Source organism: Pseudoalteromonas sp. 20-MNA-CIBAN-0454, from assembly GCF_040308685.1.
Classification (GTDB): domain Bacteria; phylum Pseudomonadota; class Gammaproteobacteria; order Enterobacterales; family Alteromonadaceae; genus Pseudoalteromonas; species Pseudoalteromonas nigrifaciens.
In genome coordinates this window covers 1-55,238 of the sequence record NZ_JBEOOB010000028.1, presented here as the reverse complement: position 1 = coordinate 55,238, position 55,238 = coordinate 1, and the positions used below count along the sequence as shown (strand labels likewise).

The window sequence follows — 55,238 nt, the reverse complement described above, 5'->3', positions numbered from 1 at the left end:
TACCTCAGGTTAATATGCTGAGTAAATTATGCATAGGTAGCATTAATATTGGTATGTGGGTTTAATTGCGCGCTTACATTTAAAACGCTACAAGTAAAAAGGACAGGCGCATATTTTTTGGCAAATAACTGTAACGCGCTAAAGCACGCCCTACATATTAGCTGAACCTTTTTACTTTTAACCTATAATAAAAAAGCCGCTGTTTGTAATTAACAGCGGCTTTCTTTTTAAGCTCATAAGCCTAAAACTTGGCTTAAAACTTACGTTTTATTGCTTGCCAATCACTTCAAGGCCACCCATGTACGGGCGTAATACTTCTGGTACTACTACTGAGCCATCGGCTTGTTGGTAGTTTTCTAGTATGGCGACTAGTGTACGGCCAACGGCTAAGCCTGAGCCATTTAGTGTATGTAGTAACTCTGGCTTTTTAGCCCCTTCGCGGCGAAAACGTGCTTGCATACGACGCGCCTGAAAATCAGCCATGTTTGAACATGATGAAATTTCGCGGTAGGTGTTTTGCGCTGGTAACCATACTTCTAAGTCGTAGGTTTTAGCTGAGCCAAAGCCCATGTCGCCCATACATAAAATTACTTTACGGTACGGTAGTTCAAGCTCTTGTAGTATTTGCTCTGCATGACCTGTTAACTCTTCAAGCGTTGCCATTGAGTCTTCTGGTTTTACCAGCTGTACAAGTTCTACTTTATCAAACTGGTGCTGACGAATTAAGCCGCGAGTGTCGCGACCATAGCTGCCGGCTTCACTTCTAAAACATGGCGTGTGCGCGGTTAAACGAATTGGCAAATCGCTTTCGTCGTAAATTTCATCGCGTGCACTGTTAGTAAGTGGTACTTCTGCTGTAGGGATTAAGCTAAAGCCTGATTGCTGTTCGCCATCGTCGTTTACAAGGCCTAGCGTGTGGAATAAATCGCCCGCAAACTTAGGTAATTGGCTAGTGCCGTAAAGGCTTGCGCTATTTACTAGGTACGGTACGTACATTTCTGTGTAACCGTTTTTGTCTGTGTGGGTGTCTAGCATGTATTGCGTTAATGCACGATGCATACGCGCTACTTGGCCGCGCATTACAGTAAAGCGTGCGCCACTAATTTTAACGCCCATTTCAAAGTCTAAGCCGTTTAAGTCTTGGCCTACATCAACGTGATCTTTCACGTCAAAATCAAACTTTTTAGGAGTGCCCCACGTTAGTATTTCAACGTTGTCGTCTTCGTCTTTACCTGCAGGTACTGATTCGTCTGGCAAGTTTGGAATTGCTAAGGCAATGTCGTTAATTGCGGCTAATACTACATCTTGCTGCGCTTTTGCTGCGTCTAGCTCGCTACCTAAGTTAGCAACTGCATCAAGTAGCGGTTGAGCGTCTTCGCCTTTGGCTTTAGCTTGGCCAATTGCTTTTGCGCTTGCATTACGCTGACTTTGAAGTTCTTGCGTTTTTACTTGTAATGTTTTGCGTTTTTCTTCAAGTGCCGTGACCGTCGCTACATCGAGTTCGTAACCGCGAGCCGCTAAGCGTGCTGCAGTTTGTTCGATATCTTGACGTAAAAATTTAGAATCTAACATGTTAGTTTTTAACCTTTTTGCATTACTAGCTGAAGGCCCAGCCAAGCCATAAAAATACACACCATCACGTTTAAGATGATATTGAGGGCCATTTTAATAAAGTGACCTTGTTGTAACAACAACAGCGAATCCATTGAAAATGTTGAAAAGGTGGTTAACGCACCTAAAAAGCCAACCCCGATCAGGGCTTTAGCAGGGCTTTCGGCGATTATATCTTTATCTAGTAAACCGTACAAAATGCCCATCAACAATGAACCCAGAATATTAACCGCCAACGTGCCAAAAGGGAATCCCCTACCGAGGAGTTTTAGCATGCTTTCGCTAATAAAAAACCGTAAACACGCTCCTGAGGCTCCGCCAAGGGCGATCATCATATAAAGTTTAATCATTTTCGTATCGTTTAAGTGGGCTTTGCGCGTCGCGCTCTTTTAGGTAATCGAGCTTTTGCTTAATTTTTTGCTCAAGGCCACGATCGCTCGGTGAGTAATACTCCCTACCTTGCATTTCTGGTGGTAAATACTTCTCTCCGGCAGCAAAAGCGCCTTCTTCGTTGTGCGCATAACGATACTCAGCGCCATACCCCAAGTCTTTCATTAAGTTGGTTGGCGCATTACGTAAATGCTCGGGCACGGGATAACTTGGCTCGTTTTGGGCATCGGCCTTGGCTTGATTAAACGCCATATACACCGCATTACTTTTAGGTGCGCTGGCTAAATAAAGTGTGGCTTGGGCAATTGCACGTTCGCCTTCGCTTGGGCCTACTCGCTGAAAAATATCCCATGCGTTTAGCGCCACTTCCATAGCGCGCGGATCGGCGTTGCCTATGTCTTCTGTAGCAATGGCAAGTAATCGCCTAGCTACATATAAAGGGTCACCCCCACCGGCTAAAATACGGCAATACCAGTACAGCGCGCCATCGGGGGAGCTTCCTCGTACCGATTTATGAAAGGCCGATATTAAATCGTAAAATTCATCGCCGCCTTTGTCGTATTTAGCTAAATGTGTGGGCAGCACTTGGCTAAGTACGTGCTCGTCTACCTTGTATTGGCCGTTTTGCTCTGTGGTTAAATCAACCGCTTGCTCAAGTAAGTTAAGTACTTTGCGCGCATCGCCACCACTTGCTTGGCACAGTGCTTTTTTAGCGTTGTCGGCAATTACTATGTGCTTTTGGCTTAATTGTTCGTCTTGTTTGAGTGCGCGATCTATTACTGTGTATAGATCTGTATCGGCAAGCGATTTTAAAACATACACACGCGCCCGCGACAAAATAGCGTTGTTAAGTGCAAATGATGGGTTTTCGGTGGTTGCACCTACAAATATAAACGTACCGTCTTCTATATGCGGTAAAAATGCATCTTGCTGAGATTTATTAAAACGGTGTACTTCGTCAACAAACATTAAGGTGCGTTGGCCACGGCTTTGTAGGTTTTCGCGCGCCTGCGTAACGCTGTCGCGAATGTCTTTAACGCCTGCAGTAACTGCCGACATTTGAATAAGCGCAGCATCGGCATGATTAGCTATTATTTGCGCGAGCGTTGTTTTACCTACGCCCGGCGGGCCCCACAATATTAAACTATGGCAGCGCCCTGCAACAATTGCCTGATGCAGTGGTTTATCGGCGCTGAGTAAGTGCTGCTGACCAATGTATTCATCAAGCGTTGTTGGGCGCATACGCGCTGCGAGTGGGCGTACATCGGGCCCAAAGTTAAATCCTAAGTTACTCACCGTTACTCTGATCGTCTATTTCAACACCTTCAGGAGGCGTAAATTCAAAGGTGCTTTTATCAAGCAGCGTATTAACTTGTGCATCATTAAAAGTAAACGACGATAACTGCCCTGAATTATCGGTTACCACTAATTTAGCCAAACCTTGCTCGTTACCAGCAAAGGTTATATCTAGCTGCTCTACTTGGCTTTCTACGCCTTTGTTTGGCGTTACGCTAAAGCCGCTATTTGTAGCCAGTACGCTGTATTTTTTCCACTGCGCTGGGTCTTTTGAAGTAAGTAACACAAACGGCGTTGAATCTATAAGGCTGCTAGTTTGCATAATAGTTACTTGCTCGGCAAAACTGTCGAAGTAATATGTTTTATCCCCATTTGATACAAATAATGTATCGTCTGGATTGGTTTGCTGCCAGCGGATCATCATAGGTTGTTGCAGGGCAATCGTGCCCTCGCCTTGCATTACTGCTTGGCCTTGTTTGTCTGTTACTTTTTGCGAGAACTGCGCTTTAAAGCTTTTTAGCGTTGCGAGTTGATCTTGTAATGCTTGGCTGTCGTCTGCAAAGCTTGGCGTAGCAACTAAGCTGCCAAGTACTAATAATAAGGTGTTAAGTTTTTTCATTAATTTGCTCCATTAGGTACTAATACATCGCGAGCGCCATTGTGGCCAGCTGAACTCACGATACCCGATGTTTCCATTTGTTCTACTAAGCGTGCTGCGCGGTTATAGCCAACACGTAATTTACGTTGCACAGACGACACCGATACTTTACCGGTTTCAATTACAAACGACACGGCTTCGTCGTATAGCGGATCGTTTTCTTCATCTGCGTTTTCGCTGGCTTCACCCGGTAATAAAATATCCTCGTTCGCGTCGCCATTAAGTATTTCGTCTATGTAATTTGGTTTAGCACGGGCTTTCCAGTCGTTTACTACTGCGTGTACTTCGTGGTCGTCTACAAACGCGCCATGCACACGCTCAGGAACACTTGTACCTGGCGGTAAATACAACATATCACCCATACCTAGTAAATTTTCGGCACCTTGTTGGTCAAGTATAGTGCGCGAATCTATTTTACTCGATACCTGAAACGCCATACGCGTTGGTATATTTGCTTTAATTAAACCGGTAATTACGTCTACCGATGGGCGCTGTGTTGCCAGTATTAAATGAATACCTGCGGCACGTGCTTTTTGCGCAATACGGGCAATTAGCTCTTCTACCTTTTTACCTACAATCATCATCATGTCGGCAAATTCGTCAATTACTACCACTATACTAGGTAGCTTTCCAAGCTCATCTGGGCCATCTTTCATGCCATCGGTGTCTTTAAATAATGGGTCCATTATTGGATAGCCCGCTTCTTTGGCTTCAAGTACTTTTTGGTTATAACCTTTTAAGTTACGTACACCCAAAGCCGACATTAGCTTATAACGACGCTCCATTTCGCCTACACACCAACGCAGTGCATTAGCGGCTTCTTTCATGTCGGTAACTACTTCACACAATAAATGCGGAATACCTTCGTATACCGAAAGTTCAAGCATTTTAGGGTCAATCATGATCATACGTACATCATCAGGCCCCGATTTGTACAGTAAGCTTACTATCATCACATTAACGCCCACTGATTTACCCGAGCCTGTAGTACCGGCTACCAATAAATGCGGCATTTTACCAAGGTCGGCACATACCGGCTCCCCGGCAATATCTTTACCTAATACCATGGTGAGTGGTGATGGGTTTTGCTCAAATTTAGGGGCGTTTATTACTTCTGATAAACGCACTATTTCGCGATACTTGTTAGGCAGCTCTATGCCTACATAGGTTTTTCCCGGAATAACCTCAACCACGCGCACACTAATTGCCGAAAGCGAACGGGCTAAATCTTTTGCTAAACCGGTAATTTTAGACACCTTTATGCCGGGTGCTAAATCTAGCTCAAAGCGAGTTACAACTGGCCCTGGGTATACTGCTACAACCTTTGCTTGTACGTTAAAGTCGAGCAGTTTTGTCTCTACTAGTCGCGATACTGTATCGAGCTCTTCTTGCGAAATAGGGTTTTTAGCTTTGTCGGGTCTGTCGAGTAAATCAAGCGATGGTAATGGCCCTAGTGGCGGCTCTTGATTAAGTAATTGTTCAAATTTTTCTTTGGCTGTTGGCGGCGGCTGATACGCAGCTTTTGGCTTGTTCATTGGCCTTGCTGGCGATACTACCGTAGTTACTGGCTTTTCAGGCTCTACTACTGGGCTCTGATCAAGTGCATTAAGTGCAGCTTCTGTATCCATTGGATCGTCATCTATGGCGCTAAAGCCAATTTCTTGATCGAGAATATCATCTAGCTCGTCAAACGGCATAAATTCGTCGCTAATTTGCGGCTCATTAAATGGCGTTTGCGGTTTGTTAATTGATTTTTGTTTATTTACTTTTTTGGTATTTGTTTCATCGGCTTGCTCGTTGGTGTCTGGTTCAAATTGTGCGTCTATTTGCTGATTATCATTACCTGCTAAACGCTCTCGGTTTAACCAGCCTTTTATATAATTGCTAATGTAACGATAAAAACGTACGATTAAATCACCTAAATAATCAACAAAATCTACCCACGAAACGCCCGTTAATAATGTTAAACCGGCAAAAAAGAAGCACAATAATAGTATTGAAGTACCGGTAAAGTTAAATGCTGGCATCATTGCCGATTCAATCACATCGCCCACTACCCCGCCTGATGAAAAGTTATAAATATCATCAAAATTAATGCTGCTAATAGCGGTAGCTGAGGTAATAAATAAAGCAAAACCAATAACACGCAATGCTAAGGTGGTGTAGTCGAGTTGTAAAATTCGGTGCGGTTGTTTAAATAGTAAATAACCAAATATCTGAATTGCGGCCGGTACTAAATAAGCCAACCAGCCAAAAGTGAGTAATAATATGTCAGCAATCCATGCACCCGCAGCGCCAGTAATGTTTTTTACTTCGCTAAAGCTAGTTTGCGACCATGCAGCATCCGCCGGATCAAAGCTGATTAAGGCACATAAAATAAATATTGCTGTAAAAGTGCTGATTATCAGCCCTGTTTCTAATAGCCTTTGCACACCGTTTAGGCGCATAATTCCCTATTCCTCTTTATTATTTTTACACTCACTTAGCAGTGGAATACCTTAGCAGGAAATGTATTTTGTTGCACTTTATCTTAACCTTGATGGCCTGATTATGAACAAGTTTTTATAATTTAAACTTATATTATGCGAAACTAATTATAAATTACTATATTAGCCTATAAATAACACACATATTGTAAATCAGCTTAAGCAACATAGGGGCGAATAATTACGCCTTCCTCGCCTTTTACTTCTTCCATTACTACATAAGTACGACTTTCGCTAACATTGGGTAACTTTAAGAGTATATCGCCCAGTACTCCTCGATATTCTGACATGTCGTTTACCCGCGTTTTAAGTAAAAAGTCAAAATTACCCGATACTAAATGGCACTCTATTATTTCGTTATGCTTTTTAACTGCAGCACTAAATTCGTCAAATACATCTGCCGATGTTTTAGTAATAGTTACCTCAACGTATACCGATAAACCTTGGCCAAGCTTAGCCGGATCGACCACAGCCTTGTAACCAAGTATATAACCTTCTCGCTCCAACTTTTTTACACGCTCTAAACAAGGTGTCGCACTTAAGCCAACTCGTCGGGCCAGTTCCACATTAGATAACCGCCCATCCTGTTGTAATTCCACTAATATTTTGCGATCTATTCTATCTAATAGTGTATGCATACTCACCTAGTTTATTATTCTGTTTAAAAGCCAAAAACAGATATTATCACTATAATATGTTAAAAAAAAGGTAAGACACACTAGCAACTCATGAATATAATAGTGAAAAAACTTATCCCGTTCTAACAAGGCAAAATTATGATTATAGGTGTACCTAAAGAAATTAAAAACCATGAATACCGCGTAGGTATGGTTCCTGCTAGTGTTCGTGAGCTCGTTAATCACGGCCACCAAGTATTAGTGGAAACAGATGCGGGTATGGGCATTGGCTTTACTAACGACGATTACGTACAAGCCGGTGCTGAAATTTTAGCAACACCTGCTGATGTATTCGCAAAAGCCGAGATGATAATTAAAGTAAAAGAACCACAAGCGATTGAGCGTGCCATGCTGCGCGAAGATCAAATTCTTTTCACTTACTTACACCTTGCCCCTGATTTACCACAAACTGAAGACCTAGTTAAAAGCAAAGCAATTTGTATTGCATACGAAACAGTCACAGACTCTCGCGGTGGCCTTCCTCTTTTAGCTCCTATGAGTGAAGTAGCAGGTCGTATGTCTATTCAAGCAGGCGCACAAGCGCTTGAAAAAATAAATAAAGGCAGTGGTATGTTACTTGGTGGCGTACCGGGCGTTGAGCCAGCTAAAGTAGTTATTATTGGCGGCGGTATGGTTGGCCGTAGCGCTGCACTTATGGCGGTTGGTTTAGGTGCAAACGTAGTAATACTTGATCGTAACATTGACGTATTACGCGCACTAGACGCACAGTTTGGCAACAAAGTACGCGCTATTTACTCAACTGCCGACGCACTTGAAAAACACGTACTAGAGGCCGATTTAGTAATTGGTGGTGTACTTATTCCAGGTGCAGCTGCACCTAAACTAGTAACTGCTGCGCACATTAAAGCCATGAAACCAGGCTCTGCAATTGTTGACGTTGCCATTGACCAAGGTGGCTGTATTGCCACCTCTAAAGCAACTACCCATGCTGATCCTACGTTCATTGTTGATGACGTTGTTCACTATTGTGTTGCTAATATGCCGGGCGCTGTGCCACGTACTTCTACGTTTGCACTTAACAATGCAACCTTGCCGTTTATTATTAACCTTGCAAACAAAGGTTATAAAAAGGCATTGCTTGACGACGCTCACTTCTTAAAAGGCTTAAACGTAATAAAAGGCCAAGTAACTTACAAAGAAGTAGCTGAGGCGTTTAACATGGAATATGTTGATCCTCGTACTGCGCTAGAAAACGTTTAATTTAGCGTAAAGCACTCAAGCATTAATTTACTTGAGTGCTTTAGAGTAAACATTAGTGCAAACAAAAAAAGCAGCTATTAGCTGCTTTTTTGTTGTATAGATTTTAAATTTATAAGCTTATATAAAACGTTTAATTATAAAATCTACTTTTACACGTTTTGCTTGGCCAAGTAACTTTTTAACCGCTTGCGGATAATCGTCCATGGTTTCTAAATCATCTGGGCCAGTTAAACGGCGACAGTGCTGCAGAATTTCTTGCTTTTCGTTGTCAATATCTTGCATTATTGTTTGCTGTGGATCTTCAATTAAAATACCATTTTCAACATCTAGTCCCCACGCCCGCGGGTTAAGGTTATGACCACTGAGTAAATGTACTTTTCTGTCTGAACAAATGCCTTTTAAATGAAACGAATTACTGTCGTGCTTCCATAAATAAACGTTTAAATTACCGTTATCAATATGGCGTTTTTGCGTTTTAACAAATTTATGCAAAATAGTTTCGTATAAATACGGCAACGCGCCTATTTTACTAAATGGCTCGCTAGGCGGTACATAAAAGTCGTTAGCCGTTTTATCGCCCACTACAATAGTGACTTGCTTACCTTGCTTTAATAAGCGGCGTAATGAGCGCATTAACGGCGCCGGAAAATTAAAGTAAGGCGTATACAACACCAGCTCTTGCTCGGTGGCGTCAAACATGGTTTTAATTAAACGATTAAGTTCGTTATTGCGTCGCCCTAATCCTAAAAACAAACGAATACCTAAGGACTGAGTATTATGCAGCTCGGCGCTGTTATACCTTGCTGTTTTTAAATCACGCATTAATTGCTTTTGATCTAATCTAAAGTCATTAAGCTTTGGCAGCGGGCGGCTATCAATACGCGGCACTGCATTTGAGCTAAGTAATGTTGTTTCAATAAAGTCTATTACAGCATCGCACAATGCGTTTTGCGTAACTAAAAAGTAACGATCGAGGCGATAACGGTCGTTATACTCTAAATACACATTATTTATACTCGCGCCGCTATAAAGCAAGGTGTCGTCAATCACAAAACCTTTTAAATGCAATACGCCAAATAACTCTTTCGCTTTTACTGGTACACCGTATACCTGCACGTTCGATTGAAACTTTTCGAGGTAATCACAATATAAACTGGCATTCCCCTCAGATTTTTCGGCACCAATAAGGCCACGTTGCGCGCGATGAAAATCTACCAGCACTTTTATTTCAAGCGCTGGGTTAGCTAATGACACCTGGTGCAGTGCCTCTAAAACTTCACGTCCGGCTTCATCATCTTGTAAATAAAGCGTGGTTATATAAATTCGTTTTTTTGCGTTGGCAATTAAACGTAGCAATTGCGTACGGTACTCTTGCGCATTGGTTAAGACGTTAAGGTCTTTTGAAGTCAACCCAAATGCGGGTTTTTCCTGCCAAAATAACATAGTTGCCTATTCACTTAGGTCACATAATCTTTCAGTGACAAATCAAAATTAGGTAAAACATATCAAAAAAAATCAAACCGGTCATGAATTAACGCAGTTTTGTTGCGTATTAGTCTGTTTATTGAACTAATTTTACTTATTAGACATAAATTACTCCATTTTAAGTACACAATATTGCACAGCTTTAAAATTTGTTAAAAAAATTAATCACGGATTTTGTTTACTTCCTGCTTGTTTTTCTTAGAATCGAGCGCATTACAGAGTGAATTAAACGTTTAGGAAAAAACCATGACTGAAGCAAAACATTGTAAGTTACTTATTTTAGGCTCAGGCCCCGCTGGTTACACTGCCGCAGTTTACGCAGCCCGCGCAAATTTAAACCCGGTATTAATTACTGGTATGCAACAAGGTGGCCAATTAACCACCACTACCGAAGTAGAAAACTGGCCTGGCGATGCGCATGGCTTAACTGGTCCTGCGTTAATGGATCGTATGAAAGAGCATGCTGAGCGCTTTGAAACTGAAATTATATTTGATCACATAAATAAAGTAGACGTATCTAAACGCCCTTTCACTTTAACTGGCGACCAAGGCACTTACACCTGTGACGCACTAATCATTGCAACAGGCGCGTCTGCTAAGTACCTAGGCTTAGAGTCAGAAACAAATTTTCAAGGCCGTGGCGTATCTGCGTGTGCGACCTGTGATGGTTTTTTCTATAAAGGACAAAAAGTAGCGGTTGTTGGCGGCGGTAACACAGCTGTTGAAGAAGCGCTTTACTTATCTAACATTGCCGATGAAGTGCATGTAATTCACCGTCGTGATAGTTTCCGTAGTGAAAAAATACTAGCCGACCGCCTTGCTGAAAAAGCAGCAAACGGTAATGTGGTAATGCATTACAACCGTACGCTTGACGAAGTATTAGGTGACCAAATGGGCGTTACCGGTGTGCGTATTAAAGATGCAAACTCTGATGCAACCGAAGAGTTAGACCTAGCGGGCGTATTTATTGCTATTGGCCATAAGCCAAATACCGATATGTTTGTTGGCCAACTAGAGATGAAAGACGGCTATATAATTGTTGAGTCGGGCCTTAATGGCAACGCTACACAAACTAGCGTACCAGGCGTATTTGCCGCTGGTGATGTGTCGGATCATATTTACCGCCAAGCAATTACTTCAGCCGGAACAGGTTGTATGGCAGCATTAGATGCTGAGCGCTTTTTAGATAATCTATAAGCAGTTAAGTATTTAGTGAAAAAGGCTGATAAATCAGCCTTTTTTTATGTCTAAATTATAGTTACACTTTTGTTATTCGTTTTTATTGAAGTATTGTATGAAAAAGCAGCTGTACCAGCTAAGTAATACCGATATAGCATTTCCACCTATAGAGTGCGCTCTCGACTCCCCCGACGGTTTACTCGCTATTGGTGGCGATTTAAGTTTAGCGCGGCTAAATAACGCTTATAATAATGGTATATTTCCGTGGTTTAGCGAAGACGAGCCAATAATGTGGTGGTCGCCCAGTGAGCGCGGCATTGTAGAGCTTGATAATTTTCATATTAGTAAAAGCCTGCGCAAGCATTTAAAAAAGCACCCGGTCACCGTTACTATAAATAATGCCTTTATTGAAGTGATTGAAGCATGCTGCGAGCAACGCATTGATACCGATGGTACGTGGATCACCTCTGACATGCTCACTGCGTACATTAACGCCCATAACGCAGGCATTGCCCATAGTGTAGAAGTGTGGCGCGAGGGAGAGCTTGCAGGTGGCTTATATGGCATTATGCAAAATGGTGTTTTTTGTGGCGAGTCGATGTTTCATCATCAAACAAACTGCTCTAAGCTGGCTATGTGGGCGTTGGTTAATTGGCTTAAGCGCCATAACGCGCATTTTATTGATTGTCAGCTCGAAAACCCCTATTTAATGTCGTTAGGGGCGACAGTGATCCCACGCCCTGCATTTTTAGCTAAACTACACGCAGCGCAAAATTATAAAGTAGACCCTGCTATGTGGATACCACAGGAGCTTAACGCTATTTATGAATGAACATATTCCTGCACGCGCTGGTTTAAGCCAAGAGTTTGCTTGTAGTTATTTACCCAACCGCCAAGAGCAGTTATTGGTCATTCTTGATCCAAGTTGCTACAGCAGCGATAAATTTGAGTCTTTGCTGGCGTTAGGTTTTCGTCGCAGCGGTAACCAAATTTACCGCCCGCACTGTCCAACTTGCAGCGCATGTAGCTCTGTACGTGTATTAGCACAAGAGTTTATTGAGACAAAATCGCACAAACGTAAACTAAACAAAGCAAAAACACGCTTTGAAGTTAAATATTCTAACCAAGAGCGCCCGCAATACTACGCGCTGTACAGTAAATATATTAGTTTGCGCCATCAAGACGGTAGTATGTATCCTCCTGATAAAACACAGTTTCAGAGTTTTTTATTATGCAGTTGGTTAAACATCACTTTTATAGAACTTTGGGATCAAGACAATTTAGTTGCGGTTGCCGTAACTGATTGTATGGACAAGGCTATTTCAGCTATTTATACTTTTTTTGACCCCGACTATGAGCAGTATAGTTTGGGTACTGTGATGATTTTACAGCAGCTAATATTTGCTAAAGCACAAAATAAGCACTACGTGTACTTGGGCTACCAAATAGACGAATGTCCTAAAATGAACTACAAAACGCAATTTTTACCGGCGCAAAAACAAGTCAAAGACCAGTGGTTGACTATTTAATTTGCAAAAATAGCCGCTGCGCCTTTACTTATTGGCGTATTTTGGGCAGAATCTGCAGCGTTTAACTATTAAAGAGGTGTTACGCTAAACATGGCGAAAGAAGACGTAATCGAAATGCAAGGGACAGTCCTTGATACTTTACCAAATACAATGTTCCGAGTTGAGCTAGAAAATGGTCACGTAGTTGTGGCTCATATTTCAGGCAAAATGCGCAAAAACTATATCCGTATTTTAACCGGCGATAAAGTAACGGTAGAAATGACTCCTTACGATTTATCGAAAGGTCGTATCGTATTCCGTGCTCGCTAAGTAAGTGCGTAAACGAGATTTAGTTTTTGGCTAGTGTTTCACTAGCTTTAAGCGTTTATTAAATGTAATTGATGGATATTAACTAGCAATTACATTTAATAAACAAAAAACCCAGCCTTGCTGGGTTTTTTGTTGTCTATAAAACATTACAAAAAAAGGTCTGCTTTTTAAAAGCAGGCCTTTTTATTTAACTCATTTAGCGCATATTAAACTAAGCTGGTGTTAAATCACTTTGATAATCAAAGCGAATTTTTTTATCTTTAACCGATACTTTAACCGTACCGCCTTCAACAAGTTCACCAAAGAGTATTTCGTTGGCTAATGGTTTTTTAAGCTGCTCTTGGATAATACGTGCCATAGGACGTGCCCCCATCGCTTTGTCGTAACCTTTGTCAGCCAACCATTCCCGTGCTTTAGCACTTAGCTCAAGATTAACTGACTTTTTATCCAGTTGCGCTTGAAGCTCTACAATAAACTTATCAACCACAAGTAAAATAACGTCTTTATCAAGGTGATTAAACCAAATAATGTTATCTAAGCGGTTTCTAAATTCTGGTGAAAATACTTTATTAATTTCACCCATTGCATCGTGCGTATGGTCTTGCTCGCTAAAACCAATTGACGCACGCGTTGTTTCTTGCACGCCCGCATTGGTGGTCATTACCACGACTACATTTCTAAAATCGGCTTTGCGGCCGTTATTATCAGTTAATGTACCGTGATCCATTACTTGCAACAATATGTTGTAAATATCTGAATGCGCTTTTTCAATTTCATCTAACAGTACTACCGCATGCGGGTTTTTAATTACCGCTTCAGTGAGTAACCCACCTTGCTCAAAACCAACATAACCTGGTGGCGCACCAATTAGTCGACTTATTGCATGGCGCTCTACGTACTCCGACATATCAAAGCGAATAAACTCAACACCCATACATTTAGCTAGCTGTTTAGTTACCTCGGTTTTGCCTACCCCTGTTGGGCCTGCAAATAAGAACGACCCTACCGGTTTTTCTTCGTTGGCTAAACCAGAGCGCGATAAGCGAATAGCCGATGTAAGCGCATCAATAGATTGATCTTGCCCAAACACCAACATTTTTAAATTGCGGTCTAAGTTTTTTAGCGTTTCTTTGTCGCTAGATGACACACTTTGCGGTGGAATACGCGCCATTTTAGCCACAATGTTTTCTATATCGGCAACGCCAATGGTTTTTTTACGTTTAGAGCTAGGCAGTAAACGTTGGCTTGCACCGGCCTCGTCAATTACGTCAATTGCTTTGTCGGGCAAATGGCGTTCATTAATATATTTTGCACTTAGCTCTGCCGCTGCTTTTAACGCTTTTTGCGTATAACGAATGCCATGGTGCGCTTCGTAACGCTCTTTTAAACCATTTAATATTTTAGTGGTATCGGCAACACTCGGCTCAAGCACATCAATTTTTTGAAAGCGACGTACCAAAGCACGGTCTTTCTCAAAAATATTTTTATACTCGTTATAAGTTGTCGAACCCATACAGCGTAATTGCCCACTAGAGAGTAGCGGCTTAAGTAAGTTTGATGCATCCATAACTCCACCCGATGCCGCGCCGGCACCAATAATGGTATGAATTTCATCAATAAATAAAATAGAACCCGGTTGTGCTTGCAACTCTTTTAGTAAGCTTTTAAAGCGTTTTTCAAAATCGCCACGGTACTTAGTACCTGCCAATAATGCGCCCATATCAAGCGAGTAAACAACTGCATCGGCAATTACTTCGGGTACTTGCTTATTTACAATACGATACGCTAAGCCTTCTGCAATTGCTGTTTTACCAACACCTGCTTCGCCTACTAATAGTGGGTTGTTCTTTTTACGACGACACAACACCTGTACAGTACGCTCTACTTCACTATCGCGCCCTATTAATGGGTCAATGTGGCCTTCGAGCGCTTGTACGTTTAAATTAGTGGTAAAGCTGTCGAGCTTGCTCGCTTCTTCGCTTTGCACTTCTTGTACGTCTTCGTGAATATCGTCGGTATCATCGCCTAATTCATCATCGCTTTTGGCAATGCCATGCGAAATAAAATTAACAATATCGAGACGTGATATATCGTGTTTTTTAAGTAAATATACTGCTTGGCTTTCTTGCTCAGAAAAAATAGCCACCAGCACGTTTACGCCTGTTACTTCGTTTTTACCCGATGATTGCACATGAAAAACAGCACGTTGCAATACACGTTGAAAACCAAGTGTTGGCTGAGTTTCACGCTCTTCTTCTAAATCTGGAATAACCGGCGTGGTTTCGTTAATAAACTCAAGGAGTTCAGTTTTTAACTCTGCAACATTTACTGCACAGGCACTTAGCGCTTCCCCAGCAGATGGATTGTCCAAAAGCGCAAGTAAAAGGTGTTCTACCGTCATAAACTCATGACGACGTGTACGCGCTTCGCGAAACGCGCTGTTCAAAGTAAGTTCTAAATCTTTATTTAGCATTGGCAACCCCTTACAGAGATAATAATTTTATACCATTACAATCGAACGAAAGATCATTCGCTTGGTATTTATTCCTGCTCACAACTACATAGCAGTGGATGCTCGTTATCCCTTGAATACCGGTTAACTTGTTCAGCTTTTGTATGGGCTACATCTGAGCTAAATACGCCACAGATCCCCTTCCCTTGTTGATGAATTTGCAGCATCACGTCGGTTGCTCTATCGCTATCCATATTAAAAAACGTCATCAGGATCTCTATCACAAAATCCATTGGCGTGTAATCGTCGTTATTTAAAACAACTTTATATTTTCGCGGTGGTTGCAGCTTTTGCTTTTCCTTGTCGCGAACGATGTCTATAACACCTGAATCTTTCATACCACTCATAATTAAATATAGTCTTGTCTTTGTAACTCAAGCAAACTTGAATAAAAAAATAAATAAAATGTTAATTAATAGATCAAAACACTTGACTGACTGGCTAAATAAACTACAGTCAAACATAGATTGATTAAACCTTAGTCAGTCTAGCAAATTATACAGTTTAGATTAACTAAATTAGTGAACTTATAGAAGGATGTAGAAGTATGGCTTGTGGTAAAGTCAAATGGTTCAATAATGCCAAAGGTTTCGGTTTCATCGTAGAAGACGGCTGCGAGAATGATATTTTCGCTCATTACTCAACAATTGTAATGGACGGCTATAAAACACTTAAAGCTGGTCAAGATGTAACATTCGAATTAGAACAAGGCCCTAAAGGCTTACACGCTAAAAATATAGCGCCTAACGGTGATATTATTGAGTGACTGTTATTTTGTTCTACTAAAGCGAGTGACCTGCTTAGATCCTCGCTTAATTCCTTCAACATCTTTTTTATCATCTCTTCTTCTGTATTAATAGCCTCATTATCTGCAAATTCAACCCTTCTCCTTGAATTTATTTTATCTACCCCAATATTTTCTGTATTGAATGTTAAATATCAATTTGTATTAAATACACGGGCATACCAATAACATTAAATTAATGAGTAATTTCGGCGCAAAACAAATGGCTTAATAATAGGGTTAAATAATGTATCCCATTGTTTTAACTTAGTTATTTTAAAAGTAACCAATAAGTCATTTAATACGCAAGCATGCTCATATTTTTAATAAAATTGGCATTTACTATAGCGACAAGTAAAAAAGCTTAATAATTAAGCATAAATTTAAATGTATAGTTATTCTATATGAAATTTTAATGCCATTATGAAACTTTAGTCCGTTAGAACGATCAATGTTTTTAATTCAATTGGTATAACTACTTGGATGGTGCTTGCAAAAACTAGCCCTTTTAAACCAAGCTTGTTACACTCTTTACCCTAAAAATAACGTATTAACGCTAGCCTAAAGGCTAATTTATTTTTATTAAATGTTTAGTTATAAATACGGTACTAGCTAGTCAGGTGTGACTATTTTGCTTTATATAAATATAGGGCAATAAACACCTAACTGACTGCTCGTTGCTCCATTATTAACGCTTTAATGTATTACCAATACTGGTGGCAATGATTTCTTTGCATTGTTGAATATGGTCGTTATGGCCAACTATCTAGGAATGATGATGACATCAAAAATTATCTATACAAAAACGGACGAAGCTCCGGCACTCGCAACTTATTCGTTGCTACCTATCATCCAAGCATATACAAATGCGGCAGGTGTTGAAGTTGAAACTCGCGATATTTCATTAGCAGGTCGTGTAATTGCAAGCTTCCCTGATTATTTAACACCAGAACAACGTATTAACGATGCACTGGCTGAACTTGGCGAACTGGCTAAAACACCAGAAGCTAACATTATTAAATTACCAAACATCAGCGCCTCTGTACCACAGCTTCGCGCGGTAATTAAAGAGCTTCAAGCTAAAGGTTATGCACTTCCAGAATACCCTGTTGAGCCTAAAAACGATGAAGAAAAAGCAATTCAAGCTGCGTACGACAAAATTAAAGGCAGTGCAGTAAACCCAGTACTACGTGAAGGTAACTCAGATCGTCGTGCACCTGGTTCTGTAAAAGAATATGCACGTAACAACCCGCATTCAATGGGTGCGTGGAGCAAAGATTCTGAATCTTACGTTGCTAGCATGAGCGAAGGCGACTTTTTTGGTTCTGAGCAATCAGTAACTGTTGATACAGCCACTGATGTGCGTATTGAACATGTTGCAACTAACGGCGACGTTACTGTGCTTAAACAAAGCACACCGCTTTTAGCTGGCGAAGTTATTGATGCATCAAGCATTAGCGCTGCTAAACTGCAAGCTTTCTTAGCTGCCGAAATTGATGCTGCTAAAGAAAAAGGCGTATTATTCTCGCTGCATATGAAAGCGACAATGATGAAAGTATCTGATCCAATCATCTTCGGTCACGCTGTAAAAGTATTCTACAAAGATGTATTTACTAAGCATGGTAAACTTTTTGAAGAGCTAGGTGTTGATGTAAATAATGGTTTAGGCGATGTGTACTCTAAAATTCAAACATTAGATGACGCTAAGCGCGAAGAAATTGAAGCAGACATTCAAGCTGTTTACGCTAACCGCCCTGCTATTGCTATGGTTGATTCTGACCGTGGTATTACAAACTTACACGTACCAAGTGACGTGATCATCGATGCATCTATGCCTGCTGCAATTCGTTCAAGCGGTCAAATGTGGAATAACGATGGTAAATTACAAGACACTAGCTTTGTAATTCCAGATCGTTGTTACTCAGGTATTTACCAAGCAACTATTGATTTTTGTAAAGAAAATGGTGCGTTTGATCCAACAACTATGGGTAGCGTTCCAAACGTTGGCCTTATGGCGCAAAAAGCAGAAGAATACGGTTCACACGACAAAACGTTTGAAGCTAAAGCAGACGGTTCGATCCGTGTTGTTGATGCAAACGGTACTACTTTACTTGAGCACAGTGTTGAGCAAGGCGATATTTGGCGCATGTGTCAGGTTAAAGATGCACCAATCCAAGATTGGGTTAAGCTTGCAGTAAACCGTGCTCGCGCAACGGGCGTTCCTGCTATTTTTTGGTTAGACGAAAACCGTGCACATGATGCGCAGCTAATCAAAAAAGTAAATAAATACCTACCAGAGCACGATACAGCTGGCCTAGATATTCAAATTTTAGCACCGCTTGAAGCAACTTTATTCTCTTTAGCGCGTATTAAAGAAGGTAAAGACACTATTTCTGTAACAGGTAACGTTTTACGTGATTACCTTACAGATTTATTCCCAATTTTAGAGTTGGGTACAAGTGCTAAAATGCTGTCAATTGTTCCACTTATGAACGGTGGTGGCTTATTTGAAACTGGCGCAGGTGGTTCTGCACCTAAGCATGTGCAACAATTCGAAAAAGAAAACCACTTACGTTGGGATTCTTTAGGTGAATTTTTAGCACTTGCTGCATCGCTTGAGCACCTAAGCGTAACGACGGGTAACAACAAGGCACAAGTACTTGCTGACACCCTAGATAAAGCAACTGGTACTTTCCTTGCAGAAAACAAGTCGCCTTCACGTAAAGTAAAAGAAATTGATAACCGTGGTTCTCATTTCTTCCTATCTTTATTTTGGGCACAAGAACTTGCTAAGCAAAATGACGACAGCGAACTTAAAGCGCAGTTTACGCAAATTGCTAGTGACCTTGAAACTAACAAAGAACAAATTGTTAGTGAGCTAAACAACGCGCAAGGCCCAGCGGTAGATTTAGGCGGTTACTTCCAGCCTAACGACGATGCTGCTTTTAAAGCGATGCGTCCAAGCACTACCTTTAACGATATTCTTGCTAAATTAGTATAATATTGAAATGAATTTAAAAGCCGCTTACTTGCAAAAGTAAGCGGCTTTTTTATGTCTAAAATTTACAAATAAAAAGGCCGCTATTTATAAAATAGCGGCCTTTTTAGTAGTAGCTTTAACCTCCAATATATAGGATGTTTAGCTTAGTTTCTGATTACTTAGTATATGCGCGTGGCATACTTGACTCAGTTGTATAACGGTCACGCAGTTTATCTTGGCGAGATTGTGTAGATACCTCAACCCCATTAATAAACATTTTGCTCACGTGGCTGCTAAGCTCAAACGGATCATTGCTCCACATAACCACATCGGCCGCTTTACCTACTGCTAGGCTGCCTGCATTAATGCCAAATACATCAGCCACGTTTGCTGTAACTGCTTTTAACGCACCTTGTTGGCTCATACCATACGATACAGCATTACCCGCATCAAAACGTAGCTGGTAAACATTATGACTGGCATCACCGCCCACTGTTAGCAGTACTTTTACGCCGGCCTTTTCAAGTAATCCTGCATTATTTAAACTCGCATTTAATGAGTCAAAACTACCTGGCAAACTATCCATAGCAATAATGATCACTGGAATGTCTGCTTTAGCTAAACGCTCTTTAACGACAACAGCATCTTGCGCACCATTAAGTACTAAGTTAATGCCAAACTGCTGCTTTACTTTAATAAGCTCAACTATATCGGCAGCGCGAGATACATTAACGATTAATGGCATTTCACCGCTAAGTACTTTAACCATTATTTTATCTTCGGCGGTTGGCTTTTTGTCATCTTTTTTAGCTTTTTTATCGGCTTTAGTTTGATGTTCATCTAGCTTATTTATAAGTGTTTGCAAAGTAAACGCACGCGAACCTTTGCGGCGCTCACCTAAATTAACCACTAGTGCCACTTGTTTTTGCAGTACGCTTTCAAAGCTACCACTTAAATCAACTACACTTGCAAGGCCTGCAAAAATACTCTCGCCGCCCTGTGGGGTGATCACATCGCGTGTAATTCCGCCTTTACGTGCGTAAGGAATTAACCCCGAGTGGCCGTTAAAAGCTAAACTTGCATCAAAATCAATACCGGCTTTTTCATCGCCGCCATCGCGTGAGCCTGCAACCGCACCTACTTCAACTAAACCTAATTGGTTAATACTGGCAATAAAGCCAGGCGTTACTATTTGGCCCTTAGCATCAATAATTTTGTCGGCTTTTACAGCGCTTGGATTAATGGCAGAAATTTTGCCATCAGTCATTACAATGCTCGCGCCCTCTAATACACCTTGCTCTGTTGAGGTGTGTAATGTGGCGTTAATAATTGCCAGTGACTGCGCATTAACCGCGCCTGCTGCTAATAACCCTGCAGCAACCAGAGAAAGCGAAAACGAACGTGATAAATTTTTCATTCTGGGTGCTCCTTATTGTTGACCTAACATAAAATCACTTGTTGCCTGATACGTGCTATCGTTTCTATCGTAAACTTTTGCACCATCAACAAACACTTGCTCAGCTTTAGCGTAAACACTAAACGGGCTTTGGTTCCAAATAACCACATCGCCCTGTTTACCCGCTTCGAGTGAGCCTGTTTTATCATCAATTCCTAGTGATTTTGCCGCATTAGCAGTGATCCACTTAATTGCGTGTTGCTCCGAAATATCAAAACCATTTTGATTAGCGCGGAACATTACCTTAGCAGCCTCTTGGTTTAAGCGCTGAATAGTCGTATCTGAATCAGAATGAACTACCGCACACGAGTTTTTAACCGCATCAACAATGGCCACATTTTCTTGTACCATGTCGTAGGCTTCCATTTTAAAGCCCCACCAGTCTGGCCAAAGCGCAGCACATGAACCGTTTGCAGCTAGCATGTCGGCAATTTTATAGGCTTCTATACCATGATGAAAAGTACCCGCGTGATAATTAAATTCTTTTGAAAGGTCAATCATCATCGCCATTTCTTCTGCTTTATAGCAATGGTTATGAATGCGCACTTCGCCCTCTAACACTCCTCGCAATGTATCGTATTTAATATCGCGGGTAGGTGCTGCTGGGTTTTTACCCGCTGCATAATCGCTATCGTATTTATCCCACGCGCGTTTGTATTCTACAGTTTCGGCCCATGCCATTCTGTAACCAGCCATGTTCCCCATACGGGTTGAAGGTAACGTGCCTTTACGACCATAAACGCGTTTTGGGTTTTCGCCACACGCCATTTTTAAGCCGTACGGCGCATCTGGAAATTTCATTGCTTGCATTGTATGCGCTGGTACGTTTTTAAGTGTTACACCGCGCCCACCAAACAAGTTAGCAGAGCCAGGTAATATTTGTAGTGAGGTAATACCGCCTTCGCGAGCACGGTTAAAGCCTGGATCTTGTGGCCAAATAGAGTGCTCTACCCATACTTCTGCTGTATTTGGGCTGGTCATTTCGTTACCGTCTTGATGCGACTCAACCGAGGGGCTTGGATATGCACCTAAATGTGAGTGAACGTCAATTATACCCGGTGTTACCCACTTGCCTTGAGCATCAATTGTGGTATCTGCTGATGCAGTTAAATCTTTGCCTACTTGTTGTACTTTACCATCAACAAGTAATACATCGGTATCATCTAAGCGCTCGCCCGTACCAGTTAATACAGTGGCATTAGTGATCAGCGTGCTTGATGTAGCAACCACTTTATAAGTACTTGGGTAAGGGTTTTTGTTTATTGTTATTTTATCGTCTTGTGGGCCGTTTTCTTGGCAACCAACAAGTGCAGTTGCTAAGCCAATAGCTAACAATGAGGGAGCAAATTTTTGCATGTTATTCGGTTCTCCTGTTTTTTTGCTACTTTAGCTAAAGCTAACTAATAAAGCTAAAAAAACAGGCCAAAAACCAATAAATTGAGATGAGTTGCTGTAATTACTTTTTTATATAATTGTTATAAAGTTTCTCTAGTGCGCCTTCGGTTGTTAACACTGGATCTTTTTCCATAAAGTGTTTAACAGTGCGAGTTACAAAATCAGAGTTTTGTTTGTGCAGCTTTGAAAAATCTTTAATTAACGTGTTGCCATCTTTAGCGGCAGTTACTTTGTCATGCCGATGACGATACTGGCTAAGTGCTTTGTTAAAATCGCCTTGATAGTCTTCAACCAATATTTTATAAAAATCACTTTTATCAACATTTAAGTCGGTAATACAGTAGCTTAGTGCCTCTTTAAAATCAGTAAATAACATGCCTTCTACGTCAAATTCTTTGGTTTTTTCCCGCACTGTGACCTTAGCCTCTTCAGTGGCGTAACTAAAGCCAGTAAATGCTAAGCGCTCTGCGGCTTCTTTACCTAGTTTCATACCCGCTTGAATGCTGTGCGCAAACTCGTCGCTCATATCACCCAGTTCACTCTCTTCCCACATGTTATAAACACGCAGTGGTTTAGCGTATTTATTAGAAAGCTTTTTTTTCATTTTAGTAAAGCGCTCATCTATCGTCATTAACCTTTCGTTATGTAGTAGCGCATAGCACTCATAACATGCCGGTATTGATACAAAGTCGGCTTCTTCACCTAGGTCAATAATGCTTTGTAGCATGTGTAATGGCGGACAATGGTCGCGCTCTGTCGCTTCACAGCCACAATAAAAACATTGGTTAAAGTGCTGTTGGTCGCATGCATACGCCTGCTGATAATAACTGGCTAGCGTTTTACTCACAGTGGCTCCTTTTAATTAAACACTAAAAATTAGGGGGCGATAATAACAGTCTGAAAAAATATGTCAGTAGCTATAAAATACTTTTAATAAAATTATCTTATAGCTCAGACTATATTTAAATCACGGCCGCTATTAAACCAAATAAACCACCAAACACACCGCCCCATACTACAAGCCAGCCTAGGTGCTCGCGGATCATGGTCTGAATAATCTCTTTAACCATTTTAGGAGTAAGCTCATCTAAGCGCTCATCAACTAGTTTAAGCACCGTTTTATGTAGGCTTTCTGCGCTATTACCTTGTGAAAGTGTTTGGCTTACTAATGCTTTAAAGTCGTCAGTTTGAGAAATCTCACTAAGCGACAATTGCATTTTTTCAATAAACTTTTCACGCATCGGCTCTATTGCCGCTGTACCGCCAAACATTCCTAGCATACTACCAAACTGAGACTGCTCTATTACCTCTAACAAATTGTCGAATGCAGGGTTTAAATCAACATTGCTAATTATTGGTTCAAAGTCGATATTAGGTTGCGCTTTGCTGAGTAAGCTATTAATTTTTTGCTCTGAAAAAAACTCAGTTAAAATTAAGTTTCTTATTGCTACTTTAAAGCTTTGAAACTTTAACGCGATTACTCCCGAACCATATAAAAAAGGTACTTTTTCGAACAGCATATGAATAGCTAATAAATTAGTCACTGCTCCAGAGAGTGCAAATAAACCAACCGACAGCACAATTGCCTGATCAAATATAAAGCCGAGAACAACAAATATACCCGCTAGCAAATTGGTTATTAAACTTTTATTCATTTTTATTCCATTTCAGTGATTTATGGCATTAATTTTACAACGATTAGTTTGTTAAATTAATACCTTTTTGCCATAGTTTAAGTATCGGTTTAAAAAGCGAGCAATTGTTATGTGGAAAACAGTAAACGAGCAAATAAGCCAAGCCATACATTATGACTTTAAACATACTCATAAACAGCAACTTCAGAGCACCAACACAGACAAACTTTTTCATATAACCAATGGTACGCACAACTATTTAGTAAAAGTAGCGTTAAAAAATGAGCTTGAGCGCCTAGAAAGCGAATCGCTTGGTTTAAAGCTGCTCACAGAAAACGGGGTGTTTATAGTGCCTGATTGCATTACAACAGGTGCAAATATAGAGTTCTCGTTTATTGTTTTAGAGTGGTTAGAATTTGACAAACAACCACACCCCACATGGAACGCAATGGGAAAAGGCTTAGCAATGTTGCATCAAAAGCATCAGCAAGCCATGTTTGGTTTTGATGTAGATAATTATTTAGCCACTACAGTACAGCCTAATAGCTGGCATAAAAAGTGGTATATATTTTACGCCGAAGAGCGCATAGGCTGGCAATTACAATTATTGGCAGAAAAAGGCATTATATTTATAGAGCCAGAGCGATTAATTAATTTAGTAAAAGAGCAATTACACAGCCACCCCGTAGAGCCATCATTATTACATGGCGATTTTTGGCGTGGCAATGTAGGGTTTATAAATACAGTACCGAGTATATTTAACCCTGCCTGTTATTACGGTGACCGAGAGGTTGATATAGCCATGAGCGAGCTATTTGCACCACTGCCAGATGATTTTTACAGCGCTTATAATCAACAATATCCGTTGCTAGCAAGTTTTGAGCAACGTAAATTAATATACCAGCTTTACCCTATTTTAAACCACGCTAATATTTTTGCGGGGCATTACCTTACCCAAGCAAAACAACACATAGAAAGGTTAATAAAGTAATCCTAATAAACTAAATTAAACGCAGTAAACATTTAATCCCGACTATATTGAGCTTATACCAATAGCATTAAGTAAGTGATTAATTAGTGTAATTATATTATTGAAAGCCTACTTAATAATGTACATGGAGTGATTATGAAAAACTTTGTATCGCAACGTATTTCATGTCCGCACTGCGGGCATCATATTCATTTAGATTTAGATGCCAGCATGGGAGATCAAGACTACATAGAAGAGTGCAGCGCCTGTTGTAACCCTATTCATTTAAACATGCACATTGACCATGCTCGTAATAAACTAGAATTACATGTAGATAGCGGCGACGAACAAATATTTTAACTCTGCTGACGCAAGTAGTTCTCGACCGTATTTATTATGGTATAGGTTTGCTGATCTACCTCAATATTAAACTCATCACCTAGCTTAGCTGCATCTAAGTTGGTAATAGCGAGGGTTTCGGGAATAAAGTGCAGCCAAAAGCCCTGCTCATCAACATTACCTACTGTTAAACTTGCGCCATTTATAGCCACAAAGCCTTTATACAATACATACTTTTGCCACTGCGGCGGTATGCACAATTGCATTTTATAATTACTTTGCTGTTTAACTATTTGCACCACTTTAGCCGTACAGTGAATATGGCCAGACACAATATGCCCGCCAAGTTCTGTACCAAAGGTTACTGAACGCTCATAATTAACTAAACTGCCCAGTTCAAGCTTACCTAAGTTAGTTAACTTGAGTGTTTCATCAATCACATCAAAATATACCTGCGCCATTAAATCATCATCACTTGCTAATACTTTAACAACTGTTAAACAGCAGCCATTAATAGCAATACTCGCCCCTAAATTTAGTTGCTGTATATATTGCTTTTCAACCGCTATGGTTAATTGCATTACGCCATTTACTTGGTTAGCCGACACGACTCTCGCTTGGGTTTGTATAATTCCTGTAAACATATTATCTCTTAAGTTTATTACAAAATTGGGGCTGTTAAGCCTTTACTGCTTAATAGCCTCTAGTTTAACGTATCAAGTTATAAAATCATGCACTCTTAATAATTATCTTAATGGATTGGCACCCCGCAATAGATTACAATTATGCCCTGTATTATTTCTTAGCTGTTTGTTATGACATTTAGTAATTGGGAAGCTAAACGCTTACTTTCCCTTGCCATCCCCGTTTTTTTAGCTCAGGTTACCCTTGTTTTAATGTCTGTCGTCGATACGATTATGGCAGGCCAAGTAAGCCCAACTGATTTAGCTGCTTTATCTATTGCCACTGGTATTTGGAACCCATTATTACTTGCACTGCAAGGTATTTTACTCGCTTTAACCGGTGTTATTGCACAGTTTGCGGGGGCCAACGATAAAAAAGGCATCAGCCATTATTTTCAACAAGCTTTATATTTAACTGCGCTGCTATGTATTGCTGGGTTTGGTATTGCTCAATTTGCCGATATTATTATTTTGAAACTCGACACCAGCCCTGCTATAGCAACACTTGCCAGTGATTATATTCGCTTTGTAAAATGGGGAGTGTTTGGCTTTTTAATTTTTACCGTTTACAGAAATATGACCGAAGGTATGGGCATGACCAAACCCGCTTTTTATATCAGCCTGTTAGGTTTAGCGGTTAATATTCCGGTTAACTATATTTTTATTAATGGCTTATTTGGCCTACCCGCTTATGGCGGCGCAGGCTGTGGTATTGCTACTGCATTAGTATTAACTGTAATGGCAATAGCCCAGGTTATTTATTGCCAAATGAGTAAAAAAATAGATGCTAAAGGCTTAATGACTCCATTTGAAAAACCTAATTTAACCACTATTGGCATTATCACTAAATTGGGTATTCCTATTTCATTAGCTACTTTTTTTGAAGTAACCTTATTTGCCTGCATTCCATTATTTATAGCCCATTTAGGCGCCGTAGCCGTATCTGGCCATCAAATTGCCGCCAGTGTTACCACTTTATTATTTATGATGCCGCTCAGCCTTTCTATTGCTATAAGTATACGTATAGGCAACTTATATGGTCAAAACCATTTAAAACAGCTAAAAGTTGCTGTTTCAACTAGCTATATACTGGCAGCGCTCATTGCCCTATTTGTTGCCGTAACTACCTTTTTAGGCCGCGATTTAATAAGCCAACTGTATAGCGACAGCCCCGAAGTACTGGCACTGGCTTCATCAATCATGATTTTAGCCTGTATATATCAATTACCTGATGCACTACAAGTTGCTGCAAATGGCATATTACGTGGATTAAAATACACCGCACCTATTTCATATATTACATTTGTATCGTATTGGTTAGTTGGCTTTGCACTAGGCTATGTATTAGCCAGAACCGACTTAATCGTCCCAGCAATGGGCCCACATGGTTTTTGGTTGGGCATTATTGTTGGCTTAACACTCGCTGCTGTATTGTTAATGTACACAGTACATAGACGTTTTAAATATGAACCATCTTTGCAAGCTTAAACGGCTATTAGTAAAGCCACTGCCAATAATCTGTTTATTGGTAGTGTGCTTTATTGCATTAACCGCTTGTAGCGATAAGCCCAGTAATGCAAATCATACTTATATCCAGCGACTAGCTAACACGCTTGATTTACAGCCAGTAACACCAAAACCGCTAGTGCCACTAAGCTTAATACCATTAACTGTATTAAGTGATAGCAACATCACCTTGGGCATTATTCAACTTGCCAGTTTAAGCCACTGCAAACTTAACGTCCTCATTAGCGAGCATAATAACCAACTCGGTAAAACCGCCACAGCGGCAAGCATATTAATCTATCAAATAAAATTTATACAAAGTGCGCAGCAGTGCTTAACTTCGCTTGAAAAAGACTCTTCTATTTATAAAAAGATTTTGGCGGCAACCGAACACAAACAAAATAACTTAATGCACTACTTTAATAGCATGCTCTATAAAGAGTCCGAGCTTAATCGCATTTGGCAACTGAGCTCGCGAGAGCTTTCAATAACCCCAGCAGGCTTTAGCGACACAGTAAATGCCGTAACAAAGCTGGTAAATATTAAACAACAAATAACCAAGCAGCAGTTTGCACAAATAAACTCCGAGCATTTATTTGCCGCACTAGAGCAGCTTAATAAATACCAGTTTAACCAGCAGCTAATTCAATCAGTAAGAACGCAAATAGCCCTAAATAACAGTGCTACCCAATTTATAAACACCATGAATATTAGCCAGCTATGCCAAGCAGGTAAAAATAATAACCAAGCGCAAATTGTAAATAATATCTTTAAAAAATATTACTTAGGACAAGTGCAACCTTACCAAGCACAGCTCGCCGGCTACTTAGAAACCCTGCAACCGCTATATCAACAACTTTGGTATAAAACAGCACTCACCAGCAAACCAATTAATAATTTACTCCAGCCCAATGCAAACAGTAACTTATTGAACCAACTAAAATACTCAGCTAAAAACCATGTATTTTGGTGGCAAATTTTTTATAAAACGTGTGAAATCAGCCCAATATGAATAAAAAAACGGCAAATAAACGCAAAAACTATAAAGCTGCTTGATCCAACTCCCATCACGCTATATATTAGCGCCCGTGCTACCTAGTTAGCACTTAGCTTAAATTAAAGTAATACGACTGTAGCTCAGTTGGTTAGAGCACTACCTTGACATGGTAGGGGTCGGTGGTTCGAATCCACTCAGTCGTACCAAATTTATTACTCCCTGTAATAAGTTTAATTTAAGAATCCTATTGTACGACCGTAGCTCAGTTGGTTAGAGCGCTACCTTGACATGGTAGAGGTCGGTGGTTCGAATCCACTCGGTCGTACCAATTAAACTCTATATTTCAAACAGTTAAAAAACCCTATTCAATCTACTCATTTAATTTTTTGTTGAAAATTAAATTCTTAGATTTTTATTATTTTGTATTCAAAGTTTTAAAATAACGAGAGCCAAGCCTCAAAAGATCATCCTAAAAATTCAAGTTTTAATCGATTTGTGCCCAAACTTGTGCCCAAGCGCCCAAACCACTTTTTTAGCTCTTTAATCTTCCTCAAAATTAGACCCCTATCCTTACTAATTTACAAACTGGACTTCCCAGCTTTCACTAGACAGTTTTTAACTCAGAATAATACGCTTCTTCAAACTTAGCAGGTGAAACACCGCCTGTGTGTGAATGGCGCTTTCTTGGATTGTAAAACATTTCTATAAAATTGAATATCTCAGCTTTCGCATCTTCGCGTGTCGAGTATATCTTACGCTTAATTATACGCTTTTTAATTGTCGCAAAAAAGCTTTCAGTAACCGCATTATCATGACAGTTTCCAGCGCGGCTCATTGAAGGCACAAGATTATGTTCTTTCATAAATGCGAGATAATCAGCGCTACCGTATTGACTACCTTGATCACTATGAACCATTACCTCAGCCTTCGGTTGACGTTGATATATAGCCATCAACAGTGCGTTTATAACGAGGTGCTTATCCATATTTTTATCCATCGACCAACCCACAATACGCCGAGAGAATAAATCCATCACTGTTGCCACATATAAAAAACCTTCATAGGTTCTTAGTAGAGTAAGAGGCAGAACGTAGTCGAACTATTTCTCTGCCTCTCCTCCCCGAACCGTACGTGCACCTTTCAGCGCATACGGCTCTCCGCTTAATTGTGGCTAACAGCCATTGCAACATCGCTGTAGCGAGATGTGACAGTATTTCTCATTTCATCTCTAAGATAAGGGTTTGATTCAGGTAATCGCCAACGAAAGGGAAACTTAGGACTGCTCACCAGTCGATATAGTGAAGCCCTACATAAATTACCTCGATTGCTTTTACCAAATAATACCCAAGTCTTGGCCTGATTTGGCGTCGGTCGTTTGATCCACTTCATCATTAATGACTTAACGGAGCAACGATATTTCCGCGCTAGCCATTTTGCTAATTTCCAGAAAACTATACGATCAATTTTACTGTAAACTTTAGCGGTATAATCAGTATGACGATAAAATTGCGCCCAGCCTTTAAGCTTGCGGCTGAGTTGTTCAACTTTGTCTATCTTGCTACAACTGTGATCACTAGATAAAGCTTGGCTCAAAGAATGAGAAAATGCTTTAGCCTTACCATGTGGAATACCTGACACCACACGCATATTTCCTTTAGGACCACGTTTCCTTATGATCCTATGACCAAGGAAGATAAACCCATCGTTCACATGCGTAATATGGGTTTTCTTCATATTAAGTGTAAGTTTAAGTTTACCTTCAAGAAAATTTCGACACTGCTCACGAATGGCTTCTGCTTGTTGTTTGTTACCTTTGACAATTAACACAAAGTCATCGGCATAACGACAATAAGCAACCCCAGGTTTCCATTGTCTATTTTCCTTTAGTGCAATACTGCGCTTATCTTGGATTGTACGATTCCAGTACCAGCGATCTTTACGTGCTTTTTTGCTCAGGTAGCATTTATCCAAATACTGATCAAATTCGTTGAGCATGATATTTGACAATAACGGAGAAATAACACCACCCTGTGGTACGCCTTCGCTTGTTGCACAGAATAGGTTACGTTCTATATGTCCTGCTTTGATAAACCGCCAGAGCAATTCATTAAACCGTCGACAATTGATGCGTTTACGCACACATGTCATAAGTAATTGATGGTGGACGGTATCAAAATAACTTGATAAATCCCCTTCAATTACCCAGCGCCCACGTGGTTCACTTGAGCCTGTCATTTGTAACTTAACAGTTCTAATGGCGTGATGGACACTGCGTTCAGGTCTAAAGCCGTAGGATAGTGAATGAAAATCATTTTCCCATATCGGCTCCATTGCCATGAGCATGGCACGTTGCACTATTCTGTCTCTTAAGGTGGGTATGCCTAAAGGGCGTTGCTTTCCATTTGCTTTAGGAGTATAAATTCGTCTAGCAGGCATTGGCTGATAATTACCCGAGAGTAAATCATTTCTGATCCCATCTAAGTAATCAGTCAGCTTAGCCTGTAAGTGAATTTTAGTTATTCCATCAACGCCAGGTGTTTTGGCACCTTTTGAAGAAAGCGTTACTTCAGCCGCTTGGCAAAGCCATTGCGGGTGACTGATAAGGCGCAGCAATCGATTAACGCGACGCGCTTTATCGGTTGCTGTCCATGTTGCTAATTTACGTTGCAGTTCGCTGATTATCAAAGGTCTTCACCTCATTAAGGTCAGGTAATTTGCTTGCGCAAATCAATTAAACTGCGCCCCTTCGCCATGTAATGGGCTTTCCCCATCTCAGACTACTACGAACGCTCCGCCAGCTTGTTTGCCATCGGGGGCATGCTCAAACCATCCCCGGTTTACCTATCTGAACTCGAACATATTGGGGTGGATGCCGATCGCAGTCTTTAACCTTATCGTGCTGTAAGGTGATAATGCTTAAACGCTGAATTGTGATTTAACGTTTATCCATTGATAAATACCTACATGTGATTTATCAAGTCGGTAATAATGCTCATACATTTAGTATTATTACAGCATCATATTGCCTGTTAATTCGTGTAGGCAATGGCGACGTTTCAGCCCATAGATGCGGGTTAATCGGTTCATGTACTTCTTCCGTCCAATACTTAATCTAGAAGAGCATCTTGGCGTAACGAATTCGCCTCACTCCCCGTTGTCAGCGAGTTGCATCACCTTATCAGCATACGATAAGTCACTGCCGCTCAGACTCAACTATCTGCACAACCAGATAGTGCCATAAACAATTTGGCTCCTGCCGTATTGTTCATGTATTTCAGATAGACTCGTAGTTCATTAAAGCATTCCTTGCTAGTGCTGAACTCCGGGCACACTGTAAGTTATGTCGCTTACCCACGATTGATTCGCGCAGGTGGGTTAAATTGACGCGCTAATAAGTTATCTGCAATCCGCGATGTCTTACCGCCTTTAATATGGCGGCGCTTATACCCAATTTGCGCTTTAAGCTTATGTTGTCGCATGATCTTAGCTACACGATTTACGCTGCATTGCTCACCGGCTTCACGTAAGTCAGCATGTATCCAAGGGCTACCATACGTGCCGCCGCTGGCTACGTAAAACGCTTTAATGAGGCTTCAACAAGCGATTATCTTCAAGCGCTCTATCGCTTATAGGCTTTTTCAACCACGCATAAAAACCACTGCGATGCAGCTTAAAAAGGCGGCACATCGTCGTAATAGAAAACTCATCTTGGTGATCACGAATGAAGCCGTACTTTACTCGGGGTTGCTGGCAAAGTACCTTTCGGTCTTTTTTAAAATATCCCGTTCCTCCGTGACACGTTTCAATTGCGCTTCTAATTTAGCGATCTTCAATTTTTCATCGGATGATTGAACGGACTTAGGTTTATCTGATAACTGGCTCCGCCAGTGATATAACGTTTTGGTACAAATATCTAATCGTTCAGCGACTTCTGCGACTGAATATCCGCGCTCAGTAATTTGTTTAACAGCCGCTTCTTTAAACTCTTGGGTATAACGTTTGCCTTTGCTCATAAAACACCTCTTATTAGAAGCTACAATGTAACTTATTGGGTGTCTAGCAAACTATGGGAAGTCCAATTAGATCATAGATTGATACTGCAACTCTTCATGACCAAGCATATCATATCCCGACAACAACCAATCCAGTTGCCCAGGACTGAGCTTAAATTCTTGCAGAGAGGCTTTATTTGGCCATTTGAACTTTTGTTTTTCGAGTCGCTTATACCACAAAGCAAACCCCGTTTTATCCCAGTAAACCAACTTGAGTTTATCTTTCGCTTTGTTGCAAAACAAAATAACGCGCCAGTGTAGGCATCACGTTCAAGCTCGCCTTCAACGATGGCGACCAGACCATCAATCGATTTTCGAAAATCCACAGCATCGCGGTGTAAATAAATACGCTCGGGTTCAACAAACATTTTCATCAGGCAAACTCGCGTAACAATTGGCTGAGGTAAGTTGCAGGCGTTGTGGGTGGCAAGCTGACTTTTACGTTACCGACCACAAGGGTTATCGGCCGTTGCGGTTTGATAACGTCAGGTTGTTTAGTGATTTTGGCGCGAACAAAATTGCCAGGTAATGCCTTTAGCATGTGTTTTGCTGCTAAAATTTTGTTTTTTATGTGGAATTTTTCTGACAATACTCAGTGATAACTAAATCACTCGATTGTTGATCTTCTATCATACTACGCCACTGATCAAGGCTGCGTGTTTTTCTCATAGCTCTCTCCTAATTGAAATTTAGGGATAGCCTATTAGTTTTGACAAATTATTAGAAGGTACACTTTGCTAGACGCTTACTTCCACTTAAATAAATATATTAGAAATAAATAAATGAATGTCAAGTTAAATAATCTCTGATAGAGATTCTTGAATGGCTTCTAAAGAGCTATATTTAGGTGTAAATTCCAGCAATTTTTTGGCCTTGAGGTTACTACAGTTAGTACTGTGACTAACATGCTCCACAGTCGCGTTAAAATCTTGATCGTTTAAATGATGCTTCATTTCATTAATAGGTAAATAACGTAAATTAGCAGACTGTGCATACCAATCAGATAAAGATAAAGCATACCCTTTGAGTGTTAATGCTTGGTCGGAAACAGCATGAAAACTTTCTCCTAAAGCATTTTTACGGTGCTTGATGGCTTGTATAAAAAGGCTTGCTACATCATCAGCATGGACATGATGTAAGGTTTCTAACCCTAAGTTAGGTAGCAAAACTTCATGGCCTTGAGATATATCAATGAAAAATTGCTCATTAAAGTTGCCCGCAGGGTTTAGAGGTGTCCACCCAGGACCGACAATATGGCCGGGGTGAATTACCGTTGCAGGAAATTGCTGATAAATATATTCATCATGTAAATATTCTTCTATTTCTGCTTTGTTTTTTCCATATTCGCCTAAAGGACGTTTTGTTTGTCCTTCAACCGTTGGAACGGCTCTTGTTTCGCCGTGTACCCATATAGTACCGCAGTGAAGAAATTGTTTAATTTTCCCTTTTACGGCCTCAACCAGTTGCTGTGCACTTTGTTTAGTAAAACAAATCAAATCAATAACAATGTCCGGTTCTAAATCAGCTATAGCCTGACCAAACTGATTCGACTCTTCTAATTTCACCCTATCTAAAGCGACTGATTTTACACTCTTCCATGCTGGGTTATCATTATATGGTGTTTGTTGGTGACGACTTACCGCCAATACTTCAAAACCTTGATTGACTAATTTTGGCACTAAATAACTACCAATATGTCCGGTCGCTCCAATTAAAATAACTCGCACAGCTTTATCCTCTTTATTTAAACGTTTTAGTTATAAAGTTCAACATAGGGTTTAACTACGATTTAACACCTAGTTTTTATAATAATTTTTTGCTATTTATACTGTTGCCTTCGTGGCTCCGGTACTGATGCCACCATCGACTAATAGTGTTTGTCCCGTTATATATTCACTTGATTTTGATGCTAAAAATACAACGGCACCATCAAGATCATGAGGCTGCCCTGGACGACCTAATGGAATACGATCGCAAATATAGCTTAACCACTCTTCATTTTCATAAAGTACTTTATTTTGTGCGGTTTCAAACCAGCCAGGGGCTAAGCAATTGACGGTAACACCTGATTGCCCCCAATCATCAGCTAAGCTCATAGTTAGTTGTTTAATGCCACCACGACTAGCACAATACGGAGCTAACCCTGCAAAGCCAGATACGCTGGTCACTGAACCAATATTTATAATGCGGCCATAATTTTCTTTAACCATATGCTTGGCAACCGCCTGCGCTACAAAAAAAGCACCTCTTAAATTTGTATTTACCACTAATTCCCAATCATCCCAACTAACGTTTAAAGCGGGTTTACGGATATTACAGCCAGCATTATTAACAAGGATGTCAATTTTTCCATAATAAGCAATAGCTTCAATAACCATTTTTTTAATACTGTTTTGATTATTCACATCTAGAGGAAGAGCAAGAACTTGTACACCAAGCTTTGATATTTCATCAACAATATCTTTAAGGTCATCAACATTACGTGCTGTTAATACTAAATCTGCGCCTGACTTGGCTAAAGCTCGTGCAAAATATTGACCTAAACCTCTACTGGCACCAGTAATAACAGCAACATTATTTGTTAAATCAAATAGTGCATTCATTTAACTAAACTCCTTACTGTTTCCTTGCTATTAGTTACCTTATCAACCAAATAAATAATTGATTGATAATCAATGCCTGCATGCTCTGACAAACCTATTTCACACGTTCTGCTATTGCTATAACCTTGACTACAACTGCTTGGCACTTGTTGTTTCAATGACGCTAAAGCATTCGCATTTAGCTCAGGAACGGTAAATCCTTTATCGCCAGCAAAACCACAGCAATAAATATGCTCTGGAATATTCACTTGTGTTGAACATCGATTAGCTAACGAGATCATTTTATCCGTTAAGCCCATTTTTCGACTGGTACAAGTTACATGTAACATTATGCTGTCATCGGTAACATTAAAGGTTAAGTTTTTCGCTAATACATCCTCAATAAAACCAACCGGTTCATATATATTAAGTGCACTATTAGCATTATCATCTTCAGATAACATTGATTTACATGGGCTAGTATCAAATAAAATAGGATACTGACCATTATTGCTTAATTTGCTCAACTGGCTTTCTGTTGCTTGACGCTTTTGTTCAGCTTGCTTAAACATGCCCTTGCTTTTAAATGGCATACCACAACATTGGCCAGTAAAATCTGGACTTATCACCTCAAAGCCGGCTTTATCGAGTAAACGCATAGTAACGTCAGTTAATGATTCTTGCTCTTTAGCTGCTGCCGCTGGCCCCATGGTACGACTAGCACAGCTTGGAAAATAAACCACTTTAGGCCGTGATTTTTCTTGAACAGATTCTTGAACAGGCTTAATTGTGGTCGGCTGATAATTTGCCCTTGATGGCATATTTTTGTTCCATAGCGGCAAACGATTAAAGCTGATCTTTGTCATCGCTTTGCTAGCAAAAGACATCACGCTATTGCCGAGTACTTTCTGCGCTATCGCAACACTGGCTAAAGAAAAGCGTGTGCTTCTCTCTATTAAAGCAAATTTATTGGCTAATGTTTTTGACAGTGATTGATGTTTTTGATTTCGTTCGCTGCGAAATTCACGGATCAAATCTCCAGTATTAATACCTACAGGACATCGCTGCGCACATAAACCCGTAGCAGCACAAGTATCTATGCCTAAATATTCAAAATCGGCTTCCAATTCGGCGAGTAAACTTGGGTTTTCATTACTATTACGTAAACGCTGAATTTCTCTGTAACTGGTAATTCGCTGTCGAGGGGTAAAACTTAAGCCTGTTGAAGGGCAAACAGGCTCGCAAAAACCACACTCAATACACTTATCAATAAGTTCATTAGCTGCAGGCAAAGCTTTGAGTGATTTTAAATGCGCTTTTTCATCATCATTAATAATCACCCCGGGGTTTAAGATGTTATCGGGGTCAAACAAAGCTTTGATCTCTTCCATCAATTGATAACCTTGCTTACCCCATTCGAGTTCAATAAATGGCGCCATATTACGTCCAGTACCATGTTCAGCCTTTAAGGATCCATTAAATTCAACAGCCACCAATTGACAAACATCATTCATAAATGCTTCGTAACGATCAATTTCAGTTTGCGATGAAAAGTCTTGCGTAAAAACAAAATGTAAGTTGCCATCTAATGCGTGACCAAAAATAATCGCTTCATCATAGTTATATTTGTTAAACAAACGCTGTAATTGTGAAACACCTCGAGCTAAATCTTCAACGGCAAAAGCGACGTCTTCAATGATCACAGTCGTGCCAGTCTCCCGAACAGCTCCCACTGCGGGAAAGGTTTGTTTTCTGATTGCCCAAAGTTTTGAGTATTCATCAACATTATCGGTAAACTTAATGCTATTAGTCTGTTCAAACTGGGCTAATACCGTAGTTAAGTTGGCTATTTGTTGCTCGAGTAAGGTTTGGTTTGCTGCTCGTGTTTCAATTAACAAGGCTGCAACACCTTCAGGCATTTCATGAATAAAGTCGGGCAATCCTTCCATATCTCTAACTGACAATAATGAACGATAATCTAACAACTCAACCGCTGAAACATCTTCAGCAGCCAAGGCACTTACCGCACGACAAGTAATATCGATATTTGGAAATAGCACTAAAGAGCTTGCGCGATATTTATGCTCAATAACCGTGTTATAAGTAATTGACGAAATAAAGCCCAATGTACCTTCAGAACCAATCATTAAATGCGCTAAAATATCAATGGGTTCTTCAAAATCAATCAAGGAATTAATCGCATAACCTGTGGTATTCTTTAACCGGTACTTGTGTCTGATTAATTCACTTAAGTCTTTATTTCCTTTAGTCTTAGCTGAAAGTTCAGCTAAGTTTTCAAGTAATGTCTCGTGGCTTTGTTTGAAGTGTGCCCTGCTAGATGTATCGCCGGTATCGAGTACTGTTCCGTCATGTAATACCAGCCTTATACTATCAAGGGTATGATAACTATTTTGTGATACACCACAGCACATACCACTTGAATTATTTGCTGCAATACCTGCAATTTTACAAGTATTAATCGATGCGGGATCTGGCCCTAGTTTACGACCATAGGGTAACAAGTATTTATTAGCATCTGCGCCAATAACACCAGGGGCCAAGGTTATTTTTAAACCAAGTTCATTGATTTGATGACTACGCCAATTATTGGTCAACATGATTAATATCGAGTCTGATTGCGCTTGCCCAGATAAACTAGTACCTGCGGCTCGAAAAGTGACCGCAAGTTTGGCAATTTTAGCTTTTTTCATTACCTCAATAAGTTCATTTTCATCATCAACTCTTATCACTATTTTTGGTAATAACCGATAGAAACTCGCATCAACGCCAAATGCCAATCGTTTGGCATAATCAGTAATAATTCTTTCAGCCGGAATTATCTTAGCTAAACTCAAAGCAAACTCTTGATAAGGGTGAGACAACATGAAAAATCCTTTAGCAAATAAATATACACAATACATCTAATGCCACTATAGTGGCCGAACAGTTCTTATTGCACTACTCGATGGTTGACTATTGAGTGGTATTTTTTTAACGTGCATGTCTATCATTAAAAACACCAATAGAAGTAACTTTCCCCCAACGATTCACCTGAATAATAAAGTTCCCACCTTCTTTATGCTAACTAGTAGCTAGTGCCGATAACTAACGGTGAAAAATCAACGAATGTTAATTTAGTATCAGAAACTTCTCATTTACGACTTAGCGAAACAAGGGTGACTATCTATATAGTTGCTCTATTAAGAAGCTAAAATGAGATTTTCCCATGACAAATACTTTATCTACAACGACTTCACCTACAACTGAGAACAAACTCGCTATCGTTACCGGTGGAAGTTCAGGCATTGGACGTGAACTGGCTATTTGTTTAGCACAAAATGGCTGGAACGTTGCTATCAATTATGCGGGTAATGCTGCTGGCGCAGCTGATGTTGTTACCGAAATAGAAAAACTGGGTCAGCAAGGTTTTTCTCTTCGATGTGATGTAGGTTTGAGTGAAGATGTCAATCAATTCATCAGTGCTGTCGAAGATAAATTCAACAGAGCCCCTGACTTATTAATCAATAATGCTGGCTGTCAAACTTGGTCTCCTTTTTTAGAGTTAGAAGAAGACAGCTGGGATAAAGTTATTCGTACCAATTTAAAAGGTTGCTTTTTATTATCACAATCTGTCGCCAAACTCATGGTTAAACATAAAGTAAAAGGTGCAATTGTTAACATTGGCTCTGGTTGTAATAAGGTCCCTTTCCCAAATTTAGTTGATTATACTGCCTCAAAAGGCGGAATTGAAATGTTAACGCGTTCTACCGCCATTGAACTTGGCAAATATAACATCCGTGTAAACTGCGTAGCACCTGGTGCAATTGAAATTGAAAGAACCAAAATTGAAGATCCAAACTACGCAAAAACCTGGTCTAAAGCTGCTCCTATTAACCGTGTTGGCTACCCAGAAGACATCTACAATGCTGTTGAATTCCTTGGCGGAGAAAAATCAAGCTTTATCACCGGGCAAACCTTATGGGTTGATGGCGGCGCATTCACCATGCCTAATTGGCCAACTGAATATCGTGATTCTGAAGATTAACGGTTAGATACTCATCTTTTTTATAATCAGCACTTATCTAAACGGATAATGTGTAATTTTCATACTCCACTGCTCTTAAGGCTCGCAAGTTATGCACATAATTAGCTTAATACCCAATTCAATAACTGACTCAATGAATCGGTATTTTCTCTTAGGCATACTTGCTATTGCCCTAACGGGTTGCACTCAAGAGTCATCGACAAATGAAAACTTAATTGCTCCCATTAAAGCAATACAGTATTTAGTTGTCGAGTCACAAGACATTCAACCACAACGACAACTTTCAGGTTACCTTCGCCCAACAAAGTCAGCTGAATTATCATTTAATGTAGCAGGACAGCTCAATGAATTGAATGTCAAAATTGGTGAAAAAGTAGTTTTAGGCCAAGCTATTGCATCAATTGATGAGACCCCTTTTAAATATAAAGTAGCTCAAGCAAAAGCTGAGCTTGCTAGTGCTAATGCGGGATTTAAAGAGCGAAGTGAGAATTATCAACGCCAGCAGCTTATTTTCAATCAACAGCTCATTAATAAAAATGCAATAGATAAAGCACAAGCTGACTTTGAAAAAGCTCAAAGCCTAGTGGATCTTGCACAAGCGAAGCTATCTTTAACTCAGCGCGATTTGCACCATACTACTTTACGGGCTCCTTTTGATGGCATGATAACTCGCCGAGAAATAGAACAATTTGAAGAAGTATCCAGTCGACAAGTTATCATAGAAATACAAGATAAATCCCACTTAGAAGTCACTTTTTTGGTACCCAGTACCTTGATTACTGATATCAAACTGGCAGATGACGTTTTACTTAACATTCCAACAGTAAATTACGCTAATCAGCGCGCAAGAATCACAAAAATAGGTTTGGAATCAAACATGAGAGGTGCTTACCCAGTAAGTGCTGAACTTGAAAATGTACACCCTAATATTCATCCAGGTATGGCTGCGGACGTTTTTATCAAAACAAAACAGTCAAGTCGGGGCATCATATTACCTGAATCGGCAGTAATGATTGCTGCAAATGGTGCTGAGCAAGTTTTTGTTTATAACAAAGAAAGCAAACAAGTCGTTTCACGAACAATCACCAGTCGTCTACTAAATGCCAATCAATTGTTAATTACTTCTGGCTTACAGGCCAAGGAGGTTGTTTGCACCACAGGCGCAGAATTTCTAAGCGATGGTCAACAGGTGACCTTGTATAAAGCTGCTCACTGATACCGAGAAATATCACTATGAATATAACAAAACTCGCGCTCAATAACAGTCGAATGACTTATGTATTAGTTGCGCTAATTATTAGTTTAGGCTTGATGGTATACGCTGATTTTCCTAGCCGCGAAGATCCGCTTATTAGAATAAATAAAGCGATGATTATTACTCAATTCCCGGGACTACCTCCGGAGAAGGTTGAGAAGTTAATTACGCAGAAAATTGAAGAGAAATTAAGAGAATTAGGTGATATAGAGTTTATTAACTCCACCTCCAAAACGGGCCAATCTGTTATTACCATCAGTGCTTTTCAGCATATTGGCGACTTAAGTAAATTGTGGGATGATGTCAGACGTAAGTTAACACAAAGTAAATCGTCTTTGCCTAAAGGTGTTATAGGACCGTTATTTAAGGATGATTTTGGCGACGTCTCTATTTTTACTGCCGCCTTAACTGGCAAAAATTGGTCTATGTCTGTGCTTAGAGAGCATGCCAGAGATATCAGAGACAGGCTCTACACCCTTAACGGCATTAAACGGGTTACCTTACACGGCCTACAAAAAGAGCAAGTATTCATTGAGGGTAACGCCAGCGTTATTGAATCAAACAGTATTGATTTAGGCGAACTAGTTCGCAGTGTAAAAGATCAAAACAGCATCATACCCTCTGGTAGTATTTTAACGAATACTAGACAAATAACAGTTCAAACTAGCGGCAAGTTCGACTCAAAGTCTAGCTTAAATGAACTAGAAATCCCTGCAAACAATGGTGGCGTTTTACCGTTAAAAGATTATTTAACCGTGCGTACTGGTTACAACGAACCCTCTACAGAGTTAGCCTACTTTAATGGTAAACCCGCCATTGTTATCGCGGCTTCAATGCAGTCAGGACGCAATATATTACAACTGGGACCCGAGCTCAAAAAGTTGCTCAATCAACTTGATCAAGAATTACCGGTTGGCATGCAATTAGAAATAGCCACTTTTCAGGCAGATGTCGTCGACAAATCAATCGGCAATGTTAAAGAGAGTTTATATCAAACGCTCTTTATTGTATTAGCCATTGTTATTTTAAGCTTGGGGTTTTCAGAAGGTCTTATTGTTGGCATTACCGTGCCACTAACGATACTAGCTACCTTATTAGTGATGTTCTTTGTTGATATAGATTTGCAATTTATTTCTTTGGCAAGTCTGATCATTGCGTTAGGCATGTTAGTCGACAACGCCATTGTTATTACCGAAAATATACATCTACGGTTACATTCGGGTCAACAAAGAATGCAAGCCGCCCTTCATGCCTGCAAAGAGTTAGCCTTGCCACTACTTACTTCTACCTTAACCACAGTATTAGCTTTTTCCCCTATTTTATTAGCCAAAACAACCGCAGGTGAATATACCCGTTCACTAGCGCAAGTTGTTTCAATTTCGTTACTCATTTCTTGGCTTATTTCACTAACGATTGTGCCATTACTAGCGGTGCATTTCATTAAAGACAGCAAGCAAAAGAAAGCTTTTTTTCTATTAGGCTTTTACCAAGGTTTCGTACGCAAAGTATTAAATCATCCCAAGAAGTTCCTTGGCGTAATCACCAGCATTTTTGCTTTTTCACTTTATGTTTTATCAATGGTTCCAGTTGAAATGTTTGCAGTTTCATCGCGCTCTGAAGTACTGGTTTATGTTGACTTACCCGCAGGTTATAACGTAAATCAAACGAAACAATCAACCAACACCTTAACTTCTTGGCTGAAAGATAAACAGATAAACCCTCATGTTGAATATATCTCTTCTTATATAGGTAATGGTGGCCCGCGTTTTTTCCTTTCTATAATTCCTAATGAGCCAGCACCTAATAACGCTTTTATGATCGTTAAAACCAAATCTGCTGCTGATGCCCTAATCATGCAAAAGCGCATTCGTGAATTTGCCGCCAGTGAGCTTGCACACATCAATGTTAGAACAGAGCTAATATCTCGCGGCACAGTACCTCCTGGGGTAGTACAACTACGTTTTATTGGCTCGGATGCCGAGGTTCTTTTCAAATTAAGTAAACAGGCACAAGCTGCACTTACCTCAATCCCTGGTGCTATTCACGTTCGCAATAGTTGGGAAAATAGAACCAAGCGTTATCAAATAACCATAAATCAAGCCAAAGCTCGTCGATCAGGCGTAACTTATCAAGCTATAGCCAATGCCTTACAAAGTACATTTACGGGCATTGAAATCACTCAAATTCGCCGAAACGATACCCTTATTCCCGTTGTTATTAAAATGAAAAACAATACAGATAGCCCAATTAATAACGCCAACCCATTAGATTTAGTAAAAGTGTATTTAGCCAATAGTAACAGTGAATATGTGCTGCTATCTCAAATAGCCTCAATGGAGTCAGTTGCTGAGTTTGGCACAATTGTTCGCAGAAACATGGAAAAAACCATCACGGTTGAAGGAAAACATCTTAGCTTTAAGGCTCCTCAATTACAGGCTGCTTGGGACAAAAAAATAGCAGACATCTATGAGAATTTGCCTGCTGGTTATCGTATCGAGTTAGGTGGTGAATTAGAAGGTTTTAAAAATAGTGCTGGCACTTTGTTTGTCACCCTACCGCTATTCCTTGGCTTAATATTATGTATTTTAGTGAGCCAATTTAACTCCTTTAGAAAAACAACCATAGTAGCGCTCACTATTCCGCTAGCATTCTCAGGCGGCTTTATTGGCTTATATCTTACTGGTGCTAACTTTGACTTTATTGGTGGTCTTGGGTTTATCTCTTTGGCAGGCATTATCATTAATAACGCCATTGTGCTTATTGACAAAATTGGCGATGAGCAAAGTCGAGGGAAAACTAAGCTCATAGCAATTGAGTCTGCTTGTATTAATAGGCTTCGCCCTATTTTAATCACCACATTAACGACGGTACTGGCACTCATCCCACTAATGACCATGGAAGAAAGCCTATTTTACAGTATGGCCAGTGTCATCATTTTTGGCATGAGTTTAGGCACCATAATGACTTTAGGTGCAGTACCTGCTTTATATTCTTTGCTACTGCCTAATACTGAAAAAATAAAACCATCAAATATAACAACAAAAGAGAAGTTATAATGAAATCAATATTAAACCCATATAGATTAACCAAAGGACTCACTGTTGCCACTTTCAGTTTGATCTCTTTGTTTTCTTTATCTGCCTGCCAGCAAACAACTGATAACACCGTAAAAGCAGCTAGCAGCACTGAGCCTTTTTTTGCTGCAAAATTTGAACCACCATCAGGTCGTACTATTCATGGTTGGGGGCAAATCACTCATGGCTGGAATACCGACCTCCCCGGCGCAAAAGGCGACAAACAGGACTATCTTGATTATCTTCAAGTAGTTGGAAAAAACGCCCCTGCTATTGCTTCTTTTTATATCCATCCTCAAAGAGAAGATGGTCAAGCACAACTTGATGGTTTTATAGAGCACTTTCAAGCCTTCGCCCAAGAAGACAGTTGGCAAATGGCGCAAATAGGTTATGACTTTAATCCTAAAGAGACCTTATCAGGAAAAGCAGACCAGCAACTTGAACAGTTTTTTAATGCCATGGCTGAAGTAGATAAACCCATATTTATGCGAATCGGCTGGGAGTTTAATAACCTAGGCCACTTTGATCCTGTCGAGTATCGAGAAGGTTTCAAATATATCGTTAATAAAATGCGTGAAATGAAAGTCACAAATGTCGCCACTCTTTGGCACGCCTCTGTGCCTGATTTAAACGAATTAACTGGTATGCCTATCTTAGGTAAACATCACTACATGGATTTTTATCCCGGTGATGAATATGTCGATTGGTGGAGCATCAGTCAATTTAGCATAGGGACTTTTCGCTCGCCGGGCAGCATTGAATTTTACCAAAATGCCGCATCAAGAAATAAGCCCATTTTTATTGGTGAATCGTCCCCTTGGTTTACTAAGGGCTTATCGATGCAGTTTCGTAACCCAGAATCTCTGGAGGAGTCACTATCTTGGTTCAATGCCTATTTCTCTTTATTTGAAGAATACCCTCACATAAAAGCCTTCAATGTCATTATTGTTGACTGGCAACGTTGGAATTGGATCTGGCCACAGCTCACCGGTGGCTTCAATAATGCCCGTTTAGATTTATGGCCTAAATTGCCGAATCATTACAACGACATGATTAATAAACCTCGTTTCATTCATGCCGATGAAGCTAAAGTACTTTTTAAATAATATTGGAGTAGCAACAAATGTACTTAGGTATTGATTTAGGCACATCTAGTGTCAAAGTGATCATTATTGATGATAACGACACCTTAATCGCTCAAGCATCGGCGGCATTAACAGTTTCAATTCCAAAGCCAATGTGGTCTGAGCAAGCACCACAAGATTGGTGGCAAGCAACGAAAAATGCCATGGCTGAACTGAAGAAAAACCATGCTAAAGCACTTCTTGGGGTTAAAGCCATCGGTTTATCAGGGCAAATGCATGGCGCCACATTGTTAGATACTAACCATGACATTATTCGCCCAGCCATATTATGGAACGACGGTCGTAGCCAACAACAATGCCTAGAACTTGAACAGCTTGTTCCTGATAGCAGAGAAATAACTGGGAATATAGCGATGCCGGGATTTACCGCGCCTAAACTACTCTGGGTCGCACAAAATGAACCCGAATTGTTTGCTCGTATTGACAAGGTTTTATTACCAAAAGATTACCTAAGGTTTCTAATGACCGGTGATTTTGCTTCTGACTTGTCAGACAGTGCCGGCACCCTGTGGTTAGATGTTGAAAGCCGCAAATGGTCAAATGAAATGTTAGCGGCAACAGGGCTAAATGAATCTCACATGCCTAAGTTATATGAAGGGTCAGAAGCAACAGGATTACTCAGCGCCGAGGTTGCCGCTAATTGGGGCATGAAACAAGTCCCTGTTGCCGCAGGTGCTGGTGATAACGCCGCTGGCGCTGTTGGTATTGGCGTTATAACCCCCAACGAAGCCTTTATATCATTAGGTACTTCTGGTGTTTATTTTGTTGCTAATGAAAAATACTTACCGAACGCTGATGGTGCTGTCCATACCTTTTGTCATTGTATTGCTAATACATGGCATCAAATGTCGGTTATTTTAAGCGCCGCCAGTTGCTTGTCTTGGGTCACTAAATTAACGGGTGCAGTTAACGAGCAAAGCTTATTAGATGAAATAGCCTTAGAAGATTTTACTAAGCCTTGCACGGTAACTTTCCTGCCTTATTTATCTGGCGAACGTACTCCACATAATAATCCTAATGCCCAAGGGGTGTTTTTTGGCTTAGGACATAACACCTCACGAGCAGTATTAGGCAGAGCCGTATTAGAAGGCGTAGCTTTTGCTTTTGCTGACGGTCAACAAGTGCTTCTCGATGCAGGGACAAAAATAGAGCAAGTATCCGTTATCGGCGGCGGTTCCCGTAGTGGTTTATGGGGAACAATCCTTGCTAGTGTGCTGAACCGACCACTAATTTACCGTGAAGGTAGTGAAGTAGGCCCCGCATTTGGCGCGGCACGCCTTGCGCGTATGGCAGTAACTAGAGAGTTACCTGCCAAGGTTTGTCTACCGGGTAAAATCAAACACATTATCGAAGCTGATTCAGCAATGGTTGAGATCTACCAAGTGCAATATCAAAAATACCAAGCTTTATACCAAAGTGTAGCGGCCCATTTTTAATGTGCCCTCTCCTTTTAATAAAACGCTTATGTTAAATAAGCTCACTTAATTCATTATTACCAAACGTCAAGTGGAGAAATATCATGACTGAACAATTTTTTAATAAGGTAAACAAAATTCAATTTGAAGGGACTAATAGTACTAACCCGTTAGCCTTTCGTTATTATGACGAAAACCAAATAGTGCTTGGCAAAACCATGAAAGAACACTTACGTTTTGCCGCCTGTTACTGGCATAACTTTTGTTGGACAGGCTCAGATATTTTTGGCGCTGGTACATTTGAGCGCCCGTGGATCCAAGCTACAGGCAACCAACTTCAGTTAGCAGAGCAAAAAGCTAAAGTTGCTTTTGAGTTTTTTGAAAAGCTAGGCGTGCCATATTTTTGTTTTCATGACGCGGATATTGCGCCTGAGGGTAACTCATTAAAAGAATTTCACAGCAACGTTAATCATATCGCTGATATTTTTGAAAAAGAAATGGATCGCACAGGCGTTCAATTGCTCTGGGGAACGGCTAATTTATTTTCAAATGCACGCTTTTGTGCTGGTGGTTCAACTAACCCTAACCCTGAGCTATTTGCTTATGCTGCTGCACAAGTTAAACACGCCATGGATGTTACCCATCGTTTAGGTGGTCAAAACTATGTACTTTGGGGAGGTCGTGAAGGTTACGATACTTTATTAAACACTGATCTTAAACAAGAAGGTGAACAATATGCTCGTTTCCTTAAAATGGTGATTGAACATAAACATAAAATTGGTTTTAAAGGTAAGTTATTAATTGAACCTAAACCACAAGAGCCGACTAAACACCAATACGATTACGATACCGCTACCGTTGCAGGCTTTCTGCATAAGCACGGAATTGCTGGTGAAGTTCATGTAAATATTGAAGCTAACCATGCAACACTTGCTGGTCATAGCTTCCATCATGAAATAGCTACGGCATGTGCTGAAGGTATTATGGGTAGTATTGACGCTAACCGTGGTGATATGCAAAACGGCTGGGATACCGACCAATTCCCTAATGATGTCGCTGAATGTACCTTAGTGATGCACGAAATACTGAAAAATGGTGGTTTAGACACCGGTGGCTTTAATTTCGATACTAAGTTGCGTCGTCAATCATGTGAGCGTGATGATCTATTTATTGGTCACATTGGCGGCATGGACACTATGGCTAAGTCATTACTTAACGCAGCTAAATTAATTGAAGATGCCCCACTATCTGATTTTGTTGAGCAACGTTATGCTGGCTGGCAAGAAAAGTTAGGCCAAAGCATTATGACGGGCGATCAAAGTTTAGAAAGTTTATCTAAATTAGTACTAGAAACTAACATCAATCCTAAACAAGAATCCGGTCGTCAAGAGTTGTTAGAAAACATAGTTAACCGTTACGTTTAACTCAAGCCAATTAACCGCTCTTAAACTCTAAACTAGCAGGTAAGGCAGTGTTAACTATTTATCACTGCCTTAATATAAAATGAATTTATTAGAACAACTGAAAAAAGTAACAACAGTCGTAGCCGACAGCGGCGATGTAGACTCCATTAAATCGCTAAACCCTACCGATGCGACAACCAACCCTTCATTAATTTTGCAAGCAGCTAAGCTGCCGCAATATCAGCATATTATCGTAGATGCGATAGAAAAGTCTGCCGACAATATTGATGATATTTGTGATCAGTTAATCGTAAACTTTGGCTGTGAAATACTTAAACACATACCTGGCCGTATTTCATCAGAAGTCGATGCACGCCTATCTTTTGATGAACAAGGGAGTATTGATAAAGGCCGTAAGTTAATTTCACTTTATCAAAAAAGAGGAATTGCAAAGGAAAGAGTTTTAATAAAACTTGCCGCTACGTGGCAGGGAATTAAAGCCGCTGAACAACTAGAAAAAGAAGGTATTTCATGTAACCTCACGTTGCTTTTTAGCATGGCACAAGCAATCGCTTGCGCTGAAGCAAAAGTCACACTTATTTCTCCTTTTGTTGGCCGCATTTTAGACTGGTATAAGAAAACTGAAAATCGTGAATTTTATGGTTCAGAGGATCCAGGGGTAAAATCGGTTACTCAAATTTATAACTTCTACAAAGAACACAATTATAAGACAGTTATCATGGGTGCTAGTTTCAGAAATATAAACGAAATTACAGAACTTGCTGGTTGTGACTTACTGACTATATCCCCTGCACTGCTTGCAGAGCTACAAAGTACTCAAGGAAACTTACTGCCTAAGTTATCAAGTAACATTGATCAGACTCAATCAAAACAGAGTGAACAAACTTTAGATTTTTCAAACTTTTCTTGGCAGCATAACGAAGATGCTATGGCTGTTGAGTTACTCTCTCAAGGCATAAGGAAATTTGCTGCTGATCAATGTCAGTTAGAACAGTTGATTATGACCGCGTTTAAATTGAAACAAACAAACTAAGTACTTAGGGTACCTTGGCACTAACAATTATTAGTGCCAAAAGCAAAGTACTTGGAATAAAATTTTTAGGTGTACTGCTGTCAAACTTTCTAATTATAAGAAGGGGCTGTGCTGCTTGACAATAGGGGTCTACGCAGACTAGCTAAGAGGGAAATAATAAGTAGGCTACAATTAGTGATACTGGAGCGAAGACTAACTTTTATTTGTCCTGCTCTAATAACTTGTATGTTTCTATCCACTACCTTTACTTAAACTATAAATTGCATGATCGACAATGCGACCATTTAAGTTTTCACTATTACTTATAGCTCCTTCAAATGAAAAGCCTAAGCGTTCACAAACATTTCGACTCGGTAAATTTTCAGTTGCTACTGATATTTGAACTCTATCCATATTTAGTGGTCCAAATGCATAAGCTATTAGTTTTGAAAGTGACTTCGTCACAATACCCTTGCCTTGGTATTTGGAACTTAGCCAATAACCTACTTCTACTTTTTTAAGTTCTTGAGATATTGAATTGAAGCTAATGTTTCCAACTAATGTATCACAATAGATAATGGCACAAGTTAATGACTTTCCACTTTCAAAGTCGTCGAGTGACTTATTCACAAATGATAAGAAAAACTCTTCAGAATCAGCATACTTAGGCCAAACAAGCCATTTGCTTAAATAATCTCGTTCTTCTTGTACAATTTTGAAGTATCTTTTAGCAAGATATGGCTCCACTAATACAATATCCAATTTCTTATCAACATTTAATTTAAACACTGTAATCCTATAGAAACATAAACATAATGACTCCCCAACGAAGTGCTAACCTCTGAACGTGAGTTAATTTAAACCCAAATACATTATATGTTTGTCAACAACATAAAACAAAGGCTTCTTGTGTGCTAATTGAAAAGTGTCGTACTAGCATACAGTCAAGTAACTGCTGTCTGAGTGGTGCCATAACTTGCCTACAACAAAAGATTGATATAGTAAGTTAAATTGGTTGATAGCTACGGAAATAGCAGGTCGCTATTACTTCCCTCAAAGGGCTACTTAAAAGCTCCCTTATATATTTTGGGATAATACTTTTTGAACGTTAAAAAAGTATTATCAACATATCAACTACTAAGTAGTTAGATAGCTCTTACTAGCAGTAAACTAATTGATAAGATCCCTAAAGTAGATACGATCATGTCAATAAATAAACCTAAAGTAAAAAAACGCTTACGCAGTGAAGAATGGCTCAATGAGCCCAACCAACCTGATCAAACCGCTATATATCTAGAACGGTATATGAACTATGGTTTAACTCGCGAAGAATTACAGTCTGGCAAACCTATTATTGGTATCGCCCAAACAGGTAGCGATCTAACACCTTGTAATCGACACCATGTTGGTCTGGCACAAAGACTCAAAGAGGGCATTAGAGATGCGGGTGGTATTCCCCTTGAATTTCCTGTGCACCCGATACATGAAATGGGTAAACGCCCTACTGCTGCCTTAGATCGTAATTTAGCGACGTTAGGTTTAATTGAGGTACTTTACGGTTATCCACTTGATGGCGTTATTCTAACTACAGGCTGTGATAAAACCACACCTGCAACTTTGATGGCTGCGGCTGCAGTTGATATCCCTACCATCGTTTTTTCCGGTGGACCAATGCTTAATGGCTGGGACAATGAAAAAAGAGTCGGCTCGGGCAGTATTATTTGGGAGTGTCGAGAAAAATATGCCGCCGGTGAAATAGATTATGAAAACTTTATGGATCAGGTTTCATCATCAGCCCCTAGTTCAGGTCATTGTAATACCATGGGTACGGCACTAACCATGAACTCTTTAGCTGAAGCTTTAGGTATGTCCTTACCCGGCTGTGCTGCTATTCCTGCGCCATATCGTGAACGCGCTCAAATGGGCTATTACACGGGCCGTCGTATTGTAGAGATGGTAGCGGAAGACTTAAAACCTTCCGATATTATGACACAAGAGTCGTTCTACAATGCCATAAAAGTATGTAGCGCTATTGGCGGTTCAACTAATGCGCCACCACATATTCAAGCTATAGCCAATCATATGGACGATATTGAATTATCAATTACCGATTGGCAAACCCACGGTGAATCAGTGCCACTGATTGTAAATTGCCAACCTGCTGGTGAATATTTAGGTGAAGAGTTTCATCGCGCTGGCGGTGTTCCAGCAGTAATGGGAGAGCTTATCCATGCTGGTATCATCAAAGGAGAGGCTATTACTGTTACTGGGAAAACGGTGAAAGAAATTTATGGTAATGCCCGTAGCCGCGCAGATAAAGTAATAAAAACTGTCGAAAGTCCGTTAATGGCAAGCGCTGGTTTTGCGGTAATGTCAGGTAATATTTTTGATTCAGCCATTATGAAAAAGTCTGTTATAGATGAAACATTCCGCACCACGTATTTGAGTGATCCTAAGCAACTGAATGTGTTTGAAGCGCGCGCTATCGTTTTCGAAGGGCCTGAAGATTACCATCACCGCATCAATGATCCTGCTTTAAATATCAATGAACACTGCATGTTGATCATTCGAAACTGTGGTCCTGTAGGTTATCCGGGATCGGCTGAGGTCGTTAATATGTTGCCACCTGATTACCTTGTCAAACAAGGTATAACCTGTCTACCAACCATGGGTGATGGCAGACAAAGTGGTACATCGGCTAGCCCTTCTATTTTAAATATTTCCCCTGAAGCTGCTGTTGGCGGTGGTTTAGCTTACATAAAAACCGATGACATCTTACGCATTGATTTAAATAACAACACGGTTGATTTACTGATTGAACCTGAACTACTTGCTACTCGTAAAAAAAGTATGGAACGTATTCCTATTGTTAATCAAACACCTTGGCAAGAAATTTATCGTAGCCGAGTGAATCAATTAAGTGATGGTGGTACGTTAGAGATGAAAGAGAAACATACTCGTATTGCTAGCAAACATGGCATTCCAAGAAATTCTCATTAATTTAATTAGAAATTACAAGCGAGTAGAAGTAAATGAATAACTTAACATGTATTTGGGATGCCAAAGCTGAGTTGGGTGAAGGCCCAGTTTGGCATGAAGAAGAGCAAGCTCTCTATTGGGTTGATATTACTCAATCCAACTTGCACCGTTTCCGTTTTGATAGAGACGGTAATCAATACAGTCACAGTTGGCACTTTGATGGGCAACTGAGTTCTGTAGTGCCAGCAAAGCAAAATGGGCTTTTTGCTACTTTTGCTTCAGGTGTCTTTCATATAAGTCTTAATACGCAAAAGAAAACACCAATCCAGTTAATTGAACAAGACATAACAAATAATCGATTTAACGATGGTAGTTGTGATACTCAAGGAAACTATTGGTTTGGTAGCATGAATAATAATCAAACGAGTGAAACAGGGAGTTTTTATCGTTTAGATAATAGCGGTCAATTAAACCACTTAGAACAATTGGGTCAGAGCACTATAACCAACGGTCCAACATTTAGCCAAGACGGTAAATTTATTTATTTTACCGATACTCTTGCTAAGACTGTTTTTCAAGGCTGCTTAAACCAAGATAACGATATTACAGAGATAAAGCCCTTTATCCTGTTTGGTGATAATGATGGGTACCCCGATGGTATGTGTGTTGATACTGAAGGTTTTCTTTGGGTTTGTCATTACGGCGCAGGGAAAGTGAGTCGCTTTAATCAACAAGGTGAATGCGTCAGAACTATCAACCTACCAGTACCAAATGTCACTAAATGCTGTTTCGGCGGCAAAACACTGAACACCTTATTTATTACTACCGCGATTAATGGCATGCCGAAAGAAGAACAGGCTGACTACCCATTATCTGGTGGTTTATTTTCAATAGACATTGAACAGCAAGGCTTTGTATACCCTCCTTGTGCTCTTAGTCGTTAATTAGGATTTATCTCATGAAATTAAAAAACAAAACTATCTTGATCACAGGTGCAGCACAAGGCATTGGCAAAGAGATGGCATTACTATTTGCTAGCCAAGGAGCCCAAGTTGTGGCCACGGATGTTAATTCTATACGTTTAGAGGAATTGACAGAAATAAAGAATATAAGTACTTACATTCTGGACATAACGAATAGTGAACAAATTCAGGAGTGTATTACTGCTTTCCCTGGTATTAACGTGCTAGTCAATTGCGCTGGTGTAGTTTTTAGTGGTTCAATAGAAGAATGTACTGAAGCACAATGGGAAGTGAGTTTAAACGTTAACGTCACCTCAAGTTTCCGTTTGATAAGAGCGGTATTACCTAGCATGTTAGCTCAAAAAAATGGTTCAATAATAAATATTGCATCTGTAGTATCTAGTGTTAAAGGTGTTGCTAATAGGTTTGCTTATGGAGCAAGCAAAGCAGCAGTTATTGGTCTGACTAAATCAGTTGCAGCTGATTATATCGAGCAAGGAATACGTTGTAATTCCATTAGCCCTGGCACAGTACACTCACCATCATTAGATCAACGTTTACGTGATACAGGTGATTATGAAGCAGCCTTACAAAGCTTTATTGACAGGCAGCCTATGAAACGAATTGGTCAACCCAGTGAAATTGCAGCTATTGCCAGTTTACTAGCTTCTGATGACGCTACTTTTATGACGGGTGAAAACATTGTCATTGATGGCGGTATGAGTTTGTAGCTATTGCTCTGTTTACAGCGATGTTCTAACTTATTCAAACCTAGTTCATCGCTAGCACTTCATACCCTGTCTCTGTTTTATTCTTAAATATTTTTATACTTAAACACTCAAGTTTAATAAAGGACAAACATGTCTGAAATCACAATCAACAACCCCATCCTTAAAGGTTTTAACCCTGACCCTTCCATTATTAAAGTAGGTGACGATTATTATATTGCCACATCAACTTTTGAGTGGTTTCCTGGCGTACAAATTTTCCATTCAACTGACTTAGTTAATTGGACTCTAGTTACTAGACCGCTAAATAGGCCATCTCAGTTAGATATGTTAGGTAATCCTGACTCTTGTGGGGTTTGGGCACCCTGCCTATCATATGATAACGGTACCTTTTACTTAATTTATTCAAATGCACGCCGTTATTGGAGTCAATGTAAAGATGTGCATAACTTCATGGTGACTACCGATAATATTCTCGGTGATTGGTCAGAGCCAACCTATTTAACCAGTAGTGGTTTTGATCCTTCTTTATTTCATGATAACAATGGTAAAAAATGGCTAGTCAATTTACGTTGGGATCATAGACAAGGTCAAGCGAGCAAAGCCTTTGATGCTGAGAATTACTTTGGTGGCATTATTATGCAAGAGTACTGTGCTGCGCAGAAAAAATTAATAGGCCCAATACAAAAGATATTTAGCGGCTCTGCTTTAGGTAGAACTGAGGGTGCGCACCTTTATCAACGCAACGGCTATTACTATTTATTGGTAGCTGAAGGTGGTACAGGTTATGAGCATGCCGCGTTAATGCTACGTTCGAAAAGTATTGAAGGTCCTTACGAAGCCGACCCGCAAGGGCATCTCCTCACCTCTATCAACAGCGATGCTAGCTTACAACGTGCAGGTCATGCTGACTTTGTCGAAGTTGATAATGAACAAGCCTGGCTAGTACACTTATGTAGCAGACCATTAGAGAATCGCCGTAGTGTGATGGGGCGAGAAACAGCGATTCAGCAAGCACAATGGTCTAAAGATGGCTGGTTACGACTGAAACATGGAAGTGCATTACCACAGTCACAATTAACGATTAACAGTGACGTTGCAGTAAAATACCCATTAATTGATCAGTTTGATGACTTTGACCAAACCCAATTAGCGATAGATTTCCAAACATTACGTATTCCTTTAGGCTCTGACAGTTTAAGCCTAACTGAGCGACCTGGTTATTTGCGATTAAAAGGTAGGGAATCTCTTGGCAGCAGTTTTGTTCAAGCACTTATTGCCAGACGCCAACAAGCATTTAAATATAGTGCTGCAACTAAAATAGACTTTTCCCCTAATAACTTTCAGCAGATGGCAGGGCTAGTTTGTTACTATAATAGCGCCAAGTATTACTACTTACATATCACTCATCATGAAACTCTAGGTCGAATACTGGAAATCACTGGTTGCGTGGGGGACACCGCAGCGCAATATTTCACCCCAAAGCCAATAAAGCTTCCCGACACTGGGGAAATCTATCTTAATGTAGAAGTTGATCATAATAAATTGACCTTTTTCTATGGAATTACGGATGATAACTGGCAAAAAATAGCGTTAGAGCTAGATTACAGCATACTCGCTGATGAAACAGGCCCAGGTGGAGAACATGCTAATTTTACCGGCACTTTTGTAGGTCTGTGCTGTCAAGATTTATCAGGTAGTCGTAAGCCTGCAGATTTTGACTGGTTTTCTTATCTTGAGCATAAAGAAGTCAATAACACATAACTAGTTACTTATTGATAAAATGGGCTCTTGGGCCTAATGCCGGTCAGTTAAGGTTAATTGATCGGTTGACCGGTTGACCGGTTGACCGGTCTAAATGATCGTGAATAATCCGTAATTAGTTTCGCTAATTACGGATTTTTTATGGATATTCAAACAGGTCTTTCGACCACTTTCTCATCTGCCGAGGAATTTAGAGCGCTTGATAACTTATCTGGCATATTAGATCCCGAATTACTTAACCAAGCTTTTGAAAAGTCGGGTGTCGCCACTGTTCGTAAACGTCGTTTACCTCTCGATGCTGTCGTTTGGTCTGTGATTGGTATGAGTTTATTTCGTCATGAATCTGTTTGGAATATAGTCTCTAAAATGGACATCGCCTTACCAGGTAAAGGGAAACTAGTTGCCCCTAGTACCATGATTCAAGCGAGACAACGCTTAGGTAAAGGTGCTGTCGAGCAGGTCTTCAAAATGATGGCGTCACGGCATTATAACCATGCCCACTTTGATACATTTTGTGGCTTAAAACTATTAGCTGTTGATGGGGTTGTCTTTCGTACACATGATACGCCAGAGAATAAAGACGTATTTGGGTGTGGCTCAACCCAGTATGGTGAAAATACCTATCCTCAAATTCGGATGGTATGCCACATGGAGCTAACGAGTCATCAACTCATTAATTGTGCTTTTAACGGGCAGCATCAAGG

General features: G+C 40.1%; 45 protein-coding genes, 2 tRNA genes and 1 pseudogene. 25 read left to right on the top strand and 23 right to left on the bottom strand.

Annotated elements, in window-relative coordinates; translation table 11 throughout:
- Positions 1 to 267: 267 nt before the first annotated feature.
- From serS to lrp, 6 genes are all read right to left on the bottom strand, one after another.
- Entirely contained in the window at positions 268 to 1,572 is a 1,305-nt protein-coding gene (gene serS, locus AAEZ22_RS13635; RefSeq protein ID WP_011328389.1) for a serine--tRNA ligase, read from the bottom strand.
- An 8-nt stretch (positions 1,573 to 1,580) separates the two neighbouring features.
- A complete protein-coding gene (crcB, locus tag AAEZ22_RS13630; RefSeq protein ID WP_041454454.1) occupies positions 1,581 to 1,961 on the bottom strand; it encodes a fluoride efflux transporter CrcB in 381 nt (126 codons plus the stop codon).
- Positions 1,954 to 3,297, bottom strand: coding sequence for a replication-associated recombination protein A (locus AAEZ22_RS13625; protein WP_192531480.1), 1,344 nt, complete (start codon positions 3,295 to 3,297; stop codon positions 1,954 to 1,956). Before AAEZ22_RS13625 ends, crcB begins: the two co-directional genes overlap by 8 nt.
- On the bottom strand, positions 3,290 to 3,916 hold the full coding sequence (lolA, locus tag AAEZ22_RS13620; protein ID WP_192531479.1) for an outer membrane lipoprotein periplasmic chaperone LolA: 627 nt from the start codon (positions 3,914 to 3,916) through the stop codon (positions 3,290 to 3,292). The genes AAEZ22_RS13625 and lolA overlap by 8 nt, the downstream gene beginning before the upstream one ends.
- On the bottom strand, positions 3,916 to 6,402 hold the full coding sequence (locus tag AAEZ22_RS13615; protein ID WP_192531478.1) for a DNA translocase FtsK: 2,487 nt from the start codon (positions 6,400 to 6,402) through the stop codon (positions 3,916 to 3,918). Before AAEZ22_RS13615 ends, lolA begins: the two co-directional genes overlap by 1 nt.
- A 197-nt stretch (positions 6,403 to 6,599) precedes the next feature.
- Positions 6,600 to 7,079 carry a leucine-responsive transcriptional regulator Lrp gene (lrp, locus tag AAEZ22_RS13610; RefSeq protein ID WP_011328394.1) on the bottom strand — a complete coding sequence of 160 codons (480 nt, stop codon included), beginning with the start codon at positions 7,077 to 7,079 and terminating at the stop codon, positions 6,600 to 6,602.
- A gap of 138 nt (positions 7,080 to 7,217) precedes the next feature.
- Between lrp and ald the strand changes: the two genes are divergently transcribed.
- Positions 7,218 to 8,339, top strand: a complete 1,122-nt coding sequence (gene ald, locus AAEZ22_RS13605) for an alanine dehydrogenase (RefSeq protein WP_179807343.1) — start codon at positions 7,218 to 7,220, stop codon at positions 8,337 to 8,339.
- Positions 8,340 to 8,456: 117 nt separating this feature from the next.
- On the opposite strand, the gene pssA is transcribed toward ald, so the two are convergent.
- Positions 8,457 to 9,782, bottom strand: coding sequence for a CDP-diacylglycerol--serine O-phosphatidyltransferase (gene pssA / locus AAEZ22_RS13600; RefSeq protein WP_011328396.1), 1,326 nt, complete (start codon positions 9,780 to 9,782; stop codon positions 8,457 to 8,459).
- Between the two features lie 288 nt (positions 9,783 to 10,070).
- On the opposite strand from pssA, the gene trxB reads away from it, so the two are divergent.
- The 4 genes from trxB to infA all read left to right on the top strand — a co-directional run bounded on the left by trxB (position 10,071) and on the right by infA (position 12,841).
- Positions 10,071 to 11,021, top strand: a complete 951-nt coding sequence (gene trxB, locus AAEZ22_RS13595; protein WP_011328397.1) for a thioredoxin-disulfide reductase — start codon at positions 10,071 to 10,073, stop codon at positions 11,019 to 11,021.
- Between the two features lie 97 nt (positions 11,022 to 11,118).
- Complete coding sequence (aat, locus tag AAEZ22_RS13590) at positions 11,119 to 11,835, top strand: leucyl/phenylalanyl-tRNA--protein transferase (protein ID WP_350594947.1); 717 nt, start codon at positions 11,119 to 11,121, stop codon at positions 11,833 to 11,835.
- Complete coding sequence (locus AAEZ22_RS13585; protein WP_041454455.1) at positions 11,828 to 12,532, top strand: arginyltransferase; 705 nt, start codon at positions 11,828 to 11,830, stop codon at positions 12,530 to 12,532. Before aat ends, AAEZ22_RS13585 begins: the two co-directional genes overlap by 8 nt.
- 90 nt (positions 12,533 to 12,622) lie before the next feature.
- Positions 12,623 to 12,841, top strand: a complete 219-nt coding sequence (gene infA, locus AAEZ22_RS13580) for a translation initiation factor IF-1 (RefSeq protein ID WP_002962494.1) — start codon at positions 12,623 to 12,625, stop codon at positions 12,839 to 12,841.
- A gap of 211 nt (positions 12,842 to 13,052) precedes the next feature.
- On the opposite strand, the gene clpA is transcribed toward infA, so the two are convergent.
- Together clpA and clpS are read right to left on the bottom strand one after the other, a co-directional pair.
- Complete coding sequence (clpA, locus tag AAEZ22_RS13575; RefSeq protein WP_179807346.1) at positions 13,053 to 15,314, bottom strand: ATP-dependent Clp protease ATP-binding subunit ClpA; 2,262 nt, start codon at positions 15,312 to 15,314, stop codon at positions 13,053 to 13,055.
- A 68-nt stretch (positions 15,315 to 15,382) separates the two neighbouring features.
- Positions 15,383 to 15,691, bottom strand: coding sequence for an ATP-dependent Clp protease adapter ClpS (clpS, locus tag AAEZ22_RS13570; RefSeq protein WP_083497543.1), 309 nt, complete (start codon positions 15,689 to 15,691; stop codon positions 15,383 to 15,385).
- Between the two features lie 209 nt (positions 15,692 to 15,900).
- On the opposite strand from clpS, the gene cspD reads away from it, so the two are divergent.
- Positions 15,901 to 16,119 carry a cold shock domain-containing protein CspD gene (gene cspD / locus AAEZ22_RS13565; RefSeq protein ID WP_011328402.1) on the top strand — a complete coding sequence of 73 codons (219 nt, stop codon included), beginning with the start codon at positions 15,901 to 15,903 and terminating at the stop codon, positions 16,117 to 16,119.
- Positions 16,120 to 16,915: 796 nt separating this feature from the next.
- A complete protein-coding gene (locus AAEZ22_RS13560) occupies positions 16,916 to 19,138 on the top strand; it encodes an NADP-dependent isocitrate dehydrogenase (protein WP_011328403.1) in 2,223 nt (740 codons plus the stop codon).
- 154 nt (positions 19,139 to 19,292) lie between these two features.
- On the opposite strand, the gene AAEZ22_RS13555 is transcribed toward AAEZ22_RS13560, so the two are convergent.
- The 4 genes from AAEZ22_RS13555 to AAEZ22_RS13540 all read right to left on the bottom strand — a co-directional run bounded on the left by AAEZ22_RS13555 (position 19,293) and on the right by AAEZ22_RS13540 (position 23,623).
- Positions 19,293 to 20,534, bottom strand: a complete 1,242-nt coding sequence (locus tag AAEZ22_RS13555; protein WP_352297627.1) for an amidohydrolase family protein — start codon at positions 20,532 to 20,534, stop codon at positions 19,293 to 19,295.
- A gap of 12 nt (positions 20,535 to 20,546) precedes the next feature.
- Complete coding sequence (locus AAEZ22_RS13550; protein ID WP_011328405.1) at positions 20,547 to 21,929, bottom strand: amidohydrolase; 1,383 nt, start codon at positions 21,927 to 21,929, stop codon at positions 20,547 to 20,549.
- 100 nt (positions 21,930 to 22,029) lie between these two features.
- Positions 22,030 to 22,815 (bottom strand): hypothetical protein, encoded by a 786-nt coding sequence (locus tag AAEZ22_RS13545; RefSeq protein ID WP_011328406.1) that lies wholly within the window; start codon positions 22,813 to 22,815, stop codon positions 22,030 to 22,032.
- A 115-nt stretch (positions 22,816 to 22,930) separates the two neighbouring features.
- On the bottom strand, positions 22,931 to 23,623 hold the full coding sequence (locus tag AAEZ22_RS13540; RefSeq protein WP_350550052.1) for a DUF445 domain-containing protein: 693 nt from the start codon (positions 23,621 to 23,623) through the stop codon (positions 22,931 to 22,933).
- A 109-nt stretch (positions 23,624 to 23,732) separates the two neighbouring features.
- Here AAEZ22_RS13540 and AAEZ22_RS13535 point away from each other — a divergent pair, with 109 nt between their 5' ends.
- Entirely contained in the window at positions 23,733 to 24,593 is an 861-nt protein-coding gene (locus AAEZ22_RS13535; protein WP_182677530.1) for a fructosamine kinase family protein, read from the top strand.
- 135 nt (positions 24,594 to 24,728) lie between these two features.
- On the top strand, positions 24,729 to 24,932 hold the full coding sequence (locus AAEZ22_RS13530) for a CPXCG motif-containing cysteine-rich protein (RefSeq protein ID WP_011328409.1): 204 nt from the start codon (positions 24,729 to 24,731) through the stop codon (positions 24,930 to 24,932).
- Here the strand turns inward: AAEZ22_RS13530 and AAEZ22_RS13525 are convergent.
- Positions 24,929 to 25,555, bottom strand: coding sequence for a riboflavin synthase subunit alpha (locus tag AAEZ22_RS13525; protein ID WP_352297624.1), 627 nt, complete (start codon positions 25,553 to 25,555; stop codon positions 24,929 to 24,931). The two genes, AAEZ22_RS13530 and AAEZ22_RS13525, sit on opposite strands and share 4 nt — an antisense overlap.
- Before the next feature lie 171 nt (positions 25,556 to 25,726).
- Here AAEZ22_RS13525 and AAEZ22_RS13520 point away from each other — a divergent pair, with 171 nt between their 5' ends.
- The 4 genes from AAEZ22_RS13520 to AAEZ22_RS13505 all read left to right on the top strand — a co-directional run bounded on the left by AAEZ22_RS13520 (position 25,727) and on the right by AAEZ22_RS13505 (position 28,425).
- Positions 25,727 to 27,082, top strand: coding sequence for an MATE family efflux transporter (locus AAEZ22_RS13520; RefSeq protein ID WP_011328411.1), 1,356 nt, complete (start codon positions 25,727 to 25,729; stop codon positions 27,080 to 27,082).
- Positions 27,060 to 28,112 carry a DUF3080 domain-containing protein gene (locus tag AAEZ22_RS13515; protein WP_352297622.1) on the top strand — a complete coding sequence of 351 codons (1,053 nt, stop codon included), beginning with the start codon at positions 27,060 to 27,062 and terminating at the stop codon, positions 28,110 to 28,112. The genes AAEZ22_RS13520 and AAEZ22_RS13515 overlap by 23 nt, the downstream gene beginning before the upstream one ends.
- A gap of 114 nt (positions 28,113 to 28,226) precedes the next feature.
- Positions 28,227 to 28,303, top strand: a tRNA-Val gene (locus AAEZ22_RS13510).
- Positions 28,304 to 28,348: 45 nt separating this feature from the next.
- Positions 28,349 to 28,425, top strand: a tRNA-Val gene (locus AAEZ22_RS13505).
- A 276-nt stretch (positions 28,426 to 28,701) separates the two neighbouring features.
- Here AAEZ22_RS13505 and AAEZ22_RS13500 read toward each other — a convergent pair.
- The 8 genes and pseudogenes from AAEZ22_RS13500 to AAEZ22_RS13465 all read right to left on the bottom strand — a co-directional run bounded on the left by AAEZ22_RS13500 (position 28,702) and on the right by AAEZ22_RS13465 (position 37,616).
- A complete protein-coding gene (locus AAEZ22_RS13500; protein ID WP_502935267.1) occupies positions 28,702 to 29,184 on the bottom strand; it encodes an IS3 family transposase in 483 nt (160 codons plus the stop codon).
- Between the two features lie 74 nt (positions 29,185 to 29,258).
- Positions 29,259 to 30,782 carry a group II intron reverse transcriptase/maturase gene (gene ltrA / locus AAEZ22_RS13495; RefSeq protein ID WP_352297619.1) on the bottom strand — a complete coding sequence of 508 codons (1,524 nt, stop codon included), beginning with the start codon at positions 30,780 to 30,782 and terminating at the stop codon, positions 29,259 to 29,261.
- 662 nt (positions 30,783 to 31,444) lie between these two features.
- Positions 31,445 to 31,684: an IS3 family transposase gene (locus tag AAEZ22_RS13490; RefSeq protein WP_352297633.1), complete on the bottom strand. Its 240-nt coding sequence runs from the start codon at positions 31,682 to 31,684 to the stop codon at positions 31,445 to 31,447.
- Positions 31,685 to 31,831: 147 nt separating this feature from the next.
- Positions 31,832 to 32,110, bottom strand: coding sequence for a transposase (locus tag AAEZ22_RS13485; RefSeq protein WP_352297616.1), 279 nt, complete (start codon positions 32,108 to 32,110; stop codon positions 31,832 to 31,834).
- A 66-nt stretch (positions 32,111 to 32,176) separates the two neighbouring features.
- Positions 32,177 to 32,517: pseudogene (gene tnpB, locus AAEZ22_RS13480) on the bottom strand (IS66 family insertion sequence element accessory protein TnpB).
- Positions 32,518 to 32,943: 426 nt separating this feature from the next.
- Entirely contained in the window at positions 32,944 to 33,876 is a 933-nt protein-coding gene (locus AAEZ22_RS13475) for an NAD-dependent epimerase/dehydratase family protein (RefSeq protein ID WP_352297613.1), read from the bottom strand.
- 96 nt (positions 33,877 to 33,972) lie between these two features.
- The gene (locus AAEZ22_RS13470) at positions 33,973 to 34,752 is read right to left on the bottom strand and encodes an SDR family NAD(P)-dependent oxidoreductase (protein WP_352297611.1); all 780 of its coding nucleotides are present in this window, start codon (positions 34,750 to 34,752) and stop codon (positions 33,973 to 33,975) included.
- Positions 34,749 to 37,616, bottom strand: a complete 2,868-nt coding sequence (locus AAEZ22_RS13465) for an FAD-binding and (Fe-S)-binding domain-containing protein (protein WP_352297608.1) — start codon at positions 37,614 to 37,616, stop codon at positions 34,749 to 34,751. The genes AAEZ22_RS13470 and AAEZ22_RS13465 overlap by 4 nt, the downstream gene beginning before the upstream one ends.
- A gap of 341 nt (positions 37,617 to 37,957) precedes the next feature.
- Between AAEZ22_RS13465 and AAEZ22_RS13460 the strand changes: the two genes are divergently transcribed.
- The 7 genes from AAEZ22_RS13460 (at position 37,958) to tal (ending at position 48,122) form a co-directional block, all read left to right on the top strand.
- Positions 37,958 to 38,776, top strand: coding sequence for an SDR family NAD(P)-dependent oxidoreductase (locus AAEZ22_RS13460; protein WP_352297605.1), 819 nt, complete (start codon positions 37,958 to 37,960; stop codon positions 38,774 to 38,776).
- 133 nt (positions 38,777 to 38,909) lie between these two features.
- Positions 38,910 to 39,992 (top strand): efflux RND transporter periplasmic adaptor subunit, encoded by a 1,083-nt coding sequence (locus tag AAEZ22_RS13455; protein ID WP_352297602.1) that lies wholly within the window; start codon positions 38,910 to 38,912, stop codon positions 39,990 to 39,992.
- A gap of 17 nt (positions 39,993 to 40,009) precedes the next feature.
- A complete protein-coding gene (locus AAEZ22_RS13450; RefSeq protein ID WP_352297599.1) occupies positions 40,010 to 43,087 on the top strand; it encodes an efflux RND transporter permease subunit in 3,078 nt (1,025 codons plus the stop codon).
- Positions 43,087 to 44,211: a glycoside hydrolase family 26 protein gene (locus AAEZ22_RS13445; protein ID WP_352297596.1), complete on the top strand. Its 1,125-nt coding sequence runs from the start codon at positions 43,087 to 43,089 to the stop codon at positions 44,209 to 44,211. The genes AAEZ22_RS13450 and AAEZ22_RS13445 overlap by 1 nt, the downstream gene beginning before the upstream one ends.
- A gap of 17 nt (positions 44,212 to 44,228) precedes the next feature.
- On the top strand, positions 44,229 to 45,686 hold the full coding sequence (gene xylB, locus AAEZ22_RS13440; protein WP_352297593.1) for a xylulokinase: 1,458 nt from the start codon (positions 44,229 to 44,231) through the stop codon (positions 45,684 to 45,686).
- Positions 45,687 to 45,769: 83 nt separating this feature from the next.
- Complete coding sequence (xylA, locus tag AAEZ22_RS13435; protein WP_352297590.1) at positions 45,770 to 47,089, top strand: xylose isomerase; 1,320 nt, start codon at positions 45,770 to 45,772, stop codon at positions 47,087 to 47,089.
- A gap of 79 nt (positions 47,090 to 47,168) precedes the next feature.
- Complete coding sequence (tal, locus tag AAEZ22_RS13430) at positions 47,169 to 48,122, top strand: transaldolase (protein WP_352297588.1); 954 nt, start codon at positions 47,169 to 47,171, stop codon at positions 48,120 to 48,122.
- A 231-nt stretch (positions 48,123 to 48,353) separates the two neighbouring features.
- Here tal and AAEZ22_RS13425 read toward each other — a convergent pair whose 3' ends face one another.
- A complete protein-coding gene (locus AAEZ22_RS13425; protein WP_352297585.1) occupies positions 48,354 to 48,890 on the bottom strand; it encodes a GNAT family N-acetyltransferase in 537 nt (178 codons plus the stop codon).
- 414 nt (positions 48,891 to 49,304) lie between these two features.
- Here AAEZ22_RS13425 and AAEZ22_RS13420 point away from each other — a divergent pair, with 414 nt between their 5' ends.
- The 5 genes from AAEZ22_RS13420 to AAEZ22_RS13400 all read left to right on the top strand — a co-directional run.
- Entirely contained in the window at positions 49,305 to 51,101 is a 1,797-nt protein-coding gene (locus AAEZ22_RS13420; RefSeq protein WP_352297582.1) for an IlvD/Edd family dehydratase, read from the top strand.
- A gap of 32 nt (positions 51,102 to 51,133) precedes the next feature.
- Positions 51,134 to 52,024 (top strand): SMP-30/gluconolactonase/LRE family protein, encoded by an 891-nt coding sequence (locus AAEZ22_RS13415; RefSeq protein ID WP_352297579.1) that lies wholly within the window; start codon positions 51,134 to 51,136, stop codon positions 52,022 to 52,024.
- Positions 52,025 to 52,038: 14 nt separating this feature from the next.
- Positions 52,039 to 52,773 carry an SDR family oxidoreductase gene (locus AAEZ22_RS13410; protein ID WP_352297576.1) on the top strand — a complete coding sequence of 245 codons (735 nt, stop codon included), beginning with the start codon at positions 52,039 to 52,041 and terminating at the stop codon, positions 52,771 to 52,773.
- Between the two features lie 129 nt (positions 52,774 to 52,902).
- Positions 52,903 to 54,534 (top strand): glycoside hydrolase family 43 protein, encoded by a 1,632-nt coding sequence (locus tag AAEZ22_RS13405; protein ID WP_352297573.1) that lies wholly within the window; start codon positions 52,903 to 52,905, stop codon positions 54,532 to 54,534.
- A gap of 141 nt (positions 54,535 to 54,675) precedes the next feature.
- Positions 54,676 to 55,238: transposase domain-containing protein (locus tag AAEZ22_RS13400; RefSeq protein ID WP_352297570.1), on the top strand; the 563-nt coding region annotated here is incomplete at its 3' end.

Bases quoted from the DNA above. Each gene is read 5' to 3' on its own strand.
- serS (WP_011328389.1), bottom strand. From the start codon at position 1,572: ATGTTAGATTCTAAATTTTTACGTCAAGATATCGAACAAACTGCAGCA.
- crcB (WP_041454454.1), bottom strand. From the start codon at position 1,961: ATGATTAAACTTTATATGATGATCGCCCTTGGCGGAGCCTCAGGAGCG.
- lolA (WP_192531479.1), bottom strand. From the start codon at position 3,916: ATGAAAAAACTTAACACCTTATTATTAGTACTTGGCAGCTTAGTTGCT.
- AAEZ22_RS13615 (WP_192531478.1), bottom strand. From the start codon at position 6,402: ATGCGCCTAAACGGTGTGCAAAGGCTATTAGAAACAGGGCTGATAATC.
- lrp (WP_011328394.1), bottom strand. From the start codon at position 7,079: ATGCATACACTATTAGATAGAATAGATCGCAAAATATTAGTGGAATTA.
- ald (WP_179807343.1), top strand. From the start codon at position 7,218: ATGATTATAGGTGTACCTAAAGAAATTAAAAACCATGAATACCGCGTA.
- pssA (WP_011328396.1), bottom strand. From the start codon at position 9,782: ATGTTATTTTGGCAGGAAAAACCCGCATTTGGGTTGACTTCAAAAGAC.
- trxB (WP_011328397.1), top strand. From the start codon at position 10,071: ATGACTGAAGCAAAACATTGTAAGTTACTTATTTTAGGCTCAGGCCCC.
- aat (WP_350594947.1), top strand. From the start codon at position 11,119: ATGAAAAAGCAGCTGTACCAGCTAAGTAATACCGATATAGCATTTCCA.
- AAEZ22_RS13585 (WP_041454455.1), top strand. From the start codon at position 11,828: ATGAATGAACATATTCCTGCACGCGCTGGTTTAAGCCAAGAGTTTGCT.
- infA (WP_002962494.1), top strand. From the start codon at position 12,623: ATGGCGAAAGAAGACGTAATCGAAATGCAAGGGACAGTCCTTGATACT.
- clpA (WP_179807346.1), bottom strand. From the start codon at position 15,314: ATGCTAAATAAAGATTTAGAACTTACTTTGAACAGCGCGTTTCGCGAA.
- clpS (WP_083497543.1), bottom strand. From the start codon at position 15,691: ATGAAAGATTCAGGTGTTATAGACATCGTTCGCGACAAGGAAAAGCAA.
- cspD (WP_011328402.1), top strand. From the start codon at position 15,901: ATGGCTTGTGGTAAAGTCAAATGGTTCAATAATGCCAAAGGTTTCGGT.
- AAEZ22_RS13560 (WP_011328403.1), top strand. From the start codon at position 16,916: ATGACATCAAAAATTATCTATACAAAAACGGACGAAGCTCCGGCACTC.
- AAEZ22_RS13555 (WP_352297627.1), bottom strand. From the start codon at position 20,534: ATGAAAAATTTATCACGTTCGTTTTCGCTTTCTCTGGTTGCTGCAGGG.
- AAEZ22_RS13550 (WP_011328405.1), bottom strand. From the start codon at position 21,929: ATGCAAAAATTTGCTCCCTCATTGTTAGCTATTGGCTTAGCAACTGCA.
- AAEZ22_RS13540 (WP_350550052.1), bottom strand. From the start codon at position 23,623: ATGAATAAAAGTTTAATAACCAATTTGCTAGCGGGTATATTTGTTGTT.
- AAEZ22_RS13535 (WP_182677530.1), top strand. From the start codon at position 23,733: ATGTGGAAAACAGTAAACGAGCAAATAAGCCAAGCCATACATTATGAC.
- AAEZ22_RS13530 (WP_011328409.1), top strand. From the start codon at position 24,729: ATGAAAAACTTTGTATCGCAACGTATTTCATGTCCGCACTGCGGGCAT.
- AAEZ22_RS13525 (WP_352297624.1), bottom strand. From the start codon at position 25,555: ATGTTTACAGGAATTATACAAACCCAAGCGAGAGTCGTGTCGGCTAAC.
- AAEZ22_RS13520 (WP_011328411.1), top strand. From the start codon at position 25,727: ATGACATTTAGTAATTGGGAAGCTAAACGCTTACTTTCCCTTGCCATC.
- AAEZ22_RS13515 (WP_352297622.1), top strand. From the start codon at position 27,060: ATGAACCATCTTTGCAAGCTTAAACGGCTATTAGTAAAGCCACTGCCA.
- AAEZ22_RS13485 (WP_352297616.1), bottom strand. From the start codon at position 32,110: ATGAGCAAAGGCAAACGTTATACCCAAGAGTTTAAAGAAGCGGCTGTT.
- AAEZ22_RS13470 (WP_352297611.1), bottom strand. From the start codon at position 34,752: ATGAATGCACTATTTGATTTAACAAATAATGTTGCTGTTATTACTGGT.
- AAEZ22_RS13465 (WP_352297608.1), bottom strand. From the start codon at position 37,616: ATGTTGTCTCACCCTTATCAAGAGTTTGCTTTGAGTTTAGCTAAGATA.
- AAEZ22_RS13460 (WP_352297605.1), top strand. From the start codon at position 37,958: ATGACAAATACTTTATCTACAACGACTTCACCTACAACTGAGAACAAA.
- AAEZ22_RS13455 (WP_352297602.1), top strand. From the start codon at position 38,910: ATGAATCGGTATTTTCTCTTAGGCATACTTGCTATTGCCCTAACGGGT.
- AAEZ22_RS13450 (WP_352297599.1), top strand. From the start codon at position 40,010: ATGAATATAACAAAACTCGCGCTCAATAACAGTCGAATGACTTATGTA.
- AAEZ22_RS13445 (WP_352297596.1), top strand. From the start codon at position 43,087: ATGAAATCAATATTAAACCCATATAGATTAACCAAAGGACTCACTGTT.
- xylB (WP_352297593.1), top strand. From the start codon at position 44,229: ATGTACTTAGGTATTGATTTAGGCACATCTAGTGTCAAAGTGATCATT.
- xylA (WP_352297590.1), top strand. From the start codon at position 45,770: ATGACTGAACAATTTTTTAATAAGGTAAACAAAATTCAATTTGAAGGG.
- tal (WP_352297588.1), top strand. From the start codon at position 47,169: ATGAATTTATTAGAACAACTGAAAAAAGTAACAACAGTCGTAGCCGAC.
- AAEZ22_RS13420 (WP_352297582.1), top strand. From the start codon at position 49,305: ATGTCAATAAATAAACCTAAAGTAAAAAAACGCTTACGCAGTGAAGAA.
- AAEZ22_RS13415 (WP_352297579.1), top strand. From the start codon at position 51,134: ATGAATAACTTAACATGTATTTGGGATGCCAAAGCTGAGTTGGGTGAA.
- AAEZ22_RS13410 (WP_352297576.1), top strand. From the start codon at position 52,039: ATGAAATTAAAAAACAAAACTATCTTGATCACAGGTGCAGCACAAGGC.
- AAEZ22_RS13405 (WP_352297573.1), top strand. From the start codon at position 52,903: ATGTCTGAAATCACAATCAACAACCCCATCCTTAAAGGTTTTAACCCT.